This is a genomic window from Nostoc sp. NMS8 (assembly GCF_017115045.1).
Lineage (GTDB): Bacteria > Cyanobacteriota > Cyanobacteriia > Cyanobacteriales > Nostocaceae > Nostoc.
The window spans coordinates 115,343-173,013 of sequence record NZ_JABXKK010000066.1 but is presented as its reverse complement, the minus strand read 5'-3'; the positions used below and the strand labels follow the sequence as shown (position 1 = coordinate 173,013).

General features: G+C 41.4%; 44 protein-coding genes (1 of these 44 cut by a window edge). 23 read left to right on the top strand and 21 right to left on the bottom strand.

The window, feature by feature from the left end:
* Positions 1–183: 183 nt before the first annotated feature.
* From HWQ39_RS12700 to HWQ39_RS12675, 6 genes are all read left to right on the top strand, one after another.
* Positions 184–942 (top strand): sucrose-phosphate phosphatase, encoded by a 759-nt coding sequence (locus tag HWQ39_RS12700; RefSeq protein WP_292844978.1) that lies wholly within the window; start codon positions 184–186, stop codon positions 940–942.
* Positions 942–1,574 carry a Holliday junction branch migration protein RuvA gene (ruvA, locus tag HWQ39_RS12695; protein WP_265269913.1) on the top strand — a complete coding sequence of 211 codons (633 nt, stop codon included), beginning with the start codon at positions 942–944 and terminating at the stop codon, positions 1,572–1,574. Before HWQ39_RS12700 ends, ruvA begins: the two co-directional genes overlap by 1 nt.
* A 76-nt stretch (positions 1,575–1,650) precedes the next feature.
* Positions 1,651–2,811 carry an 8-amino-7-oxononanoate synthase gene (bioF, locus tag HWQ39_RS12690; RefSeq protein ID WP_292844971.1) on the top strand — a complete coding sequence of 387 codons (1,161 nt, stop codon included), beginning with the start codon at positions 1,651–1,653 and terminating at the stop codon, positions 2,809–2,811.
* A 226-nt stretch (positions 2,812–3,037) separates the two neighbouring features.
* The gene (locus HWQ39_RS12685; RefSeq protein WP_292844968.1) at positions 3,038–3,781 is read left to right on the top strand and encodes a chromophore lyase CpcT/CpeT; all 744 of its coding nucleotides are present in this window, start codon (positions 3,038–3,040) and stop codon (positions 3,779–3,781) included.
* 440 nt (positions 3,782–4,221) lie between these two features.
* Positions 4,222–8,130 carry a PAS domain S-box protein gene (locus tag HWQ39_RS12680; RefSeq protein ID WP_292844965.1) on the top strand — a complete coding sequence of 1,303 codons (3,909 nt, stop codon included), beginning with the start codon at positions 4,222–4,224 and terminating at the stop codon, positions 8,128–8,130.
* Between the two features lie 250 nt (positions 8,131–8,380).
* Complete coding sequence (locus HWQ39_RS12675) at positions 8,381–8,665, top strand: hypothetical protein (RefSeq protein WP_292844962.1); 285 nt, start codon at positions 8,381–8,383, stop codon at positions 8,663–8,665.
* Between the two features lie 210 nt (positions 8,666–8,875).
* On the opposite strand, the gene HWQ39_RS12670 is transcribed toward HWQ39_RS12675, so the two are convergent.
* Together HWQ39_RS12670 and HWQ39_RS12665 are read right to left on the bottom strand one after the other, a co-directional pair.
* On the bottom strand, positions 8,876–9,514 hold the full coding sequence (locus HWQ39_RS12670) for a histidine phosphatase family protein (protein ID WP_292844959.1): 639 nt from the start codon (positions 9,512–9,514) through the stop codon (positions 8,876–8,878).
* A gap of 278 nt (positions 9,515–9,792) precedes the next feature.
* Positions 9,793–10,221, bottom strand: a complete 429-nt coding sequence (locus tag HWQ39_RS12665) for a hypothetical protein (protein WP_292844956.1) — start codon at positions 10,219–10,221, stop codon at positions 9,793–9,795.
* A 362-nt stretch (positions 10,222–10,583) separates the two neighbouring features.
* On the opposite strand from HWQ39_RS12665, the gene psbQ reads away from it, so the two are divergent.
* The 4 genes from psbQ (at position 10,584) to hemJ (ending at position 13,981) form a co-directional block, all read left to right on the top strand.
* The gene (gene psbQ, locus HWQ39_RS12660; RefSeq protein WP_292844953.1) at positions 10,584–11,039 is read left to right on the top strand and encodes a photosystem II protein PsbQ; all 456 of its coding nucleotides are present in this window, start codon (positions 10,584–10,586) and stop codon (positions 11,037–11,039) included.
* Positions 11,040–11,113: 74 nt separating this feature from the next.
* Positions 11,114–12,223 carry an FAD-dependent oxidoreductase gene (locus HWQ39_RS12655; RefSeq protein WP_292844950.1) on the top strand — a complete coding sequence of 370 codons (1,110 nt, stop codon included), beginning with the start codon at positions 11,114–11,116 and terminating at the stop codon, positions 12,221–12,223.
* 84 nt (positions 12,224–12,307) lie between these two features.
* Positions 12,308–13,159, top strand: coding sequence for an alpha/beta fold hydrolase (locus tag HWQ39_RS12650; protein WP_292844947.1), 852 nt, complete (start codon positions 12,308–12,310; stop codon positions 13,157–13,159).
* Positions 13,160–13,399: 240 nt separating this feature from the next.
* A complete protein-coding gene (gene hemJ, locus HWQ39_RS12645) occupies positions 13,400–13,981 on the top strand; it encodes a protoporphyrinogen oxidase HemJ (RefSeq protein ID WP_292844944.1) in 582 nt (193 codons plus the stop codon).
* 379 nt (positions 13,982–14,360) lie between these two features.
* Here hemJ and HWQ39_RS12640 read toward each other — a convergent pair whose 3' ends face one another.
* The 3 genes from HWQ39_RS12640 to HWQ39_RS12630 all read right to left on the bottom strand — a co-directional run bounded on the left by HWQ39_RS12640 (position 14,361) and on the right by HWQ39_RS12630 (position 17,044).
* Entirely contained in the window at positions 14,361–15,269 is a 909-nt protein-coding gene (locus HWQ39_RS12640) for a peptidoglycan-binding domain-containing protein (protein ID WP_292844941.1), read from the bottom strand.
* Between the two features lie 321 nt (positions 15,270–15,590).
* Positions 15,591–16,634, bottom strand: a complete 1,044-nt coding sequence (speB, locus tag HWQ39_RS12635) for an agmatinase SpeB (RefSeq protein WP_292844938.1) — start codon at positions 16,632–16,634, stop codon at positions 15,591–15,593.
* 107 nt (positions 16,635–16,741) lie between these two features.
* Positions 16,742–17,044 (bottom strand): acylphosphatase, encoded by a 303-nt coding sequence (locus HWQ39_RS12630; RefSeq protein WP_292844935.1) that lies wholly within the window; start codon positions 17,042–17,044, stop codon positions 16,742–16,744.
* A gap of 246 nt (positions 17,045–17,290) precedes the next feature.
* On the opposite strand from HWQ39_RS12630, the gene HWQ39_RS12625 reads away from it, so the two are divergent.
* The 3 genes from HWQ39_RS12625 (at position 17,291) to HWQ39_RS12615 (ending at position 20,931) form a co-directional block, all read left to right on the top strand.
* Positions 17,291–17,668 (top strand): DUF1823 family protein, encoded by a 378-nt coding sequence (locus HWQ39_RS12625; protein ID WP_292844932.1) that lies wholly within the window; start codon positions 17,291–17,293, stop codon positions 17,666–17,668.
* 344 nt (positions 17,669–18,012) lie between these two features.
* A complete protein-coding gene (locus tag HWQ39_RS12620) occupies positions 18,013–19,671 on the top strand; it encodes an alpha-amylase family glycosyl hydrolase (RefSeq protein WP_292844928.1) in 1,659 nt (552 codons plus the stop codon).
* Between the two features lie 201 nt (positions 19,672–19,872).
* Positions 19,873–20,931: a 3-deoxy-7-phosphoheptulonate synthase gene (locus tag HWQ39_RS12615; protein ID WP_292844925.1), complete on the top strand. Its 1,059-nt coding sequence runs from the start codon at positions 19,873–19,875 to the stop codon at positions 20,929–20,931.
* A gap of 303 nt (positions 20,932–21,234) precedes the next feature.
* On the opposite strand, the gene HWQ39_RS12610 is transcribed toward HWQ39_RS12615, so the two are convergent.
* The 4 genes from HWQ39_RS12610 to HWQ39_RS12595 all read right to left on the bottom strand — a co-directional run bounded on the left by HWQ39_RS12610 (position 21,235) and on the right by HWQ39_RS12595 (position 27,711).
* Positions 21,235–22,737 carry an HlyD family efflux transporter periplasmic adaptor subunit gene (locus HWQ39_RS12610; protein WP_292844922.1) on the bottom strand — a complete coding sequence of 501 codons (1,503 nt, stop codon included), beginning with the start codon at positions 22,735–22,737 and terminating at the stop codon, positions 21,235–21,237.
* A gap of 63 nt (positions 22,738–22,800) precedes the next feature.
* The gene (locus tag HWQ39_RS12605; RefSeq protein WP_292844998.1) at positions 22,801–25,740 is read right to left on the bottom strand and encodes a peptidase domain-containing ABC transporter; all 2,940 of its coding nucleotides are present in this window, start codon (positions 25,738–25,740) and stop codon (positions 22,801–22,803) included.
* A 48-nt stretch (positions 25,741–25,788) separates the two neighbouring features.
* Positions 25,789–26,583 (bottom strand): peptidylprolyl isomerase, encoded by a 795-nt coding sequence (locus HWQ39_RS12600; RefSeq protein WP_292844919.1) that lies wholly within the window; start codon positions 26,581–26,583, stop codon positions 25,789–25,791.
* A gap of 372 nt (positions 26,584–26,955) precedes the next feature.
* Positions 26,956–27,711, bottom strand: coding sequence for a PPC domain-containing protein (locus HWQ39_RS12595; RefSeq protein ID WP_292844916.1), 756 nt, complete (start codon positions 27,709–27,711; stop codon positions 26,956–26,958).
* 442 nt (positions 27,712–28,153) lie between these two features.
* Between HWQ39_RS12595 and HWQ39_RS12590 the strand changes: the two genes are divergently transcribed.
* The 3 genes from HWQ39_RS12590 (at position 28,154) to HWQ39_RS12580 (ending at position 33,426) form a co-directional block, all read left to right on the top strand.
* Complete coding sequence (locus tag HWQ39_RS12590; RefSeq protein ID WP_292844914.1) at positions 28,154–29,350, top strand: hypothetical protein; 1,197 nt, start codon at positions 28,154–28,156, stop codon at positions 29,348–29,350.
* Between the two features lie 66 nt (positions 29,351–29,416).
* On the top strand, positions 29,417–31,936 hold the full coding sequence (gene ptsP / locus HWQ39_RS12585; RefSeq protein ID WP_292844911.1) for a phosphoenolpyruvate--protein phosphotransferase: 2,520 nt from the start codon (positions 29,417–29,419) through the stop codon (positions 31,934–31,936).
* A gap of 524 nt (positions 31,937–32,460) precedes the next feature.
* Positions 32,461–33,426: an acetamidase/formamidase family protein gene (locus HWQ39_RS12580; RefSeq protein ID WP_292844908.1), complete on the top strand. Its 966-nt coding sequence runs from the start codon at positions 32,461–32,463 to the stop codon at positions 33,424–33,426.
* Between the two features lie 279 nt (positions 33,427–33,705).
* On the opposite strand, the gene HWQ39_RS12575 is transcribed toward HWQ39_RS12580, so the two are convergent.
* Entirely contained in the window at positions 33,706–36,066 is a 2,361-nt protein-coding gene (locus tag HWQ39_RS12575; protein WP_292844905.1) for a hypothetical protein, read from the bottom strand.
* 497 nt (positions 36,067–36,563) lie between these two features.
* On the opposite strand from HWQ39_RS12575, the gene HWQ39_RS12570 reads away from it, so the two are divergent.
* On the top strand, positions 36,564–37,112 hold the full coding sequence (locus HWQ39_RS12570) for a hypothetical protein (RefSeq protein ID WP_292844902.1): 549 nt from the start codon (positions 36,564–36,566) through the stop codon (positions 37,110–37,112).
* A 432-nt stretch (positions 37,113–37,544) separates the two neighbouring features.
* On the opposite strand, the gene HWQ39_RS12565 is transcribed toward HWQ39_RS12570, so the two are convergent.
* Together HWQ39_RS12565 and HWQ39_RS12560 are read right to left on the bottom strand one after the other, a co-directional pair.
* Positions 37,545–38,051 (bottom strand): hypothetical protein, encoded by a 507-nt coding sequence (locus HWQ39_RS12565; RefSeq protein ID WP_292844899.1) that lies wholly within the window; start codon positions 38,049–38,051, stop codon positions 37,545–37,547.
* A 185-nt stretch (positions 38,052–38,236) separates the two neighbouring features.
* Complete coding sequence (locus HWQ39_RS12560; protein ID WP_292844896.1) at positions 38,237–38,536, bottom strand: RNA-binding protein; 300 nt, start codon at positions 38,534–38,536, stop codon at positions 38,237–38,239.
* A 461-nt stretch (positions 38,537–38,997) separates the two neighbouring features.
* On the opposite strand from HWQ39_RS12560, the gene ilvA reads away from it, so the two are divergent.
* A complete protein-coding gene (gene ilvA, locus HWQ39_RS12555) occupies positions 38,998–40,509 on the top strand; it encodes a threonine ammonia-lyase, biosynthetic (protein WP_292844893.1) in 1,512 nt (503 codons plus the stop codon).
* Positions 40,510–40,747: 238 nt separating this feature from the next.
* Here ilvA and HWQ39_RS12550 read toward each other — a convergent pair whose 3' ends face one another.
* Together HWQ39_RS12550 and HWQ39_RS12545 are read right to left on the bottom strand one after the other, a co-directional pair.
* On the bottom strand, positions 40,748–41,785 hold the full coding sequence (locus HWQ39_RS12550; RefSeq protein ID WP_292844890.1) for a hypothetical protein: 1,038 nt from the start codon (positions 41,783–41,785) through the stop codon (positions 40,748–40,750).
* 10 nt (positions 41,786–41,795) lie between these two features.
* Positions 41,796–42,041, bottom strand: a complete 246-nt coding sequence (locus HWQ39_RS12545) for a hypothetical protein (protein ID WP_292844887.1) — start codon at positions 42,039–42,041, stop codon at positions 41,796–41,798.
* A 481-nt stretch (positions 42,042–42,522) separates the two neighbouring features.
* On the opposite strand from HWQ39_RS12545, the gene HWQ39_RS12540 reads away from it, so the two are divergent.
* Positions 42,523–43,754 (top strand): ISAzo13 family transposase gene (locus tag HWQ39_RS12540; RefSeq protein WP_292844995.1). Its coding sequence is split into 2 segments (ribosomal slippage): positions 42,523–43,003 and positions 43,003–43,754, totalling 1,233 coding nucleotides; the frame shifts between segments, so codons are not numbered across the junction.
* Positions 43,755–44,155: 401 nt separating this feature from the next.
* Here the strand turns inward: HWQ39_RS12540 and HWQ39_RS12535 are convergent.
* Positions 44,156–45,658 (bottom strand): energy transducer TonB, encoded by a 1,503-nt coding sequence (locus HWQ39_RS12535; protein WP_292844884.1) that lies wholly within the window; start codon positions 45,656–45,658, stop codon positions 44,156–44,158.
* Positions 45,659–45,999: 341 nt separating this feature from the next.
* Here HWQ39_RS12535 and HWQ39_RS12530 point away from each other — a divergent pair, with 341 nt between their 5' ends.
* The 3 genes from HWQ39_RS12530 to HWQ39_RS12520 all read left to right on the top strand — a co-directional run bounded on the left by HWQ39_RS12530 (position 46,000) and on the right by HWQ39_RS12520 (position 49,069).
* Positions 46,000–46,668: a MotA/TolQ/ExbB proton channel family protein gene (locus tag HWQ39_RS12530; RefSeq protein ID WP_292844881.1), complete on the top strand. Its 669-nt coding sequence runs from the start codon at positions 46,000–46,002 to the stop codon at positions 46,666–46,668.
* The gene (locus HWQ39_RS12525) at positions 46,655–47,059 is read left to right on the top strand and encodes a biopolymer transporter ExbD (protein ID WP_292844878.1); all 405 of its coding nucleotides are present in this window, start codon (positions 46,655–46,657) and stop codon (positions 47,057–47,059) included. The genes HWQ39_RS12530 and HWQ39_RS12525 overlap by 14 nt, the downstream gene beginning before the upstream one ends.
* Positions 47,060–47,836: 777 nt before the next feature.
* On the top strand, positions 47,837–49,069 hold the full coding sequence (locus tag HWQ39_RS12520; RefSeq protein ID WP_292844875.1) for a DUF4336 domain-containing protein: 1,233 nt from the start codon (positions 47,837–47,839) through the stop codon (positions 49,067–49,069).
* 130 nt (positions 49,070–49,199) lie between these two features.
* Here HWQ39_RS12520 and HWQ39_RS12515 read toward each other — a convergent pair whose 3' ends face one another.
* The 6 genes from HWQ39_RS12515 to HWQ39_RS12490 form a co-directional block, all read right to left on the bottom strand.
* Positions 49,200–50,513 (bottom strand): GTPase family protein, encoded by a 1,314-nt coding sequence (locus HWQ39_RS12515; protein WP_292844871.1) that lies wholly within the window; start codon positions 50,511–50,513, stop codon positions 49,200–49,202.
* Positions 50,510–50,950 (bottom strand): hypothetical protein, encoded by a 441-nt coding sequence (locus HWQ39_RS12510; protein ID WP_292844869.1) that lies wholly within the window; start codon positions 50,948–50,950, stop codon positions 50,510–50,512. Before HWQ39_RS12510 ends, HWQ39_RS12515 begins: the two co-directional genes overlap by 4 nt.
* A gap of 509 nt (positions 50,951–51,459) precedes the next feature.
* The gene (locus HWQ39_RS12505; RefSeq protein WP_292844866.1) at positions 51,460–51,771 is read right to left on the bottom strand and encodes a type II toxin-antitoxin system RelE/ParE family toxin; all 312 of its coding nucleotides are present in this window, start codon (positions 51,769–51,771) and stop codon (positions 51,460–51,462) included.
* Complete coding sequence (locus HWQ39_RS12500) at positions 51,771–51,998, bottom strand: addiction module protein (protein ID WP_094347640.1); 228 nt, start codon at positions 51,996–51,998, stop codon at positions 51,771–51,773. The genes HWQ39_RS12505 and HWQ39_RS12500 overlap by 1 nt, the downstream gene beginning before the upstream one ends.
* Before the next feature lie 99 nt (positions 51,999–52,097).
* Complete coding sequence (locus tag HWQ39_RS12495) at positions 52,098–54,737, bottom strand: PAS domain S-box protein (RefSeq protein WP_292844863.1); 2,640 nt, start codon at positions 54,735–54,737, stop codon at positions 52,098–52,100.
* Positions 54,738–55,161: 424 nt separating this feature from the next.
* Entirely contained in the window at positions 55,162–55,860 is a 699-nt protein-coding gene (locus HWQ39_RS12490) for a rhomboid family intramembrane serine protease (protein ID WP_292844860.1), read from the bottom strand.
* A gap of 182 nt (positions 55,861–56,042) precedes the next feature.
* Between HWQ39_RS12490 and HWQ39_RS12485 the strand changes: the two genes are divergently transcribed.
* Positions 56,043–57,671, top strand: partial view of a serine/threonine-protein kinase gene (locus HWQ39_RS12485; protein ID WP_292844856.1) — the 5' portion only. 504 nt of this gene lie beyond the right edge of the window; only the first 1,629 of its 2,133 coding nucleotides appear in the window; the start codon lies at positions 56,043–56,045; its stop codon lies beyond the right edge, outside the window.

The following is a 57,671-nucleotide window of genomic DNA, read 5'->3' as shown; positions in this document are numbered from 1 at the left end:
TAAAGTTTTGTGATGACAATTCTAAATCCCAAAAATGCGATCATCAATTATCACAAAGACGCGATAAATCGCCGTCTCTACAAAAGAATAATTTCTGATATAACGTTTTGTTTTTAGCAAACAAATCTCTTGCAAAAGTCTCTTCACACGTTAGAATAACGAAATTTTGCAAGAGATTTAATCATGAAACCATTTCTGTTTGTAACCGATTTAGACGACACCCTCGTATATCGCACCGTCGGCGATGACAGCGCTTTACCAGAACTAAATCAACTGCTGAAGAGACATCGCCAAGAATATGGGACTAAAATAGTTTATTCTACCGGGCGATCACCTGTACTTTACAAAGAACTCCAAGCTGAAAAAAATCTTTTGCAACCGGATGCCCTTGTCCTTTCTGTAGGTACAGAAATTTACCTTGATGGTACTGATACTCCAGACTCAGATTGGTCAGAAATCCTCTCTCCGGGATGGGAACGGGAAGCTGTATTATCTATTACCCGGAAATACCGTGAGTTAGTTCGGCAACCAGATTCAGAACAGCGTCCCTTCAAAGTGAGCTTTTTTTTAGAACAAAAAGCATCTGCGAATGTTCTACCACAACTTGAAGCGGAGTTGCAAAAATATAAATTAAATGTAAAGTTAATCTACAGTAGCGATATAGACCTTGACATTGTACCCCGCACCAGCGATAAAGGTCAAGCAATGCAATTTTTACGCCAGAAGTGGAAATTTGCAGCAGAACAAACAGTTGTCTGTGGTGATTCAGGTAATGATATTGCTTTATTTGCTGTAGGCAACGAACGGGGAATCATTGTGGGGAATGCCCGCAAAGAGTTACTCCAATGGCACAATGAGTATCCCGCAGACTACCGCTACCTGGCTTCATGTTTTTGTGCAGGTGGAATTATTGAAGGCTTACATTATTTTGGTCTCTTGTAATGATTAGTTATCTAAAAGGTATAGTCGCTGGTATCCAAACAATTGGCGCTAATCGCGTGATTCTGACTCTGGAAGTGAATGGCTTAGGGTATGATTTGCAAGTTCCCCAACGGCTAGCAAATCAGTTACCAGAATCGGGAGGAGTGGCGCAAATTTTTACCCATTTCCAAATTCGCGAAGAAGTGCCCTTTCTATATGGCTTTGCTTCCCCAGCCGAACGCGATTTATTTCGCCACTTGCTGACTGTCACAGGGATTGGTGCAGCCTTAGCGATCGCCCTCTTGGACACTCTGGAACTACCAGATTTAGTCCAAGCAATTATCGCTGGCAATACACAAATCCTCATTCAGGCTCCAGGTGTGGGCAAAAAAATCGCTGAACGCATCTGTTTGGAACTGAAAAGTAAATTAGTCGAGTGGCGCAAATCAGCCGGGTTCTTCGTCGCCACAGGCGGGCCTGCACCAGGAATTCTCGAAGAGGTGCAAATGACCCTCTTCGCCTTGGGATATACTGCCCATGAGGTCAGTCATGCCCTGCATGTAGTCAGCGAAGACATCGGACTACCCAAAGATGCCTACGTCGAAGACTGGATTAAACAAGCGATCGCTCATCTCAGTAGCGAACAAGTTTAATGGTCATTAGTCATTGGTCATTTGTCATTAGTTATTCTCCCCTGCCCCCCCTGCCTCCCCTGCTCCCCCTGCCCCTATGCCAACCGATCCTTATGCCTGGCTAGAACAGTCCTTAGCAACAATTCATCGAGCAGACTGGTATCGTTCAGTACAGCCTATTGATGGTCGTCCGGGTGCAACGGTGGTTTTAGCTGGGCAAGAGGTAATTAATTTTGCCAGCAATGACTATTTGGGATTGGCTGGGGATGAGCGGTTGATGGCAGCGGCGACGGCTGCGATCGCAAAATTTGGCACTGGTAGTACTGGTTCTAGATTACTCAGTGGGCATAGAAAATTACACAGGGAGTTAGAGGAGGCGATCGCATCTACCAAACAAACAGAAGATGCCTTGGTATTTAGTTCTGGGTATCTAGCCAATCTGGGTGCAATTACCGCCCTTGTAGGCAAGCGTGATCTAATATTTTCTGACCAGTACAATCATTCCAGTCTGAAAAATGGAGTGGTTCTTAGCGGTGCAGCATTTGTAGAATACCCGCACTGTGATATGGCAGTATTAAAAACTCAGTTGAGTCAACAGCGGCAAAATTACCGACGCTGTTTGATTCTGACTGATACCGTCTTCAGCATGGATGGCGATTTATGTCCATTACCTACACTGTTGGATCTCGCTGATGAATTTAGCTGTATGCTGCTAGTCGATGAAGCTCATGCCACTGGCGTACTAGGAAAAACTGGCGCTGGGTGTGTCGAACATTTTGGGTGTACGGGAAAGCCATTAATTCAAATTGGTACTTTAAGTAAAGCTTTGGCTAGTTTAGGCGGATATGTGGCAGGAAGTAGCGCCCTAATCGACTTTTTGCGGAACCGCGCACCCACTTGGATTTACACCACTGGGCTTTCACCTGCTGATACGGCGGCAGCTTTAGCCGCAATCAAGATAGTGCAACAAGAACCGCAACGCCGGGACAAATTGTGGGAAAACGTACATTACTTGAAAAGTTTGCTGCAACAACAGTTACCCAATCTAAAATTACTGCCTTCAGAATCACCAATATTATGTTTTCAATTGCCTAGTGCCACAGATGCCCTCCAAGCTGGAAAACAACTAAGAGATGCTGGCATTTTTGCCCCAGCAATTCGTCCTCCCACAGTGCCCACAAGTCGGATCAGAATATCTTTAATGGCAACTCATGAAGCAGCGCATATTGAAAAATTGGTAGCAGTACTGAAGGATTAATTGAATATAGTTTTATTGATTCCAAACTAACAAGGAACGTGGATTAAATAAGATACAAAACCTCATCCTGTCTCTAGCTTCCCTCTCCTTTATAAGGAGAGGGATTGAGGGTAAGGTAAACCAGGGACAGAAATTGCATGTTATTTAATTCTTATTCCTAACTGAGTATTGTGTCACAGCAAAAGTAAGATAAAATACTTTGAAATTTCAGATATCGCATTAATTTATGAATTTCATCAAAGTATATACTCTGACAGCATTATTTTCAGCATTCACACTTATTCAGGCAACTCACGCTAATGCTATTACTGCGCCACCACTTGAAACACAAGTCAAGCAAGTAGCACAGTGGTTTACTGGTTTGTTCGATAATTCCCAACAAGTGGCAACTAACCCTTCAATTCCACTGATTACTCTGTCAAGTTGTAGTGTGGCATTGACCAATACAAACCCTGTAACTGGAACAGAGAATATTTATCTTGAGCAAAAAAGTATTAATCGCTTCCGTCTTTATTCTTTTAGCCAAGAGAATTCAGCAGTGAATCTCAGTATTCGTGCCTTTGATACAAACTATTCTGTAACTGGATTATGTAATCGACCAGAATCGGAACATACTCTTGACTCTAGCAAGGTTTTAGCAACAAGCTGCAATTTGCAACTTTTGTGGGAACCGACTGACTACATTGGAAATAACTCTCCTAATGGCTGTCCAACAAGTTCTGGTGGTAAGGTGATTTCTAGTGTAACTGTCTCTGAAAATGGTATCGACTCTTTAGACAAGATTTTTGGAGCCAATGGTAATTTGCTTTTCGCTACGCCGATTGAGTTTCGTCGAGTTGACTCTATTCCTGAACCATCTTTCACATTAGGAATACTAGCTATAGGTTTTTGGGGTACAAGCAAAACAATTTTACGCAAACATAAACAAAAATCGACAGTCAGCGAAGAGTCTCTGTTTAATTGCGATTAATTTTAATTTACCCACATCTTTTAGTCAGATTTGGGTTGGAGATGGAAGCAGAAGATATACAGCGCTTCCGGCTATTATGCAATACAGTTTTTCTCCTTGCCCTCTCCTATCAAAGCTTTCAGATTTGGGAATGTACCTCATAGCTGCCGTAAGTGCTGTATAGGATATTTAAAATCATCTTTATTGGCATTTGTTATAAATTTGGCTCACAGCATTTCTTTAAATCGAGTATTATATCATCAGCAACCTAATGTTATGAATATAGAAGGTTAATGATAAGTTCTCGCTTTTATTACTATATAACCGAGTAATTAACCTCTAACGAAAGAAGTTTCTTTAATAAATAAAAATCTATCTATAGATAAATTACTAAAACTTGCGAACTAGCTTAGTGTATGTAGAGCCTCTGCAATGAGTATTGGTTGTTCCAAGACATTTTCATGCCCCATATTCATTATTCCAAGTTAGTGCGTTATAGCATTGCTGTATTAATTGTCACATCTGCATTAATACTAATGTTGATGCTAGACCCGTGGTTAAGCATGAGTGGAACTCCTTTTTTGCTATTTTTTAGCGCTATCATGCTGAGTGCTTGGTATGGTGGTTTGAAATCAGGGTTATTGGCAACCTCCTTGTCTGCGTTACTGAGCAATTACTTCTTTCTCCCGCCAGTTTTTGAGCTAAGTTTTGACCTCTCAAATTCTGTGAGAATTGGTTTTTTTGCATTACAAGGATTGCTTTTTAGTATCATTTGTGAAGCATTAAAGACTGCTAAAAAACAGGCTGATGAAAATTTCCAAAAGCTGCGAGTTAGTGAAGAAAGATTTCGCTATATTGCCGAAGTTAGTAGTTTACTCTCTACTTCACTAGATTACGAACAAACCTTAGAACAGATTGCTAAAATCTCAGTTCCCCAGCTTGCGGATTGGTGTAGCGTTGAGATTTTAAATGATGATGGTTCCATTCGCCGCCTACCCGTTACCCATACAGACCCATCAAAAACGGAGTTGACGCGTAAACTTCAAGAGTATGCAACAGATTACAAGGGTACAAGTGCAATTACTAGAGTATTGCGAACTGGGCAAAGTGAATTAATCGCAGAGTTATCTGACTCGCTATTAGTCGCAAGTACTCAAAATCAGGAACACTTAGAACTTGTTCGGCAATTGGGGATGAAGTCTGTGATGATTGTGCCGTTAATCACACAAGGGCGAATACTTGGCATTATCAGCTTTGTCAGCGCTCAATCAGACCGCCGCTACGATCGCACTGACCTAACTTTAGCAACAGAGATTACCCATCGTGCTGCTTTAGCAATAGAAAATTCCCGACTTTATCGAGATATCCACCAGGCTTTAGTCCATTATGCCGAATCTCTATCTCTTTTGGATGCGCTACTTGCAGCTGCTCCTGTTGCCGTATGCTTTTTAGATCGCCAACTGCGATATATCCGAATTAATCAGGTTTTTGCTGACATTAACGGTTTGACTATCGAAGAACATCTAGGACGCAAATTTTCGGAAGTGTTACCAGCGATGGCGGCTGAGTTTGAGCAACAGTTACAACGTGTATTAGAAACTGGAGAACCCCTGCTAAATGTCGAAATCAGCGGTAAGACAAGGGAACAATCAGAACGTTACGGCTACTGGCTGGGCAATTATTATCCAGTCAACAACGCAATGGGTGAAACAGTAGGAATTGGAATTATTTTGGCAGATGTGACAGCAGCAAAGCAAACAGAAGTAGCCTTGCGAGAAGGTGAAGAAAGGTTCCGGGCGATGTTCGATCAGGCAGCTGTTGGTATTACTTTAGTAGCGTTGGATGGACGATTTATTCAAGTGAATCCTGCCTTCTGTGAGATTACTGGGTATAGCCATGAAGAGTTAATCCAAATGAACTTCCAAGAAATTACCCACCCTCACGATTTAGCTCTTGATTGGGAAAATGTTCGGCGAGTTTTGGCAAAGGAAATTAGTGGTTATTCCCTAGAAAAACGCTACATCCGCAAAGATGGTTCTATCGTTTGGGTAAACCTCACTTCATCAGTAGTTTGGGATACTAATAGACAGCCAAATTATGCATTAGGGATTATTGAGGATATTAGCGCTCGCAAACGAGTTGAAGCCACCCAAAACTTTTTAGTCGAAGCCAGCACCTTACTAGCTGCGTCATTAGATTATGAAATTGCCTTAAAAAATGTGGCGAATTTGGCAGTTCCAACCTTAGCTGACTGGTGTATTGTAGATGTTTTTCAAGAAGATTGGTCAAGTAAACAAATTGCGATCGCAATTATCGATCCCACAAAACTAAATATTTTAGACGAAATCCAACTGCGTTATCGACCCAAAATCAGAGCCAAACAGCTTGTACAGCAGCTACAGCTAGGAATATCTGTCTTTTTACCCGAATTATCTGACTCTCATCTGGTACAGATGTCTGAAGATGATGAACATCTGCAATTGCTGCGAAGTCTGGGTATGCGTTCTCTAATGGTAATTCCAGTTCGTTCTCGTGGGCAATTATTTGGATCGCTCTCTTTTTTTACAGCCGAGTCAGGCCGGTATTACCAACAAACAGACTTGGCTTTAGCAGAAGATATTGCTCGACGGGCAGCGATCGCCATCGACAATGCTAGACTCTACCAAGAAACTCAACAGGCAAAACAGGCCGCTGAAAGGTCTGTCAATCGCACAGTACTTTTACAAAAAATAACTGCTGCCTTCTCAGAAGCCTTAACTCCCCAACAGGTGACTGATGTAGTGGTAAACCAAGGCATTGCCGCTTTGGAAGCTACTGGTGGTTCCGTTGTCTTACTTACTGAAGGAAATACTACCCTAAAAGTTGTGCAAGGAATTGGCTATCCGCAAACGCTCATAAATACTTGGACAAGTTTTCCGATCACAGCACCTAACCAAATAGCAGAAACAGTCAGAACTGGGCAACCGATTTTTTTAGAAAATTTAGCAGCCATGATTGCTAGATATCCCGACTTAGCAGATGTCGTGACTGTTATGGTGAATAATGCCTGGGCTTCCATTCCCTTGATAGTAGAAGGCAAAGTAATTGGGGCATTGGCATTAAGCTTTACCACTGTCCACATATTTACCGAAGAAGACCGGGGATTTATGTTGACACTAGGACAACAGTGTGCCCAAGCGATCGCCCGCGCTCAACTTTACGAAGCCGAAAAGACTGCTAGGGCACAAGCTGAGACAGCCAACCGGATTAAAGATGAATTTCTGGCTGTCCTTTCCCATGAACTCCGAACTCCCTTGAATCCGATTTTAGGATGGGCAAAATTACTCAGAACCCGCAAGTTTGATGAAGCCACTAAAATCCGGGCATTAGAAACAATCGAGCGGAATGCCAAATTACAAACCCAATTGATTGGAGATTTACTTGATGTTTCCCGGATTTTACAAGGTAAAGTTAGCTTAAGTCTCCATGCAGTAGATTTGAAAATAGTGATCGCATCTGCCCTAGAAACGGTGCGTTTAGCAGCAGAAGCAAAATCAATTAAAATTCAAACAGTGTTAAGTAATGATATCGGCAAAGTTCTGGGTGATGGCGATCGCTTACAACAAGTGATGTGGAATCTCCTTTCCAATGCCGTGAAATTCACCCCCACAGAAGGACGAGTAGAAGTACATCTAAAACAAGTTGGGTTAGATGCCCAAATCCAGGTAATTGATACAGGTAAAGGAATCAACCCGGAATTTTTGCCCTACGTCTTTGACTACTTCCGCCAAGCAGATGCTAAAACAACCAGAGTCTTTGGTGGACTGGGATTAGGACTGGCCATTGTGCGCCATCTGGTAGAACTTCATGGTGGGACAGTTCAAGCAGAGAGTCTGGGAGATGGACTTGGGGCTACCTTTACAGTCAGCCTACCTTTGCTGAAAAATTCTGAGTTGCGAGTCAGCAGTAGTGAGCCTTCTCAAGCAGAACTCAGTAATGACGACACATTACTTGCGGGAGTGCAAATACTGCTTGTGGACGATCAAGCTGATGTGCGAGAGTTTTTTAGCTTTGTGCTGGAACAATATGGCGCGACGGTAACAGCAGTTGAATCAGCAGATGAAGCATTGCAAACATTAGCCCTATCATTGCCAGATATCCTGTTAAGCGATATTGGGATGCCCTTAATGGATGGCTATATGTTGCTGCGCGAGGTGAGAAAATTACCACCAGAACAAGGTGGGCAAATTCCCGCGATCGCATTGACAGCTTATGCTGGAGAAATTAATTATAACCAAGCAATGGCCGCCGGATTTCAAAAACACTTACCTAAACCAGTCGATCCTGTGGATTTAGCTACAGCGATCGTTAATCTCATTGGGAATAATTAACCAAATCAAGTTGTGGGGTAGGCAACATGAGCGCCCAGTTATGCAATCTAAATATGGAACAGTACAGCCGTAGGGGCACGGCATGCCGTGCCCCTACACCTTGCCATGTAATGTTATACCTCATCTGAATGGGAACCGCTATAGTTACTTTAGTCATGTTTAAGTGGTGACATTTGCTAGATATCTTTTCTTGATTATGCAGAATATATTGACAATATACAAGTTAAGAAAAACAAGGACTAAAGGATATATGAACCGCTTAAAATCTATTCTTCTTGCTGGTTTATTAGCTTCTGTTTCAATTGCTGTTTCAACTCATGCTAATGCTTCTGTTGTGAATTTTCGCAAGGAGCATTTAAATACTAATACTATTGCTCTTAATAACACTAAACTAAGTCGTGAGCGTCAACTGCATGAACAGCAGGTTCGTGAACAAAAGGCTCGTGAATTACGTGAACGCCAAGCTCGTGAACAAAAAGCTCGTGAACAAAAGGCTCGTGAATTGCGTGAGCGCCAAGCTCGTTTTCATCACTAAAATTTGAATTTTTACTCGCTCTGCGGTAAGCGTTCGCGCAGCGTCTCCAAGAGTTGCTATGCCGTAGGCTTATCGCGCCCCATTCCCATTACCCTATCTCCTGTAAGATAGGGTGAAATTTTGTATTCTGTCCTTGAACTTTCCCCATCGCCTGCCAAGTCCATAGAGCGCTATTGCACTCCTCTTGTCTTGAAAATCGAGTGATGCGTATTATGTTCCCGGACGAGAGCGAATACCATCGGGTATATGATGGCGATCGCCTAATATTTCTAACAAAGGGCCATTAACGTCAAATTTAACCATACTTACCGACGCGACCAAAATATTCACCCGATAGCGATAGCGTCCTAAATCAATTCCCAGTAAACTGCAAAGCATAATCCGAATCGTAGCTTTATGAGAAACTACTAAAACATTACCTTGAGGATGTTTTTCTTGAATTTCAGCAATTACAGGCATAGAACGGTTAGCAATGTCTACCGCAGTTTCTCCACCTTTGGGTGCATTCCAAGCTGGCTCTGTCACCCATTTTACATAGTTTTCTGCGTAATTCTCTTGGGCAAATGATTTACTCTTAGTTTCCCATTCGCCGTAACTACCTTCTTTAAGTCCGTCACGCAACTGCATATCCATACCGATAGCATCACAAAATGGCTTGGCAGTTGCAATTGCGCGCTTCATTGGGCTAACATAAGCCCCTTCCCACTTCAATTGTTGATAAACATCAGCAAAAGCGGATGCCATCTCCATACCTTCAGAAGTCAACTCCGCATCAGTTTCGCCACAGAAATTACCACTTTGACTAAAAGTAGTTTCTCCATGTCGCAGTAAATATAAATTGAGTGTCATAGCTTGTATCGCGATTGGGATCAAGGAGTTTGTACAAACATAAACTACCATCAATCTCCGAATCGAGTCTGTGCCGCTAGGACGAACTAATCAACCAAAAAAGTCAATTAACCACAAACTAATTCGTCATTACATAGTTATAAATTTTCTCGCCTACCTACTTAGTACTCTAGTTTGAGCCGGGATACGGATACCATTGGCGAATCTCTCAAACAGCTAAACTAAACTGATTGAGAGCTTTCTGAGCAATTTTATACCCAGATGTAGCATTCCCCAATTCAGTCACTTGGTTTATTAAAAACTTCTAAAATCTGTCGGCAAATTTGTTTGAGCTTATCCGCAATTTCACCAGAAGGCGAAGATGCGCCGACAACATTCCAGTTTTCTACCGTAGAAAGTCGCCACGCTTCACCGCGATGATCGAATCCAGCTACCTCTACGCCGATCGCACGTTGGGAATTATTGATCGGATCTTGATAAAATCGGATTTGAATTAAAATACTACGACTTCGCCAAGATTTGCTAATACCAGGAAAGTGAAAGCCAATATCTATAGAATCTGGATCGACTAACTCCCTCGTTTCCGGGTCATTTTTCCAAGGCTTGAGATCGGATTTGGCATCAGGAAACTCGAATTTGAACAAATTAACTACCGTAGCTATGTTGCTGGCGAGTTCAAGGTTTGTTGCCTGTTCAGCTGCGTTCACTAAAAAACACTCCTATATCGCGTCGGCATCTTCAAGCATGTGAAGATAGAAAAACCGCCAGAAGGCTTATATCATTGGTGTTTCAGCTTATCAAGAGCTTTGAGATTTAGCAACTCTAAATCATATTTTCCTAACAATTTTCGTGACTAACAGAAGCCAAAAGTTGCTTCTGGTTGGGGCTGGCTAACACCTATTAAGTAATTGTACTTAAAAATTCTTCAAAAGCAGATGGAACTCTGCCCTTTAGAGAAAATATCAAGATTTTGTGCAAAATCCTGAGTTGACAAGAACGATAAATTATTGCACTAGCGATCTAAAATGACACTGTGAATCGGTAAACCAAAAGCAATTAAGTTGAATATATGGTGCGTCAACGCTCGATTTTTTCGTTTTTTCTAGTATTATTGTCCACATTTCTGATTAGTTGTGGTGGCCCTGGTGTTGCGATCGCCCCTCCGACTTACACAGCAGTACAACTGGAAAAAATTCAGGCTTATGTTCCTGAAATTCAGGCTGTGCGCGATCGCTCAGAAGAGTTGACAACCCTGATTAAAAAAGGTGATTGGATCAATGTGCGTAATTTTATACATGGGCCCATAACAGAAGCAAAGTTGAATCTGACTTATGTCACTCCCAACCTTCTACCCAAAGACCAACCCACAGCACGTCAAATAACGCGAGATTTTTTTAAAGACCTGGTTAAGCTCGATAAAGCTACTAGTGCTGGCAATCCTCTAGTTGCCTTGAACCAATCTCAAGCTGCTTTCGCAGAGATTGACAAATTCCTCGATTTGCTTCCGAAAACAGAAGAAAGTTAGGAATTAGGAGTTAAGAGTTAGGAGTTAAGAATTAAAAATTTTTAACTTCTCACTCCTCACTTTAAGTACAACTCATGAATGTAGTTATTATCGGTTGTGGTGTAGTCGGGGCTGCGATCGCTTACGAATTGAGTCTAGTAAAAGGACTGAAAATCACAGTTTGCGATCGCCAACCACCAGCACAAGCTTCCACGGGCGCTGCACTTGGCGTTTTGATGGGCGCAATCAGCCAAAAAATCAAGGGTAAGGCTTGGCAGATGCGGCAAACTAGCATCCAACGCTATGAAACCTTGATTCCTGAACTAGAAGCTTTAACAGGCTGCAAAATTCCTTTTAATCGTCAGGGAATTTTCATGCTTTTGTCTGATTCCTCCCTAGAGGAGATGTCAGCATGGGAAAAACTAGTAAAAATTCGCCACTCTCAAGGCTGGAATTTAGAAATTTGGGACACGGCTAAACTCCAGAATATCTGTCCTCAAATTAATCACGAAAAAATTACTGGTGCTGTCTATTCTCCCCAAGACCGTCAGATCGATCCAACTGCCCTGACATTGGCTTTAGTTGAGGCTGCCCAGCAAAATGGTGTAACTTTCAAATTTGGCGTAACTGTTTTGGACGCCACAACCTCAACACCTGAATTTTGCAATCAACTAGAGACTACAGAAGGAAAAATAACCGCAGATTGGTTTGTCATTGCAGCAGGGTTAGGTTCAACACCACTGACAGCAAAATTAAATCAGATAATTGACATTCGCCCCGTACTTGGGCAAGCGTTGCAAATGCGTGTAGGGTATCCATTAGGTAATCCCGACTTCCAGCCAGCGATAACGGGTAACGATGTCCATATTGTTCCTGTGGGTGGTGGAGATTATTGGGTAGGCGCAACAGTGGAATTTCCCAGCAATGGCGATGAAATACCGCCCAATCAAGAACTGTTGGAATCTGTTAGAGAACAAGCGATCGCATTTTGTCCAGAATTAGCCACAGCAACTATTCTCCGCAGTTGGTCAGGGTTACGTCCCCGTCCTGAAGGACGCCCAGCCCCAGTTATTGGTAGGTTGCCAGGCTTTAGTAACGTCCTCCTAGCTACCGGACACTATCGCAACGGCGTTTTACTAGCACCCGCTACAGCTTATGCAATTCGTGAGATGATTATTTCTCAGGGGTTGGGGACTGGGGACTAGGGACTAGGGACTGGGGACTAAGGACTGAATTCTTCTTATCAATACCCAGTACCCAGTCCCCAATCCCCAATATAGGAAAATAACGTGTCAATAAAAGAACATAAAATTAATGTAGATTCACTGGAATGGTTTTATCGGGAATCTTTACCAATTGGTAGAAGTGACTTAGCGCCTGTGTTGCTGCTACATGGCCTAGTTTCACAAAGTTACAGTTGGCGTCATATTATACCTGCTTTGGCAAATCAGGGGACAAGAGCGATCGCCCCAGATTGGATTGGTTATGGTTTTTCTGCCAAACCAGAAAAACGAGATTTTGCTTACACTCCCGATGCTTTTATTACAGCTTTAGAAGGATTTATTAAAGCCCTAGAACTTGAACATTTTTCTTTAGTTGTACAAGGCTTTTTAGGTTCTGTAGGGCTACAATATGCCTTGCGTCATCCAGAACAAATTGCTAATTTAGCTATTTTAAATACACCAATTTCAACTGCCGCTAAATTACCCTGGAAAATTAAACAAATGGGTTTACCTTTGGCTGGTGAAGTAATGACCCAAGACCCTCTATTAGTTGACCGGACGCTAGAAGGCGGAAGCCGTTATCGCATAGGAGATAAAGATTTAGATGTTTATCGAAAACCATTTTTAAAAAGTTCTTCATCTGGTAGAAGTCTATTGTCAAGTATTCGCAACTTACAGCTTGATTCTGCCATGACAGAAATACAATCTGGCTTTAAAGAATGGCAACAGCCAATTCTGATTCAATGGGGTATGATTGACCCTTGGCTACCTGTAGACATTGCCGAAAACTTTGCCAATTCCGTACCAAATACCGAATTAATAAAACTTAATAACGTCGGACATTATCCTCAAGAACATTACCACGAGGCGATTTTGGAAGACCTTTTACCATTTGTGCGTCGTAAAGATGCTCATTGACAATATACCTTTGGCAAAAATCGATATTATAAAAATGAATGTCAGAATTCAGGAGTCAGAATTCAGAATCAATTATTCAAGGATTCCAAATCACTACTAAATGGAAGATGAAGTGGCTAAATTGAAATATTCTTTATTATTAAGATTCCATCCTTTCACGGTTGGAGGATTATGAATTCTGACTCCTTTTTATTACCATTAAAAATGGATCGCAACCACAAGTAAAGGAAATTATTATTCATGGCTTATTCATGGTTTAAAGCCTTTCATATTGTCGGATTTGTAGTTTGGTTCGCTGGTTTGTTCTACTTAGTACGTCTTTTTATCTATCACGTTGAAGCGAACGAAGAACCTGAACCAGCACGAACGATACTGAAAAATCAGTATCAAATTATGGAAAAGCGCCTTTACTCTATCATCACTAACCCAGGAATGTACGTGACGATCGCAATGGCCATCGGTTTAGTAACCACTGAACCGGATATTTTAAAAGAGGGATGGTTACATATCAAACTGCTGTTTGTTGCTATTTTAATTGGTTATCATCATTACTGCGCTCGGCTGATGAAGAAATTAGCAGTAGATGAGTGTCGTTGGAGTGGTCAGCAATTACGTGCTTTAAATGAAGCGCCTACAGTTATGTTAGTAGCAATCGTCCTGCTGGCTGTGTTTAAAAATAATCTACCTACAGATATTGCTGCCTGGGCTATTTTCGCCATAATTATTTTGATGGCAGTCACTATTCAACTTTACGCCAAAAAACGCAGGCAAGATAAAGAGAAGCTGACGGCACAAATAGGGCAACCACAAGAACAAGGTTAGACAAAATTACTTTTCACAGTAGATATTCACAGTTCTGCATTGGTGTCAACTTAACGTGAAAGCAAGTCTAGAACTAGCTTTTAGATTACCTCGTTCCCAGTCTCGGACTGGGAATGCCTATCTTAGAGGCTCCGCCTCCCTTACTGGCGGCAGAGCCGCCAAGAGCATCATTTCCAGTCTCCGACTGGAAACGAGATTTTAAAAAGGTTTCAGCTTACGGCTAATTTTCAGGTAAATAGACCACACGGTAGGGGCACAGCATTGCTGTGCCCTTACGACAGATGTGGTTCAAATACATGAAAACTGCTGTAAGTTGACAGTTATGCGCCCACAACACACATTGCATTACAACAACACGCTACCAAATTACCCATTATTTCTATCCTGGAAACGTTTTCAGTAAATCATCCCCAGGAATCACGCTAGTGTAAAAAGTATATTTGCCATTAGCGACATAACGACGGTCTTGTTTAATAATCGCCATAAACTCTCTATGTCCCTCACGAGTACGTCCGACTAAACAACCCGCACTGGCACGACGAATATCACTCCGAGGAAAATCAAAGCCGTAGTGTTGATTCACAAAAAAATCATCACCTGTATCAAGCTTGTCGCCAGTCCGTTTAAAATCCTTGTTCAAATCTCTACAGACAGTGATATCTCCAACTTGCACTAAGGCTTCGTGAGGTTCTGCTGTGCCGTGAATACCAACAGCCCAAGCTTTGTATTGCCCAAACTGAATCCTAGCTGCTCCTTTAGAATTCATCGGATTATCAGTGTAGTACTTGCCTGGTTCTGTAGTAGCTTCCCAGTGATCTACGATTTTGGGAACACCATTTACGACTTCAATAACAATCCGCCGGTCGTTAAATTGATTGGGTGCATCATTATTGAGAGTCCAATCTCCATTTATACCTTCTATATAAACAATGTTGTATTCTTTAGGATTGGTGAATACCTGATAATCTTTAGATTGCAAGTATTTTACAATTCTGCTGGCAATGTCATTACCAAGTTTTAAGGGGGGTTTAGGAAGATCGTCTAGTTTAGTTTCAATCAGTTCTTTGGCTGTGACTGCTCCTAAAAAGCCACTTTCTTCAGTCTTTTTTAATTCCTGAAACTTTTTGAGACCTATCACAGAAACAGGGCCAAACTTCCCATCGGCTGGAGGTTCTAGCAAACCTAAACCGATTAACAATACCTGAATCTGACGAGATAAGTCTGCATCTTCAGCGATCGCATCGAATCCCCATTTATCATCTTTTCCCAAAAAATCTTGTAGTTTCATATTGCACCTGTTTGATTTACTTATGCGTAAGTATAAACGTCATAAGAATGATTTATGATGTCTTAAATTATACTCTTGACCAAAATTCTCTGCCAAAATTTTTATATTACTTTATGATTTAACATTGAATAAATGCCTTTTATCAGTAATTTTAATTAAAATAAACTTGATAATTAGTATTGCTTTAACTCAACTTTATCCACAATTCAGAAATTTGTTCTCCAACGAGAACAAAAATCCTAGTTTTTTAGCAAAAACTTTTTCCGTGTCACCGATTCATGGAATATTCACCAATTCTGAAATCAGAATTCTGATTTCTTTTTATATCTTCGGCTGAGATAAATCCATCAAATTTGCCAGCTTGTAAACTATCCGCGCCCCAACATTACCATCCCACTCAGCATCGCCAACTTCGCAGATATCAAAGCCAATAATTTTTCTCCCACTATTGACCAATTCCCGAAACAGACAAAAAGTTTGCTCTAATTCCAATCCACCTGGAACAGGAGTACCTGTACTTGGGCAGAGTTTTGGATCTAAACCATCTACGTCAAAGCTTATGTAAACATACTCAGGTAAATGACTGATAATTTCTCGGCATAAATCAATCCAAGTTTGTCCAGAGTAAAGCTTTTGCTTGATGGCTGGGTCATAATAAGCGATAATGCGATCGCTAGATTGGTCGATCATTTGCACTTCATCATGACTAATATCACGCAAACCTACCTGCACCAGCTTAGAAATTTGCGGTATTTTCATCGCATTAAACATAATCGACGCATGAGAAAACTCAAATCCTTCGTAGGCATCGCGTAAATCTGCGTGGGCATCAATATGTAAAATGCCATAGTTGGCGTAGTTAGCCGCTAATGCTTGGAAATAACCTAAAGGCGAACTGTGATCTCCACCAAGGACTGCAACTTGCTTACCATTATTAATTGCTTCTTGACAATTTTCAAACAGCCATTGATTAACTTGTTGGCCAGCCTGATTAATTTCTGTCAAGACAGGTATTAAATCTGGCGTATCAGAGAGTGACTTCCCTTGGGCTAATCGCTCAATAATCTTTGCTGCCAGGGTGCGGTAGTATGTATTCTTCTCTAAAATATCCTGGGGAATTTCCACCATGAAAATTCCTTGCTTCCAACCATCAGGGTTATCAAAATCGAACAAATCCAGTTGAGTTGAAGCATCTAGAATTCGCTGTGGGCCATTAGCAGTACCAGCACCGTATGAAACAGTGACTTCCCACGGCACACCAAAGACAATCAAGTTTGCAGACTCATAATCGCAGGGTAAACCTAAGAGGTTGCCATTTATTTCACCTACGCCGCTGGGATTGTAGTCTTTTAATTGATTACTCATTGGATATCTTCTGGATTTATGTAGATAGACAGCACGCCGCCAAGTGGACATCTGCATTGTAATCAAAATTTTCCACAGGCGGTAAACTACGGTTAGCTGTTAACTCCTTAACTAACTCGCTTAACTTCAAATCCCCGCAACCCTTCAGGTACTTCATACTCAACCACAACATCTTTCACCACAGCAGCAGGTGGCCCAGAGTGACACCAGCGAACCATATCATCTACAACCTTTCGCGCCCCTTCAAAAACGGCCTCTACTCGATTATCAGGGAGATTCCGCACCCAACCAGTTAATCCCAACTGTCTAGCTGTATCCACAGTGGCGTAGCGATAGCCCACACCTTGGACTCGGCCAGTAATGAATACATGAGCGCGGATGATCTTTGGTAGTGCTGTGGAATTCTGCATAGACTGGTCTAATCTTTACATTTCCAGTCTACCTAGTTTGTGTATACACAATAGACATCTCTGAAAATTTATTGCGATCGCCGAACGTCTCTCGGAGTAATAACGTGTTCACTGGCATTGCGGCATCCTGTGGGGATGGGATATTTTTTTACTGCAAGTCCCTTAACATTTGGTTGGGAGTCTAAATGCCCATTCAAATCTTCCCAATCCCTAATCCCCAGTTCAACTTAGAATTTTGAATTGCTTATGTCTAACCTGCCACCACTCAATACAGAAACAATTTGGGCAATTCTTGACGAAAAACTTGATGATGCCACAGTCAACCAGTTGCTATGGCATTATTTAGGCTATCACTATGACGCCTCAACTGCACAATGGGACACTAGCCAAGTTGCAGCAGAATGGCAGAATGAGTACCCACAACCACCAGATTTCATTGAATCTCGCCCTGCAACAGTTAAGCTAACTCGTTCCATTCCCGCTGAAAATAAACAAATGCTTAAAGAGAAACTGGGCTTTAAAGGTTACAAAATTGGTGAATTTGGGCCTCGACAAACTCGCAGAGCAACAGCAGCGAATTGGTTATTAAGTTATCTACAAAAAACTCACGGTAAAATAGAGTAATCTGATCGGGAGATATTCGGCAAAAATAGGATATTTTTGCCGAATATCTCCGGTATTTTAATTTAATAAAAAACTAGTAATTTCTTGTATTTTTATACACTGGCTATTTTAAAAAATAGTTTTATAAAGAATATTAACACTACGGAAAATCTGGATATTAGTCAATTAAAAATTAATATAAATAGGGAAAAATCAAAAAAATACAGTTAAGTTTTATAAAATATTTATCAATTCATCCTGAAGATAGAAGCAGAGCTTATCTAATTATTTCTCTAGAGCGATTTGCAAAGTCAATTGAGCGTCAGAGAATATTTCTATCAACTCTTGATATTACAAACACTTCTATGGCAAAGCCAATTGAATTTAATTTATTTGCACCTTACAACAAAGGAGCGGCATTAATTGGTTCTTTTTCTGATTGGCAAGAAATTCCAATGGAAAGAGGTGATGATGGTTATTTTCGTACAAGTGTTGAACTAGAAGATGGCGTTTATAAATATAAATTCCGCGTTCAGTCAAATTCATGGTTTCTTGAACCAGAACAATGGGTTGATATCACAGATCCCTGTGCAACTGATATAGATGAACTGAGTGGAAAAGATGATGGTGTTATCCACGTCAAAAATGGCGAAAGAATTACCGATACTTATGTTTGGCAACATGATGATAAGCCTTTACCTGCTGACCACGAATTAGTAATTTATGAATTACACGTCGGTGACTTTTCTGGTGGCGAGGATGATCCTTATGCACGAGGTAAGTATAAACATGTCATTGAAAAGTTAGATTATTTGTGTGAACTAGGAATCAATGCTATTGAGTTGATGCCACTTAAAGAATATCCCGGTGATTATAGTTGGGGTTATAACCCACGTCACTTTTTCGCTACAGAATCAAGTTATGGTTCGACTGCTGAGTTGAAAAATTTGATTGATGAGTGTCATGCTAAAGGTATTCGTGTAATTCTTGACGGTATTTACAACCACTCAGAAGCATCTGCTCCATTAACACAAATTGACCACGATTATTGGTATCATCACGAACCTCGTGACCCTGATAATAATTGGGGGCCTGAGTTTAATTACGAACATTATGATGAAAATTTAGATATTAAGCCAGCCTGGAAATTTATTGGTGAGACAATCCGTTTTTGGATTGAAGAGTATCACCTGGATGGTATTCGTTATGATGCGGCGCGGCAAATTGCTAACTACGATTTCATGCACTGGATTGTTCAGGAAGCCAAAAAAACTGCTGGCGCGAAGCCTTTTTATAATGTTGCTGAACACATTCCTGAAACTATTAGCATTACCAATCTTGATGGGCCAATGGATGGTTGCTGGCATGACAGTTTTTATCATTGCATTCTAGAACATATCTGCGGTGATACATTTGATTTAGAGCATCTAAAAGATGTCATTGACTGCAAGCGCCAAGGCTTCCTGGGTGCTACTAATGTAGTAAATTACCTCACCAACCACGACCATAACCATATCATGGTTGAATTAGGGAACCGTGAGATTTTTGACGAAGAAGCCTTTAGACGGGCTAAATTAGGAGTAGCCATCCTAATGACTGCTGTGGGCGTACCTCTGATTTGGATGGGAGAGGAATTTGGTGAGTATAAACCTAAACAACCCGAATCATCGAAAATCGATTGGACACTGTTAGGGAATGATTTAAATCGGAGTTTATTTGAATCCTACAAAGGACTAACCAACCTGCGTAAAAGTAATCACGCTCTTTACACAGAAAATATTGATTTTATCCACGAAAATGCCGAGGCGAAAGTATTAGCTTATACTCGTTGGAATGAAGAAGGTTCTCGTGTAGTTGTAATAGCAAATTTCTCAGAAAACTTCCTAGCTGGCTATCATGTTCCTAACTTTCCAAGTGCTGGTACATGGCACGAGTGGACAGCTAATTATGATGTCGAAGCTGGTGATGATGGCATCATCACAGACTTGGGCCCATACGAAGCTAAAGTGTTTGTATGGCAGTAATGATATACACTACCACTGAGTCAGTAGTCTAATAGCAAAATAAAACGGGGAAATATCTTTCCCCTTTTTTAGTTATTATTTTAATTTATCTACAGTCTAATTACAAATTTGTCAAGTGAAAAATAAGCTATTTTAAAATTTCATAGGTTTGTGTTACACTTTTGAGTTGAAGTGCGTATATAGAATGGCCAAAGCATACCCATGCACAACAAGTTATTTAATAGCAATATCGATAACGCTAACATTGAGAACGATCGCATTTTATTAACTCCCAATGAAATTAAATCAAAATTACCTTTAACACAATTAGCCGAACAAAGAGTTTTAGCATATAGACAAGAAATAGAAGATATTTTGAGTTTTCGAGACCGCCGAAAATTTATAGTAGTTGGTCCATGCTCAATTCACGACCCAAAAGCAGCGCTTGAATATTCTGAGAGGTTGAAAATATTATCCGATCGAGTTCAAGATAAACTGCTACTAATTATGCGAGTTTACTTTGAGAAACCAAGAACAACCGTAGGCTGGAAAGGATTAATTAACGATCCAGATATGGATGATTCTTTCCATGTAGAGAATGGTTTATTGATTGCGCGGGATCTATTATTAAAAATTACAGAGTTGGGATTACCTGCTGGCACAGAAGCACTAGATCCGATTATACCTCAATATATTAGTGAACTGATTACATGGTCTGCCATTGGGGCACGCACAACTGAATCACAAACTCACCGCGAAATGGCAAGTGGGCTTTCGATGCCTGTAGGGTTTAAAAACGGTACTGACGGTAATATTCAAGTAGCTTTGAATGCTCTACAATCAGCTGGAAATCCGCATAATTTTCTGGGAATTAATCAAAACGGACAGGTTAGTGTCTTTCAAACTAAAGGTAATAGCTACGGTCATGTAATTTTAAGGGGTGGTAGTCAACCCAATTTTGATCCAGCAAATGTCAAACTAGTGGAAGAGAAATTAAAACAGGCGAATTTACCACCAAGAATTGTGATCGACTGTAGCCACGGCAATAGCAATAAAGATTATAAATTACAAGGTGCTGTGTTAGAAAATATTATTCAGCAAATAGTGGATGGGAATACATCAATTGTTGGCATGATGTTGGAATCACATTTGTATGAAGGCGGCCAACCAATTACTGGTAAACAAGAAGAATTAAAATATGGTGTTTCTGTAACTGACAAATGTATTGGCTGGGAAGAAACCGAAGAAATTATTTTGGCTGCTCACGAAAAACTTAATTGAATGAAGCAGGGGATAGGGCGAGATTTCTCAGTCGTAAGGGCACAGCATTGCTCATTGGTGTTAACTTAACGTGAAACCCTTGTCAAGACGTGATATTGAGTTCATTCACTGACCATCACGATCCGCATTACCCCTCCCCTTGTCAAGGGGAGGGGTTGGGGGTGGGGTAAAACGTATGTCGGGTAAGTATTTGAGTCTAAGTTGACACCAATGAGCATTGCTGTACCCCTACCGCGTGGTTTATTTACCTGAAAATAGCTATAAACTCTTGCTCTCTCTAGTCGCGACCTTAACACCCTTTGTTTAACGGAGGGATTTTAAGCTTTCAGTTTTCTCGACTAAAAAATCAGTGAAGATACTCATAATGGTGCGCTTACGTAATTTCACATTAGCATTAATAGACATCCCTGATTGCAATGGAATTTGACGTTGATTAATCAGTAACTTCTGCCCATGTAGGCGGACTTTTGCTGAAAAACGCCAGAAATTATAAACTTGGTCTGGAGGTAAAGCATCAGAGCCAATGTCAATTAGTTCGCCTTTAATATCGCCATACTCTTGGAAGGGAAAGGAATCAATTCTCACATCCACTTGTTGCCCTTCTCTGACAAAGCCGATGTCGCGGTTGGTGATGTATACTTTCGCAACTAAGTTATCAATAGGAACGAGTTTTAAGAGCGGTTCGCTGGAATTAACTACAAATCCTGCTGTTTTGGCTTTGAGTTCAAAGACAGTTCCATCAACGGGTGCAGTAATTTTCTGATATCTCAGGTTTTGTTGTGCTTGAACCAACTTACTATCAAACTCTCCAATCTGACTATTAATTTCATAAATGCGTTTTTGATTATCTACAATTACCTTGGTTAATTGGCTGTCAATTCCGGCAATATTTTTGTCGTTATCTGTAATTTTGCCTAATAATTCTTCTTGAGACACTGCCGCAGTATTGCGAAATTTTTCATTTGACTGAGCGATCGCTAATTGTAATCGCTGCTGTTCCCGATTCAATTGAATCACTTCAGCTTGTTTACTGCTGACATCTTGCTGCTGTTTCAAGTATTGTACCTCAGAGATAGCACCCTGCTTCGCTAGAGGTTCAAACTTGTGGAGGATTTTTTGATTAATTTCCAGCAATTCTTTTGCACTAGCTAACTGCGCTTGAATTTGTAAAAATTGCTGTTGCGTCTGTCCCGTTTCTAAACTAGCTGTGGCTAAACGCGATTTTAATTCTATTTGGCGATTTCGCAAGCGTAACTGTTGCTCTGTTGTGAGAGTATTGCCAGGAGTGGCACCATTTAACTGTGTCCGGTACAACTGGTTTTCGGCAATAATGGCGGCTCGACTTTTGGTCAACAAGGCTAGTTCTGGTTTAATTTTCAACAAAGCAGCTTGCTGTGCTACTTCTTGTAGTGATATTTCCCCTTGAAGCTGACGGCGATAGAAGTCATTTTCTTGTTCTAGCGCCTTTTTGGAAAGCAACTGAGCAGCCCGACTTTGCTTTAATGAAATTACCTCTGCCTCAGAAGTACTTTTTTCGAGACTAATAAGTGTTTCACCTTTTTTGACTTGCTGGCCATCTTTGATTAGAAGTTCCTTGACAACACCATTAACCGGAGCCTGAACTTCTTTCACCGCACCTTGCGGTTCTAACTTGCCAGTAGCAGGAATTGATTCTTCAATTTGGAACACACAGGCCCAAATTACTGTAAAGGCACTAACTCCAATAATAGTCCAGGCGATCGCTCGTGACCAACCAGGAGTCTGTTGTAAAAGTACTGGTTGATCGAATTTGTATTGAGTATTCATAATTAAGTAGGGAATTGGGCGTTTAGCTAGTTTCTGGTATTGAGTAAGATGTCTTACTCAGAATTAAACTTGCGTTTCTTGTTGCTGATATAGACAGTAGTAATAACCTTTGAGCGCCATCAATTCTTCATGAGTACCCTGTTCTACTACAGCACCTTGATCCATCATCAGAATGACATCGGCATGGCGAATTGTGTTGAGGCGATGGGTAATGAAAAATACTGTTTTACCTTGGAAAGCTGTCGCCAAATTGCGGCAGACTTGACCTTCAGCATTGTAATCTAAGGCACTTGTAGCTTCATCAAGAATCAGTAATTGCGGATTTTGTAGGACAGTACGAGCGATCGCTACTCGTTGGCGTTGTCCCCCAGACAATCCTGCACCTCGCTCGCCCACACGAGTGTTATAGCCACTGGGTAAAGACATAATAAAGTCGTGGGCATAAGCTATTTTGGCAGCGCCAATAATTTCCTCATCGGTAGCATCAGGATACCCCAAGGCAATATTTTCGCGGACTGTCCCATCAAATAAGAGAGTATCTTGTAATACCATGCCAATTTGACGACGCAAGGAATACAATTCAACTTTATTGATGTCGTAGCTATCAATCAAGATTTTGCCGGACTTGGGTTCGTAAAGTCGGGGTAATAATTTTAGTAGTGTACTTTTACCGGAACCACTTTGACCAACAATTCCGATAAAGCAGCCAGCAGGAAAATCTAAATTAATATTACATAGTTGCATCGGCCCATTTTCGCGGAAACTGAAACTGAGATTTTCAAAGCGGACATTACCTTGAATACTGGGCATGAGGATGTTTTGAGAGTTGCCGATTTCTGTTTCTTGGGGAGCGTCTAAAATATCAGCCAGCCGTTGCAGAGATAGAGCAGTTTCTTGGAAGTTCTGCCAAAGTTGCATTAGGCGTAACAAGGGACTGGTGACATAACCAGCCAGGATGCGGAAAGCGATGAGTTGTCCCAAGGTAAGTTGCTGATTGAGGACGAGAAAAGCTCCCACCCACAGCACTAACATACTAGAAAACTTGTTGAGGAAATTGCTAATAGAACTAGCGGTAGTTTGGGTAGAGACTGTTTTAAAACCAGCGCTAATGTAACGAGCATAGCGTTCTTGCCATTGCCAACGCGATCGCATTTCTAAATTTTGCGCCTTGACTGTCTGGATTCCCCCCATCACTTCCACAAGATAAGATTGCGTCTCGGCATTACATTCAGCTTTCTCTTGCAATTGTCGCCGCATCAAAGGGGATACCATCAAGTTAAGCAAGCCAAACAGTGGTACTGTTGCTAATGCTACTAATGTCAACACTGGGCTATAAATCGCCATTACCACAATGTAGACTACAGAAAACACCGCATCCATCACCACGGTGAGGGCTGTACCAGTCAAGAAAGAACGAATGTTTTCTAATTCGTGAATTCGTGTTGCCAATTCCCCTACAGGACGGCGTTCAAAATAAGATAAAGGCAGACGCAACAGGTGATTAATCACCTCAGAACCAAGGGCGAGGTCAATTCGGTTAGTAGTATCTGTAAATAAATGAGTGCGGACACTGGTTAGTACTGCTTCAATGATTGCGACTACCACCAAAAAGATGCCGAAAACTTCCAAGGTATCAGGACTGTTGCCAACCAATACTTTGTCAATAATTACCTGTGTGGCAAGAGGATTTACCAGCCCAAATAGTTGAATAACAATAGAAGCAATTAAGACTTCAATTAATACTTTGCGGTAGCGTCGTAGTGAGGGTATAAACCAATTTAAACTAAACCTTGCCTGGGGAGTATTTTTGGTGGTTTGTAACAGCAGGACTTCTCCTTCAGCCCCCCAATTTTCTGCAAAGTCTCTTACTTTGTAGCGCAATAGTCCCATCTCTGGAACAGCAATTAGTAACTCTTGATTGCTATTTTTATAAATGATGGCAAAACTATCTTGCCAAGCAATCATTACTGGTAGTTGCAAGTGGCCGACTGCCGTGGCGGGAACTTTTACCAGCTGTGTTGTCAACCCCATCAACTCGGCAGCGGCAGCGCAAAATTGCAGAGATATAACGCCCTTAAGTTCCTGCTGCTTTGTCAACACCCGTTGCAGTGTATCTCGGCGCAAGGGGATATTAAAGTATTGGCTCAACATTTGGAAGCAAGCGAGCGAACCATCTAGCGGCCCTCTACCCCGGATATAAGGATATTTCTTTTGTTTACCTTTAGTTACTGGTTCTTCTGTGACAATAATTTCTGAAGCGTAGGGAACTTCTGCGGGTAAAAATGTTTTTGGTGTAAGGGCGAGATTATCTGCAAATATTGACTTGGGTAATCCCACCAAACGCATATTTGTATTAAATTTCAGTTTGAGATTGATATCATTTAAATCTAAGCGACTCCCCACAGGGAACTCAGGATCAAAATTACTGCTGACTAACCAAAAAAAATCTGAATCTAACTGCTGGTGAAAAGCTTTGCGTGCAGGGATTGTTTGGATGATAGCAGCTTCAGTTGCAGTCTGGGCAAGCTTAACTAAATTCTTGCTACCATCCGCGCGACGGCTGAGTTCTTCAGTGAGTAATTCGTAGACTTCTAAAAGAGTAATTTTATTTTGCAATGCTTGGACAAAACTCTCTTCCTGCTTGAGTAACGCCAGAAAACTCGCAATGGGTAGATTGAGTGTGATAACTTCAGTAGAAGCGATCGCAGTTTCACACGCCATACCCCGTACATGACTTACCCAACCCAAAACCTCTCCTGATGAGAGTAACTTCAGTGTTGCCGGATTTGGTGTTTGGGAATTATAACTTAATAAACGTGCTTGTCCTTGGTAAATAATGCTAATTTTATCAGGCATAGCTTCCCGTGCTACTATTACCTGACCGATGCGGTAGCGGAAGAATTGCACATTGTTGAGCAAATTTTCTAAAACATTTGGTGGCAGATAATTAAAAGGAAATAAATCAGCAAGAAAATCTTGAATATCAACCGTTGTATTTGTCATCATTCTGCACCCATTTTATTAATTTCTCTTTTTTATTTGCTCTTTACTCTATGCAGCTTCTTCCGCTTGTGCTGGTTTGCTATTGATTCCCATCCAGATTTTTTCTTCTGGTGAGAGTTGACTAAGTTGCTGTTGAAACCACTTTTCAAAATTTTCTTGCAGCAATCGTTGGCGCATAAAATCGTCCAACTGTGCAGCGATAAACTTTTCCACACGTACAATTATCCAAGAGTCGCCAAAGGCTACAGGTGCTTGGACTACACCCTCTTGACTTGTGGAAAGTAACTGAGCAAAATTGGGGTTAATAGCCCCAAGTTCCACTGGGCCGACGATGCCATTTGTATTAGCTTCTGGCCCTTGCGAATATTCACGTGCCAGTTCAGGAAATGACTGTTCTCCTTCGTTAATGCGGAAGAATAATTCGTTAGCCGTTCCTCGATGTTCAGTGCGGATCAGAGAATAAATGACTTTATCAAAATGTCTTTTGTATTTGAGAAAGTAAGATTCTAGTTGATGTCCCCAAGTTGCTTGTTTGAATTTTTCTACTCTCAGCTTGCGAGTTGCAAAAAGTTCTAACTGTTCTTGATTCAAACCGTAACGTAAGCACCAATCTTGGATTTTTTGCTGGGTTGTCAAATCCCAATGCTGATAAAATTGCTCTAGTGCATGAGATATTTCTGCTCTTGTGCAGGTGATAGGTGCGATCGCAGATTCGATAATGCTCTGAGACAACAATTGCGGAATCAGGTTGTAACTAGCCAAAAAGGGAATAATTTCTGTAGGCAAAGGGGTGCTGCAACTACGCCCGTCGTAAACATCACCTATTTTTAAAGCTGTCGTCATAATTGAATACTATTGTGTTGAAATATTTGACAAGTGCAGCTACAATATTTGCCATGAAGCGGTAAGCTTAGTTTTAACTATCTACCGTTTCCATCATTTGCATACCCTTGAAAGCATTGCCGTACAATACTTTCAAGTCCTACTCGCCACTTCCGATGCCTATTAAGCAAAAGAGGTGGTGAAGTAGTAAAAACATTCGAGCGTTGCGTCTTTATTCTGACTCCTAAGTTCTGAATTCTTCTTCAACTAGAATGTGGAATAAAAGCGGCAAAGTTCAGGTATGATTCTCTGCCGCTTGCACCATTTGCATACCCTTGAAAGCATTGCCGTACAATACCTTCAAGTCCTAATCACCACTGCCAATGCCTAAACTTAAGCAAAGATGGTGTTGAACTGATCGAAAGTCACAGTGTAGGGAGTACTACCAACGAATTGATCGACCTGCAAGTAATAGTTACCAGATTGGTTAATGTTGGAAATCAATTCTGATGTATTACCACCCCTAATAGAGCGTGCAACTTCTTCTCCAGCATCAACGATGCGATTATTGTTAGAGTCTCGAATCAGTCGGATATCAGCATCGGCGCTAAGTCCAGTCAAGCTAATATTTACACCCTTAAAAAGTCCTAAAGAGAAGCTGTAAACATCTGCGGTGTTATTGTTATTGATGTTACCAAAACGGGTAACATCACTTGTCAGATTACCAACTACAAATTCCTTCGGCAGAAGATTGCTGTAATCAGATGTCGAAGTGGGTGTAGTCGCAGACAAGTCTAAATCGTAAAAAACAGCACCGTTACTACCCGGAGCAAAGCGTTGTACTTCGGCAAAATAAGTACCTGCGTTGGCTCTAAGGTTAATGGAGTCATCAGCGTTACCTCCCCTAACAGAACTGGCAACTAATCCAAATGCTCGGTCACTAGCATCTAGTACACCGTTACCGTTAACATCGCGAAAAAGTCTCAGATCGGCATCATCGCCAGAGGTAATGTTGTTAAGAGACAAGTTGATGTTTCTGGTGCTGCCAATTGAGAACCTAAAGACATCTGTGGGATCTCCTGCATTGACATTGAAGCCATTGAAGGAACGAGCCGAGCTACCTAATGCACCAAGAAATTGAGTACTCATTATTTTTCCTTTAGAGATTGATTGTGTTTGGTCAAATTCAGGTACCTTGTGGTTTTTAAAGGTGTAAACCTTCAGATTTGAACTGACATTTACTTAACTGGAGTGGCTGAGGGTTTTATGCAAACAAGGGAATAAAATTTTATTCTTCGCATTCAAGTCTTAGCTGTTTCCTTTTGTGCTAGCCGCTTTCAGAACCTTTTGTTTAACCATAAATCTAAAATAAGCTGTTGTTTCAATAAACACAGCATGAAAAAGACTTCAATAGTTAGATGTTTGAAAAAAAATCTCAGGGCTTTGTATGATTTAGTCATAAAAAGTCTTATTTAGTAAGCTGATTACCTAAAGTTTCGTGGATGCGATGTCTTCGATGGGCTATGTCTACGCAACTCATTAGCCTTAAAGTGGTAACGACAACTTATTGTTGAATTGCGGTCAAGAGACGATGAATGCTGTAATCAATTTATTGCTTTTTTTGCTACCGATTCTGAGTAGCCTTTGGATTAGCCAAACTTTCAACCCTCTATCTTCTTATCAGCCTCTCCAGGTTATAGATGGGGCTGCGTTATATAAAAAACAATTAACCAATGGTAACGAAGCATATTTACAAGTTATCGATCTCCGCAAAATGCACATAGACCAAATTACCGGAGAGGTAGATGATATGGGTCTAAATGAGGGCAAATATTATAAAGGGGAAGGCGGACATTACAGCCCTTTTTTCCAAAATAAGTTGTTTTCTGAAGTAACAGACGAATATAAGAAACTTTACGAAAACAACGTTTTTTCCATGATTAATTGTTCTTTCTTTGAGCAATACCAATCTAGTACTCAATTATCCTTTCCGATCAAACTCAATGGTGTTGTTATCACTGGTGGCACTAGCCCTTATGGCCCAATCAAGGAACCAAAAAATAAATATTATAGTAATATTCGCCTCAAAACCTTAGTCTGGGATAATAAGCAGGCATACATTACCGATTACAATCCAGTTAGCGGTGTGCCTCTGAACCAAAAAGCAGTAAAAAATGCGATCGCTACTTACCAATACAGCGATCATCCGGCGAAAGTATTAGCCCAAAACCAAGCGAATAAATATCAACTCATCGGTACTCTGAACAAAGATGGTGTTAAGGGTGACGAGTTGTTGGCGATTATGACGGTGAACCAGGCAACTCTGGACGAAGCAGCCGATTTATTACGTAAATTAGGAGTTAAAGGCGATATTATTACCGTTGATGGCGGCAGATCAACTTATCTATTCAATTCCCAACAGGGAAACATTATTGTTCCCCAATTGTCTAATCTGCAAGAAAATCCTACTTTCCGGCATCTACCTCATTATCTGGGATTCCGTAAGAGAAGCAAAAATCAAGTCGCGCCAAAGATTTTGATTACTCAGCCAGTGAAGAAAGTACTTCCAAAGAAAGATCAGCCTTATTTAATATTGTGGCGGAATAATTTTGATGGTGATGTCTCGATTAAGTTGTACGATGGGAACAAACTTATCCAAAACATTTCTTCCCGTACTGCTAGCGATGGAGTTTATGAGTGGATACCAGGTATTGATCTAAAAGAAGGCTATTTTGTTCGCATTTCTAGCTGGAAAGACCGGAATATTTTCGGGCAGTTGCAATTGTAATTTAGCGGTACGGGAAAATGTAAGGTAGAACTAGCTAAACGCAAACCTCTCAACAAGGTTGACGGTGTGGCCACGATCGCAATTGTTATCGTTTCTCACAGTAAACAACTGGCTCTGGGTGTGCGGGAACTCGCCGCGCAGATGGTTCAGGGCCAAGTTTCCATTGCTGTTGCAGCAGGGATTGAAGATTCTGAAAATCCATTGGGTACAGATCCCATCCAGGTTTATGAGGCGATCGCTTCTGTATTTTCTGATGATGGTGTCTTGGTTTTAATGGATTTGGGTAGTGCTTTGCTAAGTGCAGAAATGGCAATTGAGTTTCTACCAGAAGCACAACAGCAAAAAGTGTATTTGTGTGAAGCACCGCTAGTAGAAGGTGCGATCGCTGCTGTAGTAGCGGCGGCGGCTGGTGGAGATATTCACCAAGTTATGGCGGAAGCACGCGGCGCACTCCTAGCAAAAGCAACTCAATTGGGTTTAGTTAGTAGTCCGTTGTCTGCTATCACCCCAACAACAACCAATATAGAATCACCAACGCGAGAAATCCAGCTGATTGTGAGCAATCGCTTAGGATTACACGCCCGTCCCGCAGCGCAGTTTGTCGCAACCGCGGCCCGGTTTCAATCCCAAATTCTGGTACGGAATTTAACGAGAAATACTCAGCTAGTTAGGGGTGACAGTATTAACCAAGTTACAACTTTAGGAGTGCGTCAAGGACATGAACTGCTGATTACTGCCACTGGCTCAGATGCAGATGAGGCGCTGGCAGCATTACAAGCATTATTCGCAAATAACTTTGGTGAAGATCGTATTGCTTTGAATTCTCCACCAGCATCTCATCATCAAGTTACCCCAACAACTCACGGCGAACTTTCGGGGATTGCAGCTTCTCCAGGAGTAGCGATCGCACCTGTTGTTCATTATCAACCCACTCACATTATTGTTACGCAACACCACGTTGAAGATGTTGAAGCAGAGTGGCGAAGATTACAAACAGCAATCCACACCGCCCAACAAGAAATTCAAGCAGTTTTCTCACAAGCATCTCTGCAAATTGGTGATGCTGAAGCCGCCATTTTTGATGCCCAACTACTATTTTTAGAAGATCCAGTGTTGTTGGAAGCGGCTAAAGAGCGCATTTTAGCAAACCATATAAATGCTGAAGCCGTTTGGCAAGCTGTAGTAGATGAAGTAATAGCTTCTTACCACATACTTGAGGATTCTTATCTGCAAGAGCGAGTTGATGATGTTGTAGATGTCAGGCAAAGGGTACTACGATTACTATCTGGCAATGCCCCCCCTAACCTGCATCTTGAGCAACCGGTGATTTTAGTAGCGACTGATTTAACTCCCTCTGATACCGCTGGATTAGATCCGACAAAGGTATTGGGTATTTGTACTACTTCTGGTAGCGCCACTTCCCATAGTGCAATTATCGCCCGGACATTGGGTATTCCCGCAGTTCTGGGAGTAGATGCCCAGGTGTTACAGTTAGCAGATGGTACACTTATGGCCCTTGATGGCGAAAGTGGCAGAGCTTGGGTAGAACCAGAATCACACATCCTAGATTTACTAGCAGCAAAGCAGTCAGCTTGGCAAGCTGCCCAACAAGAAGCCCAAGCTACAGCCCATCAACCAGCAATTACTCGTGATGGTAAGCAAATTAGCGTCTTCGCCAATATTGGTAGTATAAATGATGTCCAAGTTGCTGTAGCTAGTGGTGCAGAAGGTGTGGGACTACTCCGCACTGAGTTTCTGTATTTAGACCGAACAAGCGCCCCGACGGAAGAAGAACAATTAGCAGTATATCAGGCGATCGCTCAAGTTTTAGATAATCGTCCGCTAATTATTCGTACCCTCGATGTTGGTGGTGATAAGCCACTTCCCTATCTCAGAGTCGGGTTAAGAGAAGCTAATCCTTTTTTAGGCTGGCGGGGAATTCGTTTCTGTTTAGATCATCTGGATTTGTTCAAAACTCAGTTACGGGCAATTTTGAGAGCCAGCGTCGGACACCAAATTAAAATCATGTTGCCGATGATTGCTACGGTGACGGAGGTACGTGCAGCTAAGATAATTTTGGGGGAAGTGCAGGCTGAACTCAATCAAGCTGGTATTGACTTTGATGCCGCGATGAAAGTGGGAATTATGATCGAGGTTCCGTCAGCAGTGGCGATCGCAGATCGGTTAGCCGCTGAAGTAGACTTCTTTAGTATAGGTACTAACGACCTGAGCCAGTATGTTATGGCTAGCGATCGCACTAATCCCCGCGTGGCAAATTTAGTTGATGCGCTACATCCAGCAGTGTTACGAATGGTGCAGCAAACTGTACAAGCTGCTCATACAGCTGGGATTTCAGTCGGATTATGTGGAGAATTGGCAGCAGATACTTTCGCAACACCAATTTTATTAGGCTTAGGGCTGGATGAGTTGAGCGTCAATCCCCAAAGTATAGCTAGAGTGAAGCAGGCGATCGCTCGATTAAGTATAGTTGCAAGTGAAGCGATCGTGGCATCAGCATTACAGCAAGATTCTGCAACTCACGTCAGAGAGCTAATTTCAACAGAAATCGGCGGGAATCGCATTTAAATCTTCACTTTTTTCATAAATACTACGACTTACGCATTGACAAGAAATATCAAATATGAATTAAAGTTAAAAATCATATCTTTCGTAAGGGCACAGCATTGCTCATAGGTGTCAACTTAAGCTGGAAATAGCTTAACTGTTGGCTTCCATGCCCGCGCGGAAATAAATTTTCGGGCTAATAGCTTAAGTCTACTGAAGTAGACTGGAGATTTTTGGCGATATTTAGTCATCTTCAGATAACTTTAGCTATGAGACGGGAATTTCAATTCCTGGCAGACAAGCGGTTTCGCGTTAAGTTAACACTAATGAGCATTGCTGTGTCCCTACAGCATGGTTTATTTGCGTAGTTTACCGCCGTAGGCATCGCAGGATAATTAAGAAAAGCCTGAAAACTTCCTATTTTAGGTAATTCACATCACGACGCATTTGTACAGTGCGTAAGTCCTAAATACGAAGTCCGTTTACAGAGCAACTAAATTTATGTGGCTCATTAATTTTTAATTTTTAATTCGGAGCAAAGCGATGTGACTCATTACATTTTAAAAGCCTCAAAAGAAACTGTGCATTTAGGTGGTTTTTCTAATCTGCTAAAACCAGCACTCATTATTGATTCTGGCGATACAGTTGATGTAGAAACTTATACTGGTTACTACGTTTACGACAAAGCACCACCTGAGTTTCTCACACCAGAATTTCTCGACATCTGCCAAAATTTTCTCCCGGAACGAAAAATTGCTGGAGGGCCGCATTTACTCACAGGGCCAATTTATGTGCGCGATGCTGAACCAGGGGATGTTTTAGAAGTACAATTAGATGCGATCGCACCTCGTTTACCTGTCGGCTTCAATGCCATTCGTGCAGGTTGGGGAGCTTTACCACATCAGTTTCCTCAGCCTGCTTTGAGATTTATCCCTCTAGATTTGGTAAACAATATCGCTGAATTTCCAGTAGGTGCTGGCATAAAAATTCCCCTCAAACCGTTTTTTGGAATTCTTGGTGTCGCTACTCCAGAAACCTCTCGAACTTCTATCCCACCAGGTTCTTACGGTGGTAATATCGACAATCGGGAACTGCAAGCTGGTTCTCGTTTATTTTTGCCAATTTTCGTACCAGGTGCATTATTTTCCATTGGTGATGGACATTCGGCACAAGGAGACGGCGAAGTAAATGTCACCGCCATAGAAACTTCTATGAACGGTAGAATCACACTGAAACTTCGCAAGGATTTACAACTCACAACACCAATTGCCGAAACTCCAACTCATATCATCACAATGGGTTTTGCTCAAACCTTAGATGAAGCCTTAGAACTGGCTTTAAAAAACATGATTGATTTTCTGGAACGCTTCGTAAATTTGCCGCCAGAAGATGCTTATGTATTATGTAGTCTAGCTGTGAATTTTCACATTACTCAAGTTGTAAACAGTCCCCAAAAAGGTGTACATGGAATGCTACCCAAATCAATTTTTTCTAAGCTAGACTTTATCTAAATCAAGTAAAAGGGATTGGGGATTAGGTTGCAGGGAGCATCCCAAATGTGTAAAAACATAATTTGTCATTGCGTACTCCTTTAGAGAACCCGTAGGGTACGGAACCCAGTCAAGTAAAGCAATCGTAAACTACAGATGTTGCGATCGCTTTATTCTGCAACTCTTGGAGACGCTACCGCGTAGCAAGATCCTCGTAATGGTAAGCTTCATTCGCAATGACAAGTAACGATTTTGGTAAATTTACAAAATTGGGATGTTCCCAACATAATATTCTTTGTTCTAAACTCTCACTAATGAACCTTTGGTGATGAATTTACCTACGAGATTATCAAGCTTAATAAATCTAGTTGAATCCTCTTCGGGTGTATCAAAATTACAAACAATGATGCTGTAGTTTATTGTGGCTGTGGCATAGCTAGAGTTAGAGTTGTAAACCCCGCCACCTTTGCCAGACTCTTCTCCACCGGAACTGAGTTCGATCCCAAAAGCTTTATTGTGCCTGATAATGCTGTTGCCCACTGTTAAGCTAGCATTATTGTAAATGCCACCGCCAAAGTGCGCCTGGTTGCCAGTTATACTGCTATAGCTCACCTTAACGATGCCTAAGCCATCATTTGTAATAGTAGCTATCAAACCAGTGCCTTTAGGGACTTGCACCATCTTGCCAAAGTCTTGGTCAGGATCATTGTAGATGCCACCGCCGGCTGTACCTGCCGTATTGTCACTAATGCTGCTATGAGTTACCGTAAAGATGCCTAATGTATTGTACCTGCTGGACTCGTTAAAGCCTGGATAGGAGATGCTAAACTCGTTAGAGCTAGAATTGTAGATTCCACCACCGTAATCTTTGGCATAATTATCACTGATAGCGCTGTAACTTACTGATATAGTGCCATTATTGTAGATCCCGCCTCCAGTGGATGCAGAATTGTCACTAATAGTGCTATTAATCACCGTTAGGCTGCCATAAGCTACATAATCAGGTCCTCTATAGCCGGGGTAGGTAAAGCCTCCGTTAAAAATCCCGCCGCCGTTTGTCCCCGTCGAATTGCCACTGATAATGCTATTGCTCAGGGTTATAATACCCAAATTATAGATGCCGCCTCCGTAGTCTGCTGTGTTGCCACTGATGATGCTGTTAATCACGCTTATAGTGCTGGAAGTAGAATTAGACCCATTATTCTGTTGAGAATAATTATAGATACCACCGCCACCGCCTTTGAGTGCCGAATTGCCACTAATGATGCTGTTAGTTACAGTTATAGTCTTAGGGGTTGAGCCGGAGAAATTTATGATAGCGCCGGTAGTATCATATATACCGCTGCCGCGAACACCATCATAGATTCCACCTCCGCTGCCTTTGAGTGCCGAGTTACGACTAATATTGCTATTACTCACGGCTATAGTGCCAAGGAGTGAGCCGTCGCCACCAATATAGATGCCGCCGCCGCTAAAAGTTGCCGAGTTGTCAGTAATGGTGCTGTTACTCACTGATAGAGTTAGGGTGCCTGACTCTATGTTGATGTAGATGCCGCCTCCATCAATTGCTGTGTTCCCACTAATGGTGCTGTGGTTCACAGTTACAATCGCAGTATCGTAAGTGCTGCTATCAATGCCGCCACCATCGTATGCTGTGTTGTCAGTGATGGTGCTGTAGTTCACGGTTAGGTTGCTTTGATTGTAAATGCCGCCGCCGCTGCCGTAGTAGCTGGGGATGCCGCCGCCCGTGTTGGTGGCGGCGGCGGCATCGTATGCTGTGTTGTCAGTAATAGTAGTATGATTTAGGGTTAGACTGCCAGTATTGTAAATGCCACCGCCGATGTCTGCTCTGTTGCCAGTGATACTGCTATAGTTCACATCTGTGATATTAGCATTGCTATTGCTGTTATAGATGCCTCCACCGTAGTATGCTGTGTTGTCAGTGATGGTGTTGTAGTTTAGGGTCAGGCTGCCCTTATTGTAAATACCGCCTCCACCCATATCTGCTGTGTTGTCAGTGATGGTGTTGTAGTTTAGGGTCAGGCTGCCCTTATTGTAAATACCGCCGCCGTTACCACTGTCGCCGGTTTCCCCAATTGCACTATTACGACTGATGGTGTTGTGGTTCAGGGTCAGGCTGCCAGTATTGTAAATGCTTCCGCCGTTACCATTTGCTCTGTTGCCAGTGATGGTGCTGTAGTCCAATGTGAGGCTACCAGTGTTAAAAATACCACCACCTTCCCCGATTCTGTTTCCGTAAATGTCTGTTGCATTGCCGTTTACTGTATTACCAGTGATAGTGCTATTGCTCAAGGTAAGAACGCCTTCATTGGAGATCGCACCGCCTCCTTCTGAGCCTTTGTAGCTATTGGTAATAGTCAGCCCATTGATTGCAGATGTTACACCACTGGCAATGTCAAAAACACGAGAAGCACTATCATCCTTAATGGTTAGTAAGCTTGGATTTATGCCTTGAATGGTCAGATTGTCTGTGATACTCAGACTACTACCAGTCAAACTGATGGTATGAGCTAACCCATCTGTAAATAGTCCACCAAAATTGATGATGTCTTTTCCTGAAAGAGCATTGGTATCTAGAATTGCCTGCCGCAGCGATCCTGTACTACTGTTATTCGTATTAGTGACGGTAAATGTAGACATTCCGATTACTCCAATTGTTTAAAATCGTATAAAATTTGACATCAGATATAAGTCTGCAACTATCTTTCTGCTGTTCACCGATAGTGAGAGATCAAAGTTAATTTGAAAAACTGCGATCGCCCTATTGATCTGCTAACCCCAAAATGCGCTTTTTCGGCTTGGGGTGCATATTAAAGATTAAAGGTTAAAACACTTTCGCAAATAGCCAAGTTCACTCTCGTGAACTACTGAGAGCATTTTGAGATTTAAGTCTTAATTGTTTGACTTAATTGTGATGAACTTAATTAGATTAATTCATTAACTAACAGTTATTTTTTTTTTAAGATTTTATTTACATCTATGTCAGTCTTGTGTCATTAATATGTCAAATGTGTATATAAGTTCAAAATAAAAATCTTTCTAAAGACAGATGAATGATTAAAGTAAAGAGTATGTAAATACCTGGTAAAGAATAGTATTTTACTTTGATTAAAGAATATAGCTGTGGTAGTCTGCTTATGTATAATTACTTAGCTGTCAATCAAGTGCATAGTATAGAACACTCTAGTACTCCAATACCAAAGAACCTATTGTTTCAAGGTTTAGCTGCTATAGCCTTAGCTGGCATTACATTCTCAGTGTCTAATACACCCACATCAGCCGTATCACTCATTGGTGATAATCTAAGTTCTAATTCACCATTATCGGGCAGTGAAGGTATATATAATAACATAAAATCGGATGTCTCACTTATACTATCTGCAAGTGATAATTATAACAATGCTGGCGCAGTGCCGGGTCTAAACAACTACTTTGCAGAAACAAATTCTGTAGTTGAGATTATTAACAGTACACCTACTAGTATTGTAAGTTTTAGAGAAAGTATAACTGTTTCAAATGGGTTTACTTTTACTAACTCTACCCCATCTTTTGACATCAATATAACACAAGTGTCAGAACCGATACTATTAACTGAACCTAATACATTACCAGGATTATTTGTATTAACTGGATTTGCACTATTACTATGTAGAAAGAACACGAAAGATGATGATAAACTAATGTAATATTAAGTTGCAATCGATAGTATTTTTTAAGGAAAGTAAAAATCAGCGATTATTGGAAAAGCCGACGAAAAATCTAACCCCCTAATACCATTTCACTTTATAGCGGTTGCCATTCAAATGCGGTACAAAATTATATCGCAAGGTCTAGGGGAAATTCATGTAGACGCGTACCCCTGCGGAAAAGCAAGCTACGCGGAGCATCTCAAAGATTTGCGGCTTCTCGCAGCATATTGCCACTATGGGTGTACCCCACGTGAATGAAAACCGCTATAAGGTTGATACAAATAGGCAGCAGGGGGCAGGGGAAAAGAGTTAGAGACAAATCATTTGTATCAAGTATTTCATCAAATGGTATAATCTACTTCCTATATCAGGAAGGGTAAAAGTCAGATTACAAACTTGCTTACCTATCAATTGAAACTTGACAGCCTACTATAAAGATATTGTCGAATTTGCAAGCAGCCAAGCTTTCTGAGTCCATGCGTTATTAAATAACCCGACCTCTGACACTTTTAATTCAAATGAATGGGGTGGTGATTCTAGCAATAATGGCGAACCTTTATCATGAGCCTCAACTAAGTTAACTATCCAGGGAAGAAAGTCTAAGATTTCTTTTGGTAGTACAGTTAACTCGAAATCCCACACTAAATTTAGACCCCGGCATACTTGTCCTTTTCTAAATACCGTCACTCTACCAGCACTTTTGTTAATAGCCAGCCGAAGAATGAATGGGCGAAATGGGACAAATTCATCGGGTGCTGTATAAGCATATACATTTATATAGTTCAGTCTTTGCCTACGATCCATCCAAGATGCGATCGGTGAATTACTACTATAAGATGTACTAGTTATAATCACTGGCATATTCATAGCAGCAGCAAAGTTAGAGTAGAACTTATGCCTTAGTTCGCTAACAATATGTTTAGCTTCTGGGTTCATGGTTGCTACACCTATTACAAAAACGATACCTGCGATCGCCGACGCTAACGCATGGCTTCATCAGAATTATTTTCTAAAACCTCCTGTCTCCAGCCCTCTGTCTTTCTTCGGTCAACCGAAGCAAAAAAAAGGCAGACGCCTTGTCTGCCCTCAAGACTTTAGAGTTAAACTCTTGGTTTTAGACCTTAATAGGGTCGAGAGTATCCTCCTCCACCTCGTCTACCACCAGAAGAACCTCCATCAGTCTTGGGCTTGGCTTTATTAACTTTTAAGCTTCGACCCATCCATTCAGCATTATCAAGGGCATCAATCGCCGCTTGTTCTTGTGCGTCTGATTCCAATTCTACAAAGCCAAAACCTCTTACCCGACCTGTTTCTCGGTCGATAGGCAATTGAACATTTTTGACAGTTCCGTATTCTGCAAAGATTTGCCGGAGGTCATCTTCTTTAACCTCATAAGATAGATTACCGACGTAAATTGACATAAAATGTCTCCAGAATCAAATGGTGTAGAGATTTAGATCCGGAGAGGTCTGTAATACAAGTATATATAAAAACAAACTACATAGCCGAATTTCATCTTCCACGGATACTTTAACATAAATTAAAAAGTTATGTTCATCAGCAACACTATACTTATTGCAATTCGATTTGATTTTTGAACTTATTTGCCTAAGTAGGGAGTAGGAAATCAGGAATCACCTTTTTCAAGTTGTACGGAGTTTTTTCATAAATTAAATCGGAAAAATCTATCTACGAGCGATCGCATAAAATTTGAAGTTACCAAAAATTCTCATCCCTGAACTTATTTTTCTTCAAACAGTATGAGTAATTTTGAAATTTTATTCACTCAAAAGTTTGAGAGAGCGCAATTAAATAAAACCAGTGCGATCGCTTGTAACGTAAAATTAATCTCCATCCAGCATTTGCTAACACCTTGACGCCCATGTTTTGCGACTACCTAATTCAAATCCTGACTGCCCGTGTGTATGATGTTGCCCAAGAAACACCACTTGAGTATGCACCAAATTTATCGGCGCGGTTGAATAATCAACTCCTGTTGAAACGTGAAGATATGCAGTCAGTATTTTCTTTTAAATTACGGGGTGCTTATAACAAAATGGTGCAACTGCCACCAGATGTATTAGCAAAGGGTGTAATCGCGGCATCTGCGGGAAACCACGCTCAAGGAGTTGCCCTTGCAGCCAATCGCTTGGGAACCAAAGCGATTATCGTGATGCCCATAACTACGCCTCAAGTCAAGGTAGACGCTGTGAGAATGAGGGGCGGGGCAGTTGTATTACATGGAAACACCTACGACGATGCTTATAGCTATGCCCGTGAATTAGAAGTAGAAAAAGGATTGACTTTTATTCATCCCTTTGACGATCCTCATGTCATCGCAGGACAAGGAACAATCGGGATGGAAATTTTACGACAATATCAGCAACCCATCCATGCGATTTTTGTGGCAATTGGAGGAGGCGGATTAATTTCTGGGATTGGGGCTTATGTGAAACGGTTGCGTCCCGAAATCAAGATTATTGGGGTTGAACCAGTAGATGCGGATGCAATGTCTCAATCGCTCAAAGCTGGACATCGGGTGCGCTTGTCACAAGTGGGGTTATTTGCTGATGGCGTGGCGGTGCGAGAAGTTGGTGAAGAAACCTTCCGTTTATGTCAGCAGTATGTAGACGAAATCATTTTGGTAGATACAGACGCTACTTGTGCTGCAATTAAAGACGTATTTGAGGATACGCGATCAATTTTAGAACCGGCTGGTGCATTAGCGATCGCAGCTGCTAAAGCCTACGCCGAACGAGAACAAATCCAGGGAGAAACCTTAATCGCTATTGCCTGCGGTGCAAACATGAATTTTGATCGCCTCCGCTTTGTCGCAGAGCGAGCAGAGTTTGGTGAACGCCGCGAAGCGATCTTTGCAGTTACAATTCCAGAAGAACGGGGAAGTATTCGCCAGTTTTGTGAATGTATTGGCAGCCGTAATCTTACCGAGTTTAATTATCGCATTGCCGATGAAAAAACAGCCCATATTTTTGTAGGTGTGCAAATTCAAAACCGTGCTGATGCTGCAAAGATGGTAGAAACCTTTGAAACTCATGGATTTGAAACCCTTGATTTAACGGACGACGAACTAACCAAGTTACATCTGCGGCACATGGTAGGTGGGCACTCTTTCTTGGCTCACAATGAATTGCTCTATCGTTTTGAATTTCCCGAACGTCCCGGCGCATTGATGAAGTTTGTTACTTCCATGAGTCCCAACTGGAATATCAGTCTTTTTCACTATCGCAATAACGGCGCAGACTACGGACGAATCGTTGTTGGTATCCAAGTTCCCCCCCACGAGATGGAAGAGTGGCAAGCTTTTCTCGATCATTTGGGCTATCGCTATTGGGATGAAAACAAGAATCCGGCATACAAGTTGTTTTTGGGATAGAGGTATTGGGACTGGGGACTGGGGAAGATGGGGGAGAGTAGGGAGTAGGTAATAGAGCAATACAGTTCAGAATGAGCAACGAAACACTTGTCTTGACGGCGATTTATCGAGTCTCGAAAACCCAAAATTGTTGCCAGTAGCCCTTAACCCAAGCGTATTGGGTAATAGAGAGCAAACAATAGAGGTGCAGAGAGAGGCAAAGGAGCAGAAAAACAATGCCCCATGCCCCATTCCCAATTTAACGAGAACTCCCCTTCGATATCAGATTGGAGTCCCAAGTATAGAAGCCGATTTGGTTAGGAACTCTAGAGAATCTGCCTGTACGATAGCCTCTAGATAATTCATTCAGCACCTTATTTTTGATCTCTCTGAGTTGCTGAGAATCTAGTTCTCCATAAATTCCGGCGATGACTTCAGCAACACTGAAAACTTTACCTGGATTTTCTTCCAACAGAGAGGTGAGGGCATCAATTAAGAATTGACCCTCAAAGGCTTTGAGCATCGGTACTGTTTTTGTCGGGGGTATGAAAGGCTTCTTATTTTTGTTTTTGATACTCCTAGAAGTACCATTGCGATTAGTTGGGGCTACCAGACTTAAATCCAGAGTATAACAACCTGGTTCATCGGGAATAGTTACCCAATAATTTCTTTCTCTACCTTGGGTGAGGGAAGATTGTACCCTACCTTTAACTACTCTGAATAGATTGGAATCTAACTCTCCATAAAGCGATCGCACGATAAAATCGATATGACAAACAGTACCTATCTGCTCTTGCAATAGCTGTTTTATGGCTTCCATTCGCGAGATAGTGTGCTGATATTGAGGTAGCAAGGGGATTTCTACTACCTTCATTGAACTATCGTTGTTCTCTGGGGCGATCTTTGGATCTGTTGATGTCGTTACAGATTGACTCTCTTTTGTATCAACAGCAGAAAAAGAATTATTGATCTCAACCTGATTTGAGTCTTTTTGTTCTGACTGTACAGACTCCACTAAGTTGATTTCGTCGATGTCATCAAGGGGTGATAAAAACCGCAGAGAACCTTCTGGGGAAAGATTTGAGGTTTCATCAGCCGCAGTTAGTCTTGATATCTCTTTGTTGGCATCAGAAAAAGACCAGTTAGATAACAACGCTTCTACATGATCGAGCTGCGATCGCGCCTGCACAAAGAGACGTTCGTACTCTTCTGTGAGGCGAGCATAATAGTCTCGTAATTCCAACAGTGGTGAGAGAAAGGTTCCCGGAGGCGGTTCTAATTGTCCATTTTGAGTCATAAGGCTTTAATCAATTTAAATCGATGTCACTTTTATAAGACATTGCTCTGGGTTTTGCTTTCTGAGATGCTGGTTGGGATTTTTTAGGCGCTTGGGGAGGGCGACATCTCTCACAATATAAGGGTCGAGGGCCGAAAGTCTCGCGCTTTGTCAGATCGTTACACTCTTTACAGACAAACTGGAAAACACGAGTATGAATCTGTCTTTTGTGCGCCCGGACAGTATATTCCCTAACATCAATGAATTTACTTGCCATAATCAGGAATTGTGAATTGCCGTCGTATCAATGTCCTATCAATATAGCTATTCAAGCAAATCAAACCGCATCAGTGTGTGTTTATGTAGAAGTTTTATTCAAATCAGTGAATTTGACGCCTAGCATAAAGTGCAGATGAGCAACTTGAGAGTTAGCTATTGACTATTCTCTCAGCATATAAGAGGAACAAACACAAGCACCATTTCTTAGGCGCAGGCGATTTGCATCAGACATCTCCAGAAATTAAAGATGCGTTACCCAGAACCCTTGTATAGACGTAGCACTGCTACGTCTATACATTCTTTTTCACCAGATGTCTATTGTCCTCATTAATGGGACTGCCAGAAAATAAACTATTCCACTAACAATAATGATAATCATTTTAAGGGGAATGAAGGGGCTGCTGTCGGCAGCCCCTTCATTCCCCTTTTGTAGTAATTTAAATAATGACGCTTGTTTTTGAGTGTGGTAACTGATGGCCATAATATTAACTGATTCTCTCAAAAAGTTGTTGATTGAAACTGCATTTCAATTAAAAGGTGCAGCAAAACGTAAATTTATGGCACAGACAGTTCAGGGCTTAGGTTTAGGAGGGCAAAGGCTTGCACAATCAGAATTAGGATGGAATCGAGATACGATTCGGAAAGGAACAAGAGAATTAAAAAGCGGTATTACTTGCATTGATAACATGAGTGCAAAAGGACGTTATAAAGCAGAAGAACATTTGCCAAGTCTTTTAGCAGATATAAAAAATATAGTAGATTCCCAAAGCCAAACTGACCCTAGTTTTAAAAGTCAAAGACTATATACCAGACTCAGTGCTGCCGAAGTCAGAAAGCAACTAATAGAAAAGTATGGTTATAGCGATGAAAAGTTACATACGTCAGAAACAATTCGAGTCAAATTAAATAATTTAGGTTACAAGCTCAGAAGGGTAAAGAAAGTTCAACCTCAAAAAAAATCCCACAAACTGATGCAATGTTTGAGCAATTAGACATAGTTAATATTGATGCTTTGAAAGATAAAAGTATTTTACGTCTGAGCATGGACGCAAAAGCTCGCGTTAAGATTGGCTCATTTGATCGCAGGGGTAAAAGCCGGGACGGGGCGAAAGCTGACGACCATGATTATAACCCAAAAACAACTGTAACTCCTTACGGTATATTTCTTCCAGAGGAGGATGAGCTATTTTTATACTTTACAGAATCGAAAGTTACAAGCGATTTTATTGTTGATATTTTAGAGGATTTTTGGTTAGAACAAAAGCATCGTTTTTCCGATATTCAAACCCTGCTTCTCAATCAAGATAATGGGCCACAGAACAGTTCACGGCGTACCCAATTTATGAAACGTATAGTAGAATTTGCCCAAAAACATCAAGTAAATATACGTTTAGCTTACTATCCGCCCTATCATAGTAAATATAATCCGATAGAAAGAACATGGGCAATACTAGAGAATCATTGGAATGGCAGCATTTTAGATGAAGTGGAGACGGCTTTAAAGTTTGCTAGTACTATGAAATGGAAAGGGAAACATCCAGTAGTTAAGCTAGTACACAAAACTTATGAAAATGGGGTAAAGCTTACAAAAAAAGCTATGGCTCAAATTGAAAAACAGATTGAGCGACTAACCGATTCTACTCATGAAGTTTTTCCAAATTTAGGTAATTGGTTTATTGATATTTGTTGTAGTAAAACAAAAGTTATTTGATTTTAATAACAGCATTTATTTAGCTACAAAACATACTAATTTTACACTGTTTAACTTCAAAGCAAACGACAAGTGTATATATTTTTCATGCATAGATGAGGGGGAGAAAAGGGGTTGCCTTCGGCAACCCCTTTTCTCCCCCTTAAAATGATTATTATTCTTAAAAAAACCTGTCTCTTGTTTTTCTTGGAATAATTTATTCTTTGGAAGTCCCTTATCAGAAATGGATAGAGAAAAGTGCAGGATTACTCACTTCCACTTCTATTGATTGGCAAATCAAATACTTGACGAAGCCATTCCTGTCTAAAAAAAACAACCACCTCCTAAAAATAGAAGGCGGTGTGCGATCGCTAATTTAAGTATGATTGCAATAAGTTTGTAGTCAGGTTCAACTTGACAGACTACTGCTGACTGGGAGCAGCAGGTTGTGATTGAGGTTGTTGGCGTAAACCGCGCAAAGCTTCTCGCAACTTGTTTTGGCTAGCATTATCTCTTCGCCGCCGCCGATTTATGGGTGCTTGTGGCTTTTGTGATGAATTGGTAATCGCTCGTTCACGTTGGATGCGGCGTAAGGATTCTCTTGCAGTTCTTTGAGTACGAGTTGTCCTAGCTTCAGATGAAGAGTTTGTCGCAGGACTTTCCGCTCTTTGAGGTTCCAGTCGCCGACTAAATCCAGATATTGCTGGTTTTGTGGCTCTAGCTTCATTATTAGATGAAGGTGTCAACTCTCTGCGCCTGCGTCTTGGAGTTTCCTCTGTAGAATTGGCAGCCGTTGTCTGCTGGGTTCTTTCTTCGGCTTGTCTTTGCGCTTGCCGTTCTTGAACTTGGCGCGATCGCTGTGAACCTTTTATGGCAAATTCAGTGGCGATGGACACTCCTTGTCTACCGCCTTCTGCGGGTTTTAATTTCCACTCACGCGCTTGTCTGGCTGTTTCTTCATCCAAATCGCGGTTTCCACTGGAGCGAGCAATCCGCACATTTGTCACATTACCTTGTGCATCAGTATCTACAGCTACTTCTACTCTGCCTTCAACTCCTCGCCGTCTTGCTGCCTCTGGATATTTAGCATTACATTCACGGCAGGCTGCACGACCATTACCATTACCTGAACTGTTAATTTTTGGAGGTGTTGGCCCTGTTGCTACTGTGGGACGGTTTCCTGTTTCATTGCCAATTCCACTGCCAGTACCACTGCCAATTCCACTGCCAGTACCACTACCAGTACCACTGCCAATTCCACTACCAGTACCACTGCCAGTACCACTACCAATGCCACTACCAATGCCACTGCCAATACCGCTACCAGTGCCAGTGCCAGTTCCACTGCCAACACCACCGCCAGTGCCAGTGCCAGTTCCACCACCACTACCAGTACCAGTGCTTGTACCTACAGCAATACCACTACCTGAGCCTAAACCAACACCAGAGCCACCACCGCCGCCACCACCACCGCCACCCGCAGAACTTGCTTTGGAATCTTCAGATAGAGGCGATCGCGGAATGGGTACAGATTTCACAGGAACTTCTGGCTTAGTAGCAATTGCTTCTGGCGGTGTATTTGTCGACTGTGGCTTCTGAGCAACTGCTGTAATCTGTTCTTCCTGCTGAATTTTTTCTACTGGTGGAGTTTCTATAGGCTGTTTTTGGATAATCTCTGGTTCTTTTTTGATTTCTTCTGGAATCTCTGCAATTGGTTTTTCTGGTTCCGCAGTCGGAGAATCCACGATCGCAAACTCTATTGGTTCTTCTTCACCTGTGGACACTCTCGTTAAATAATTACCTATGCCTGAGGACAGTACGCCGATATGCAGCGCCAGTGAACCTATCAGACTGTAAGTCAGAAAAGACTTGAGAGCCTCAACTTCTTTGGAACGTTGCTCGACAGTAGTGCCGGAAAAACTCATAGCTATTGCTACCTATTCTCACTAATTTAGCTATCTTAGAATGCATGGTTGCAAATATCAAGTAAAAAATTAAAATCATTTCGGGCACTGTTACGAACAGCATAATCAACAGGAAAAATATCTTTCCTGTTGATTATGAGGATTTCTAGATACGGTTAATTTTTGTGTTATCTGTTAATTAAATTAATTTATGTAAAACAGAAAAAGATTTAATAAAATTAATGATGGCTAGATTTGAAGAAATTATGATTATATCTTAGACTCTATTGAGAAAAAGTTTCATTTTTTAGCTTGATTCTGGTAGTCTGATTTTGTATTGTTGATGACGTTAGAGGCACTACATGGGAATTCAGAATTTGTTTGAAGCAGGCGGTGTGGTTATGTTACCCCTACTAGCCTTTTCGGTCTTGGCAGGGGCACTAATGATTGAGCGGGCAAAGTTTTGGATACAGATTGGTAAGCGTCAAAACCGGGTAGTGCGAGAGGTTTTAAATCTTTATCGACTTGATAATGTGGTGAGTGCTGTGGATAAGCTGCAAAAAAATGTAGATTTACCCATAGCACGCATTTTTCTGGCTGGACTACAGCTAGAAAGACCAACTCCAGAGAAATTTCGTTTGGCTTTGAAAAGCGAAGCGCAAGCAGAAATTCCTACGCTCAAGCGGTTTCAAGCTGTATTTGACACCATTATCGGTTTAGCGCCTTTGTTGGGACTTCTCGGCACAATTTTAGGATTAATTCGCTCATTTGCGGGGCTGAATATTGGTGATGTCGGAGGTACTAAAACTGGTGTAGTTACTGCTGGTATTAGTGAAGCTTTAGTTGCTACCGCCTCAGGATTGATTGTGGCTATCTTTGTGCTTTTAGGAGCCAGTATTTTCCGGGGACTATACCAGAAACAGATAGCAATGATTCAAGAGTACGGCGGACAGTTAGAAATACTGTTCCTTGATCGCTATGACCAACTCGATCGCCACGAACAACAGGAGAAGTCCTATGGATCTAGATGATAATGAACCAGATTTACAACCATTTATAAATGTAGTACCTCTGATTGATGTAATGTTTGCCCTTTTGACATTTTTTATTATGTCAACGCTGTTTTTAACACGATCGGAAGGGCTACCAGTAAATCTACCGAAGGCAGCCACGGCCAAAGAACAGCAAATTCCCAATAAAATTACCATCACGGTAGATGAAAAAGGTCAGGTAAGCCTAAACCGCAATCCAGTAGCAGTTAATGATTTAGCAGCACAAGTGCGGACTTTAGTTGGTTCTAACCTAGATACATTGGTGATTATTAATGCCGATCAAAAGGTCTTGCACGGTGAGATAGTGGGGATAATGGATCAAGTACGTCAGGTGAAAGGAACAAGGTTAGCGATCGCTACCCAAAGATAAAAACTAAGTAGGTCGGCGTAAATAATTATAGCGTTTCTCGTTTACGTGAGGTACACCTGTAGGGGCACGGTATGTTCCCTACAGCTTGCAATATAACGTTGTACCCCATCTGAATGGGAAATGCTATATGGTTTTGATAAGGCAGAAAGTAGGGGCTTAACTATTGTCTGATCGCAGATTTTAGCAAGGATAGGAGCAATCATAAATTCTCTGATTGATCTCTCATCTGTTAGGTTAAAAAGCTTTATATTCTGTTGTAAGTAATTTTGTAAAAATTCTAAATAGCTAATATCAGCAAAGTATATTGGTAATTATAGCTCTGTGCGATCGTAGCCGCACTCAAACTCAGCTATAGGACTAGTATTTGATTTTTGAAATATACGTAGTAACGTACCAAAAGCTTGAGATGGTGCGTTACGCAACGCTTTCACACCCTAGAAATACTAAATCTCCGATTTAGTGGGGGACTTAAACCCATTTATTCAGACGCGACTCGAAAATACTCACTACCGCTACGCTATCCGCCAGTCGCATAGAATTCAATTTTGAATTCTGGCTCCTGACTCCTGAATTCTGTTTTGTTAAAATTTTATATTTACTCATAATTTTTATTGTGAATTAACTACATCAAAGATATTACGAATTACAAATTAAGTTAGCGAAGTGGGACATAGCCCATTACGAATTGGTATTGTTATTTCAACAATTTGCTAAACTCCAACTTTAGGAATAACAAATAAAAACAATTTGAGCAGGGAATCTGAAGGGGGTTGCAGAGTGGCTGATGATGAACGCAGAGTCAATACACAACAGATTTACCCAAGGGATTTTTCCTGGGGATTATGGCCTGTTTTGCCACTCTACCCTTATGGCAGGCGGCAGACAATCCGTAAAGAAGTCCTTAAGGACACAATCTGGAATTTTGACCAGATTCAGGGCATTTTCTACGTTGTTGTACCGATTCGTATGACTGTTGTTAAGCTCGAAGCTGGGGGTCTTCTCGTTTACGCGCCTGTTGCGCCAACTCCAGAGTGCATCAGGCTTGTGAATGAGTTGGTGGCAAAACACGGTAATGTTAAGTACATTATTTTGCCAACTATCTCTGGTATAGAACACAAGGTTTTCGTCGGCCCCTTCGCCAGATACTTTCCGACTGCACAGGTGTTTGTGGCTCCCCATCAGTGGAGTTTTCCGCTAAATCTACCCCTTAGCTGGCTTGGTTTACCCCCAAAACGAACTCAATTACTCCCAGAAGATAGTCGCAAAACACCCTTTGCTGATGAGTTTGATTATGCAATGCTTGGCCCCATTGCTCTTGGGGCTGGTAGATTTGCAGAAGTTGCTTTTTTTCACAAGCGATCGCATACTCTTTTAGTAACAGATTCCGTGCTTTCGATCCCAGACGATCCACCTGCGATCGTTCTATTAGATCCATATCCTTTGCTATTTCATGCCAAGGATCGTGCTTCTGATATTGTTGCAGACATTCAGGAAAATCGCCGTAAGGGATGGGGGCGGATCTCGTTGTTTGCTTTGTACTTTCAACCAAAGGCACTAGATATACCCCAATGGAGTCAGGTGTTGCAAGATGCCCTGAAAGCACCAGAACGCTCAAGAAAAGCCTATTTTGGATTATATCCCTTTAAATGGCATCCAGATTGGCAGCGATCGTTTGATGCTTTGCGAGGAAATGGGCGTTTGTTTGTCGCCCCAATTTTACAGACATTGATTCTGAACCGCGCGCCAAAAGAAACCATTGAGTGGGCTGATAAAGTTGCAAGTTGGGACTTTGAGTGGATTATTCCCTGCCATTTTGATTCACCGATTAAAGCCGAACCGCAGCAATTTCGCCAAGCTTTCTCTTTTTTGGAAAAGCAGCCTGCTGTCAGTGAAGGTTTGTTTAGCAGTAGCAGCTATCCTTTACCAGAAGAGGATTTTAAAACACTTAGAGAAATCGATGCAGGTTTAAATAAGTTTGGCATTGTGCCAGCAGCAAAGGAGAAGGTGTAGGCATAGAGCAATACGCTTGGGTTACAAGACGCGATAAATCGCCGTCTCTACAAGTGTTTTGACTAATTAGATTTTATTACCCCTTCAGTTAATTACATTTGAAGCAGCCAACTCAAAATCTGACATTTTCTTAACGTTTAATTCCTTTAAACCGTTCTTGCGCGGCTTGAAATGCTTCTTGCATCACCAACTGAATTTTCTGGGGATCGGGTTTTTTACCTCCCATTAAATCACCAAAGTAAACGCAGGCTGCTTCCCCTAGTGCCCAAGTATAGGCAGCTGCCCAAGAGGCGGCGATCGCACTCCCAAAACCTGGTATAAATTTAATTAATTCTCGTGCAATGGCCTGTGCTAAAAAACCACCTGCGATCGCACTTACAACACCTCCCGCCTGAGATGGGGTAATTGTCTGCCCATATAATTTACCCAATAGTCCCACCATTGAGACTTGCAAAGCAGTGAGTACGGGCATTGTGGCAAATGGCAGAGGCACAGCAGCGAGGGTGGCAGACATAATCGCAAATGGCAAAATATAACGGCGTGCAGCATCTCGGTAGAGGTTACTAATTTGCTGGCCTACTTCTTCTCGATCTAATAGCTGATAAATCGCCTGGGCTTCTGCTTGTGGGAGGAGTTCTGCTAAGGAATCTCGCAGTGCTTCTAAGCCGTAAAATACCGGAGTGTAGCCATCTTCTTCTAAGGTAAAGTCAATGAGTACAGAGCGATCGCTTATTCCTGTGAAGGCTTGTTGGATTGCGGCAAATGGGCGATTGACTTCCTCATAATCTGGCGGATAGGTGGGATGATCGGCGGTATCGGCAGGATAAACCTCATGTAAGGAAGTAACTACCAGTAGACAGGGGATGTCTGGATACTTCTGGCGTAGTTGTTGAGCAATTTGTCTTAGAGTTTCAGTTGCAAAATCATTGATTTTAACGGTCAAAAGGAGGATTCTGGCGGAACGAGTTTGCTGTTGTAAATCGCCAACTAACTCCTGAATGATTGTTTGAGTGTCTTTTTTGACATCACCCAATCCCACAGTATCAGTAAAAATCAGTAACGGCAGGTCATTGGAAGGATAAGCATAGCGCTGGGTGTGTTGCGTATGAGGACGAAATCCCTGACCGATAATTTCGGCAGAAACTCCCGTCAATCCCCGGACAATTGAACTTTTTCCGGCTTGGGGTTTACCAATTAGGAGCGCTTCTGTGGTTGGTAGTTCGGCTCGGATTTTCTCTAAAATCTCTGTAACCTGAGTTTCACTCACACTAAACCATTCCACAACCGTCTGTGCCACTTGTTCTACAGGTAGAAGTTGCGTTAGACGTGTTGTTGCTTTGTTCCAGACACCACCAAGGCGGTTTGTCCAGGAATTATCGACCGATTTGGTAGTTGCTCCATCGGTCGGTTCACTCAATTGCTGAGAATCATCTTGCTCAGTCATTCCCATCCAAACGTAGAAGACGCTTTTACTAATCTTATAGCGATTCTCAAAAGGATAACTAGTAACTTTAGTAGTGTTTGTGGGCGATCGCATTTTGGAGGTAGCGGTGGCTCACACTCCAAAACAAACCGTAGCTGTAGAAAAACGTAACAAGGTAAATTTATTGTATCGACTAACAATGCCATTGCATCCACTGACAATGCCATTGCATCCACTGACAATGCCATTGTATCGACTGACAATGCCATTGTATTGATTAACAATGCCATTGCATCCACTGACAATGCCATTGCATCCACTGACAATGCCATTGTATCGACTGACAATGCCATTGTATTGATTAACAATGCCATTGCATCCACTGACAATGCCATTGCATCCACTGACAATGCCATTGTATCGACTGACAATGCCATTGTATCGACTGACAATGCCATTGTATTGATTAACAATGTTATTTATTGTATCGGCTTATAGCGTTTCCCGACCTAGTAAGGTACACCCGTAGGGGCACGGCACGCCCATAGGTGTCAACTTAAGCTGGAAATAGCTTATCTGTTGGCTTCCATGCCCGCCCGGAAATAAATGTTCGGGCTAATAGCTTAAGTCTACTTCAGTAGACTGGAGATTTTTGGCGATATTTAGTCATCTTCAGATGACTTTAGCTATGAGACGGGAATTTCAATTCCCGGCGGACAAGCGGTAACAGCCCATGCATGCTCAACCGCATTAATAAATAGCTTGTGCTAATTCAACGCGACTACTGCGTAAAACTTGACCGCTTCACCGTATTCAGTTTTTTTCGCCAATGAAACACTAGATTATGTACTAATGACCAATGACTACTTAATCAAATCAGCGATCGCTTTCAACAATATATCTGGATCTACTGGTTTGGAGATATACATTTGAAATCTTGCTACTGATTCATTTTTAGAAATTTATTTTATCCATCTGATGGTTCATCTATGAGGCGCTCTTTCCAGTATCCCGGTTCACGGCTACAGTGCATTACCGCCAAAATTAAAACGCAATCTTCCTCAATAGTGTATAAAATTCCATAGGGAAATTTGCGCGTTAGACATCGACGAATGTCTTCGTCAACAACAGCCCAACGAGTCGGTGACTGGATAATTCGGAAAATTGCATCCTCAACCGCATTAATAAATGCTTGTGCTAATTCAACCCGGCGCTCTGCGTAAAACTTGACTGCTTCACCGTATTCACTCAATGCTGCTGGATGAAAGACGTATTTCATTACTCCAAAAGTTGTCTTACTCTAGCTAACGCTTCCTCTCCAGGAATGGGTGAAACCGCACCGCTACGAACTTCATCTCTACGCTTCTTGGCTTCATCTGTCCACAGTGTTTGAAGTGTTTCGTCTACATCAAATTCAAGACTTTCAACCAGCTTTTCTGCCAACAATGCTCTCGCTGCACTGGGCAAAGTTAAGGCTTCTTTCATGATCTGCTCAACAGATGCCATAATTTCTGAAAGCATAAGGACTATTCAGAGTCTAGCAGGAAAGCAGTAGAGATCGCACAACACTAAAGTGATGGACAGCCGACGGACGCTTATCTAGTATCAACTTTGCTTAATCAAATCAGCGATCGCTTTCACCAATACATCTGGATCTACTGGTTTGGAGATATGCATTTGAAATCCTGCTGCTAGCGCTTGCTGTTGATTCATTTCCCCTGCATAAGCTGTCAGCGCGATCGCTGGTACACTTCCTCCTTGCCCTGGCGATCGCGATCGCACTTCCCGCATCAGCATATAACCGTCTGTCTTTGGCATTCCAATATCACTAATTAAAACATCTGGTATCGACTCAGATAGTGCTTGTAGCGCTTCTTGTGCTGATGCTACGGCGGTTACTTCTAGACCGTAGTCTTGTAAAATAAAGGTAATTAAGTCGCGGATATCTGGTTCATCGTCTACCACTAAAACTTGAGTGTCCGCAAGGAGCGAGGATTCAGATTCAGAAGATAAAGACTGATTTTCTTCACCCCAAACCTGTTCGCTTCTGATTAAAAGCGGTAATTCAACAGTGAAGGTTGCACCTGCTTGTTCTCCAGGACTTTCGGCTTTAACTTTTCCCCCATGCATTTCTACAACCTTACGCACGATCGCTAATCCTAAACCTAGTCCGCCAAATATCCGCGTAGTTGTGCCATCAGCTTGGCGAAAGTAATCGAACACGTAAGGTAAAAAGTCTGGGATAATTCCCTTACCTGTATCGCTGACCTGAATTTGAATTTGATTATCAGCTTCCATGAGTCGAATTTCTACCCGTCCTCCTGTTGGTGTAAATTTTACTGCATTGGAGAGCAGGTTCCACACAACTTGTTGCAGCCGATTTGGGTCGCCAATCACTTGTCCTAAACTGCGATCATCAAATATGGTCTGAATTTGAATTGACTTGGCTTGTGCTGCTAGTCGTACCGTTTCTAGTGCTGCTTCAACTACCATTACCAAGTTTACTGGACAGACATTCAAGTTTAATTTTCCTTGGAGGATGCGAGACACATCTAACAAATCTTCAATTAGCTGGGTTTGTAACTTGGCGTTGCGTTCAATGGTTTCTAAGGCGTGGTTAGTAGTTTTTTCGCCAAATTTGCGAGTCCGCAGCATTTTCGACCATCCCAGGATGGGGTTGAGTGGGGTTCGCAGTTCATGGGAGAGAACTGCTAGAAATTCATCTTTAATTTTGTTGGCGATTTCTGCTTGTTGGCGTGCTGTCTTTTCGCATTCGAGGAGGCGATCGCATTCTTTTTCTGCTAATTTGCGATCGGTAATATCCAATACAAAAGCAACACCATTATCTTTAGAGTCATTTAGCAAGGCCACCCCCAAGACAACTGGTACTCGCTTGCCGTTACGGTGGATGTACTCTTTTTCGTAAATTTTGGAAATTCCTTTGGCTTGCACCTCCAAAAGGGCGCGATCGTCTAAATCTTTATACTCAACAGGAGTAAGTTCTCTCCAATTAATTTTACCTAAAGTGGCAAACTCATCACGAGTGTAGCCAGCTAGTTGAAGAAAGGCATCATTAGCATCAATAACTAATCCATCTACAGTCCAAAAGGCGACCCCGATGAGGTTAGATTCAAACAAACGCCGAAATCGTGCTTCACTTTCACGTAATGATTTTTCTGCCCGTTTGTGTTCAGTAATATCGCGAGAAACAGCAATTACGCCGTCAATTGTTTGGTCAACATTGCGTAATGCGCTGAGGATATATTCATAATAATGAACGCCATCAGCAGCAATATATTTACACTCATCCTTGAGCGGCTGCCCAGTTTTCATTACAGCTTGTCGTTGGTTATCTACCTGCATTATTAGGTCTGGGGGTAAATCCAGTTCTGACAAAGTTTTGCCGATAATATCTTGGGGTTTTAAGCCTAATATTGTTGCTCCATCACGACTAATATATTGATAACAACCTCTACGATTAAAGATATAAATATGATCGACGGAGGCAGTAAGGATAGCATTTAAGATATTTGCCTGTTCTTGGACTTGGGTTGTTAGTTCGCGAGTACTTTCTTCTGCCTGCTTGCACACAGTAGTTTCCATACAAACGCCGATCATTCTTACTGCTTGACCTCTATCGTCATAGATAAATTTTCCTTTAGCAGAAATCCAATGTACACTTTGGTCTGACCGAACTATACGAAATTCATCGTTGTAGTCAGTTTTTTGTGCCAAAGCCTGAGCGATCGCCTGCATAACAGATTGCTTATCTTCAGAATAAACGCACTTTTGAAACGTCTCATAAGGCCCATCAAAATTACTTGGAATTAGACCAAAAAGCATTTCATAATTTTTAGACCATATTACTTGATTGGTAACAACATTCCAATCCCACAATCCCATTTCAGAAACATCTAGAACTAGCCTCAACCGTTCCTCACTATCTCTTAGGACTACTTCTACTTGCTCTCGTTTGGTAATTTCTTGTTGAAGTTGCTGTAAAATTACTTCCACATTTGTTGATAGATTGATAGTGGATGTGTCCTTCTCAATATGCAGATCGACAACTGGAATATGAGGATTTTCTACTTCTAGCAGCTTTCTTTTTAGTTCTATTAATTCTTCCTCAAGCACTGTTTGCCTTTGCTGATAAGATATCTCTGATTGCTCTAACTCAGCTACACGCTGCCGCAAAAGTGCTAATTCTTCAGTGAGTTGAAAGTTAATTTTATCAGCATTCGGCATCTTGTACACCATTCATAGTTAATAACACCGACTTGAAGAGTAGGTATGCCCCAATACGCTTGGCTTAAGGTCTACTGGCAACAATTTTAGGTTTTCGAGACGCAATAACGTCTATACAAGTGTTTTGTTGCTCAATCTGAACTGTATTGAGGTATGCCCTAGTTTAATCTATGAATTTTATAGCTCAAAATTCAATCCACCAAAAGGTACATAAACACTTCAAAAATCAAAATTTAAAATATTATTACAGCAATCATTTTGTCTATCAACAATATGCTTTTGAAGCAAAACCAGCTTAGATATTTCAGCCGAAAGATATATGTAACTTCCAATAACTGTAGGTTAAGCACTGGCACAAATATAAAAATAGAGGTTTTCGGCATCAGTCAATAATGAACACCCGACAAAAGTAGCTAAAGAAAGTTTATTTCTTTAATCGCATGAAAGCTGCACCTATTGATAATGCCACTACTTGCCCCCAGAAAACAACACCCGATTGATTTACACCAGCAGGAGGAATATTTAAGCTGCCGATACCATAAAATAATTGTTGCCCAAACCACCAAAATATATAGAAAAAGGCCGGTACTTGAATGGGGATATACAAGATTATTAACGGCAAAATGGTGTCAATTTTAGCTTTAGGAAACTTTATAATGTAAACTCCTAAAATAGCTGCGATCGCACCATTGCCCCCAATCAATGGTACTGTCAAACTCGGTTCAATCAGAATTTGGACTACCTCTGTAATCACGCCAGCAGCGAGATAAAATCCGAGATAGCGTTTGTGTCCCAGAATATTTTCTACAGTTTTCCCAAAAACCCATAAAAATAGTAGATTTCCTAATATTTGACTAAAACTGCCGTGCAGAAATATTCCCAAAAGTAGCGAAAATGTTCGCCAAATTACAATTATCCAAGCAGCATTGTTAAAGAATAGTGCATTTGTAATTGCTCCAGTAATCTGCGCTGGAATTACACCCCAACTATTCACAAAATAGCCCAATTGATCATTAAATTCTAGTTTAAGTTCCCATAAAAACACAGCCAGATTAATGCCAATTAACCAATAATTAATAATCGGCTTACTTCGACAACGAACATTATCACTAATAGGAATCATACAGATTTGGGGCATTGGGCATTGGGCATGGATAAGAGACAAGGGAGACAGGGTAGACAAGGAAGAGACTTGTTCATAATTTCCCCTTGTCTCCCTTGTCCTCTTTATCCCCTGATCTCACTCCCCCTTAACGTGTGGCAAGATTGAAATCAGATCGCATCGCACTTAACTAGGTAAACGAGATGCTGGGAAACACACTTGTAGGAAGATACCAAATTATTAGTAACTTGGGAGGTGGGGGTTTTGGTGAAACTTTTGTGGCTTCTGATACTCAATTACCGGGTTCACCTCTATGTGTCGTTAAGAAACTCAAACTCCAGGCAAGCGATCCAGTAACTTTAGAAACAGCTAGGCGTTTATTTGATACGGAAGCACAAGTTCTTTATAAATTAGGAACTCACGATCGCATTCCCCAACTTTTAGCTTATTTTGAGGAGAATGCCGAATTTTATCTCGTACAGGAATTGATCGAAGGTCACGATCTGAGTCAAGAATTAACAGCAGGCAAAACCCTCAGTCAAGAGCAAGTAATTTCACTTTTACAAGAACTTTTGACAATCTTAGAATTTGTCCATCAACAGAATGTAATTCACCGTGATGTCAATCCACGAAATATTCTCAGACGCCAACCAGATGGCAAATTAATTTTAATTGATTTTGGTGCAGTTAAACAAATTGCTACTCAAGTTATTACTCCCCAAGGTCAAACTATAGCTACTGTAGCTATTGGTACACCTGGTTATATTCCTGGTGAACAAGCTCATGGGATGCCAAAATTAAGCAGTGATATCTATGCTGCGGGAATAATTGCTATTCAAGCTCTCACGGGATTATCAGCTGAAGAAATAGTCAAAGATGCTGATACTAATGAAATTATCTGGCATAATCAAGCCACAGTTACGCCAGAATTCGCTCAATTCTTAGATAAAATGGTGTGCTACGACTTTCGGCAACGCTATCCTTCGGCAACGGTGGCATTACAAGCGCTGAAAGAGTTAACAAAACCACCTGCCCAAACAATAGCGTTAACTCCTGTTTCGCCGCCAAAAAATATTAACAAGCCGCAACCGAAAAAAGGTACATTGCAGAAAATTTTACTATCAATATTTTTGCTTTGTGTTGGTGGAGTAGCATCAATATTTATTTGGAATAATATTAATTCAAATAATGCCATAGAATTATCTAAGCAAGGAAATACGCTTTTTGATTTACAACGTTATCAAGACGCGCTAGAAGTATATGAAAAAGCCGTTAATATTCGACCAGATTATCCTCAAGGCTGGAATGGTCAAGCCAAAACGCTAGATAAATTAAAAAAGTACAAAGAAGCATTAGTGGCGTATGACAAAGCAATTCAAATTAAACCAGATTATTTAGATGCTTGGGTTGGACGGGGTTTTGTATTGGGAAATTTACAACGATATCAAGAAGCGATCGCATCTTTTGACAAAGCCTTAGAATTAAATGGCAACAACTCAGAAGTCTGGAATGCTAAGGGTGAAGCTTTCAGTAATTTAAACCAATATGATCAAGCAATTAAGTCTTATGAAAAGGCAATTGAACTCAAACCAGATAATTATGAAGCTTGGTATAAAAAAGGATTAGCGTTGCAGAATTCTAAACGATATGAAGAAGCGATCGCAGCCTTAGAAAAAGTTGTTGGGCTAAAACCAGACTACGAGCAAGCTTGGTATAACCTGGGGAATAATCGAGTTAGAATGCAACGCTATCAAGATGCATTCACCGCTTATGATAAAGCTGTACAATACCAGCCAAATTATTATCAAGCTTGGCTTTCGAGAGGTAATATA

Bases quoted from the DNA above. Each gene is read 5' to 3' on its own strand.
- HWQ39_RS12700 (WP_292844978.1), top strand. From the start codon at position 184: ATGAAACCATTTCTGTTTGTAACCGATTTAGACGACACCCTCGTATAT.
- ruvA (WP_265269913.1), top strand. From the start codon at position 942: ATGATTAGTTATCTAAAAGGTATAGTCGCTGGTATCCAAACAATTGGC.
- bioF (WP_292844971.1), top strand. From the start codon at position 1,651: ATGCCAACCGATCCTTATGCCTGGCTAGAACAGTCCTTAGCAACAATT.
- HWQ39_RS12685 (WP_292844968.1), top strand. From the start codon at position 3,038: ATGAATTTCATCAAAGTATATACTCTGACAGCATTATTTTCAGCATTC.
- HWQ39_RS12680 (WP_292844965.1), top strand. From the start codon at position 4,222: ATGCCCCATATTCATTATTCCAAGTTAGTGCGTTATAGCATTGCTGTA.
- HWQ39_RS12675 (WP_292844962.1), top strand. From the start codon at position 8,381: ATGAACCGCTTAAAATCTATTCTTCTTGCTGGTTTATTAGCTTCTGTT.
- HWQ39_RS12670 (WP_292844959.1), bottom strand. From the start codon at position 9,514: ATGACACTCAATTTATATTTACTGCGACATGGAGAAACTACTTTTAGT.
- psbQ (WP_292844953.1), top strand. From the start codon at position 10,584: ATGGTGCGTCAACGCTCGATTTTTTCGTTTTTTCTAGTATTATTGTCC.
- HWQ39_RS12655 (WP_292844950.1), top strand. From the start codon at position 11,114: ATGAATGTAGTTATTATCGGTTGTGGTGTAGTCGGGGCTGCGATCGCT.
- hemJ (WP_292844944.1), top strand. From the start codon at position 13,400: ATGGCTTATTCATGGTTTAAAGCCTTTCATATTGTCGGATTTGTAGTT.
- HWQ39_RS12640 (WP_292844941.1), bottom strand. From the start codon at position 15,269: ATGAAACTACAAGATTTTTTGGGAAAAGATGATAAATGGGGATTCGAT.
- speB (WP_292844938.1), bottom strand. From the start codon at position 16,634: ATGAGTAATCAATTAAAAGACTACAATCCCAGCGGCGTAGGTGAAATA.
- HWQ39_RS12630 (WP_292844935.1), bottom strand. From the start codon at position 17,044: ATGCAGAATTCCACAGCACTACCAAAGATCATCCGCGCTCATGTATTC.
- HWQ39_RS12625 (WP_292844932.1), top strand. From the start codon at position 17,291: ATGTCTAACCTGCCACCACTCAATACAGAAACAATTTGGGCAATTCTT.
- HWQ39_RS12620 (WP_292844928.1), top strand. From the start codon at position 18,013: ATGGCAAAGCCAATTGAATTTAATTTATTTGCACCTTACAACAAAGGA.
- HWQ39_RS12615 (WP_292844925.1), top strand. From the start codon at position 19,873: ATGCACAACAAGTTATTTAATAGCAATATCGATAACGCTAACATTGAG.
- HWQ39_RS12610 (WP_292844922.1), bottom strand. From the start codon at position 22,737: ATGAATACTCAATACAAATTCGATCAACCAGTACTTTTACAACAGACT.
- HWQ39_RS12605 (WP_292844998.1), bottom strand. From the start codon at position 25,740: ATGACAAATACAACGGTTGATATTCAAGATTTTCTTGCTGATTTATTT.
- HWQ39_RS12600 (WP_292844919.1), bottom strand. From the start codon at position 26,583: ATGACGACAGCTTTAAAAATAGGTGATGTTTACGACGGGCGTAGTTGC.
- HWQ39_RS12595 (WP_292844916.1), bottom strand. From the start codon at position 27,711: ATGAGTACTCAATTTCTTGGTGCATTAGGTAGCTCGGCTCGTTCCTTC.
- HWQ39_RS12590 (WP_292844914.1), top strand. From the start codon at position 28,154: ATGAATGCTGTAATCAATTTATTGCTTTTTTTGCTACCGATTCTGAGT.
- HWQ39_RS12575 (WP_292844905.1), bottom strand. From the start codon at position 36,066: ATGTCTACATTTACCGTCACTAATACGAATAACAGTAGTACAGGATCG.
- HWQ39_RS12570 (WP_292844902.1), top strand. From the start codon at position 36,564: ATGTATAATTACTTAGCTGTCAATCAAGTGCATAGTATAGAACACTCT.
- HWQ39_RS12565 (WP_292844899.1), bottom strand. From the start codon at position 38,051: ATGAACCCAGAAGCTAAACATATTGTTAGCGAACTAAGGCATAAGTTC.
- HWQ39_RS12560 (WP_292844896.1), bottom strand. From the start codon at position 38,536: ATGTCAATTTACGTCGGTAATCTATCTTATGAGGTTAAAGAAGATGAC.
- ilvA (WP_292844893.1), top strand. From the start codon at position 38,998: ATGTTTTGCGACTACCTAATTCAAATCCTGACTGCCCGTGTGTATGAT.
- HWQ39_RS12550 (WP_292844890.1), bottom strand. From the start codon at position 41,785: ATGACTCAAAATGGACAATTAGAACCGCCTCCGGGAACCTTTCTCTCA.
- HWQ39_RS12545 (WP_292844887.1), bottom strand. From the start codon at position 42,041: ATGGCAAGTAAATTCATTGATGTTAGGGAATATACTGTCCGGGCGCAC.
- HWQ39_RS12535 (WP_292844884.1), bottom strand. From the start codon at position 45,658: ATGAGTTTTTCCGGCACTACTGTCGAGCAACGTTCCAAAGAAGTTGAG.
- HWQ39_RS12530 (WP_292844881.1), top strand. From the start codon at position 46,000: ATGGGAATTCAGAATTTGTTTGAAGCAGGCGGTGTGGTTATGTTACCC.
- HWQ39_RS12525 (WP_292844878.1), top strand. From the start codon at position 46,655: ATGGATCTAGATGATAATGAACCAGATTTACAACCATTTATAAATGTA.
- HWQ39_RS12515 (WP_292844871.1), bottom strand. From the start codon at position 50,513: ATGACTGAGCAAGATGATTCTCAGCAATTGAGTGAACCGACCGATGGA.
- HWQ39_RS12510 (WP_292844869.1), bottom strand. From the start codon at position 50,950: ATGGCATTGTCAGTCGATACAATGGCATTGTCAGTCGATACAATGGCA.
- HWQ39_RS12505 (WP_292844866.1), bottom strand. From the start codon at position 51,771: ATGAAATACGTCTTTCATCCAGCAGCATTGAGTGAATACGGTGAAGCA.
- HWQ39_RS12500 (WP_094347640.1), bottom strand. From the start codon at position 51,998: ATGGCATCTGTTGAGCAGATCATGAAAGAAGCCTTAACTTTGCCCAGT.
- HWQ39_RS12495 (WP_292844863.1), bottom strand. From the start codon at position 54,737: ATGCCGAATGCTGATAAAATTAACTTTCAACTCACTGAAGAATTAGCA.
- HWQ39_RS12490 (WP_292844860.1), bottom strand. From the start codon at position 55,860: ATGATTCCTATTAGTGATAATGTTCGTTGTCGAAGTAAGCCGATTATT.